This window comes from Burkholderia sp. KBS0801 (assembly GCF_005937855.2).
GTDB classification, from domain to species: domain Bacteria; phylum Pseudomonadota; class Gammaproteobacteria; order Burkholderiales; family Burkholderiaceae; genus Burkholderia; species Burkholderia ambifaria.
In genome coordinates, this window is the sequence record NZ_CP042177.1 from 229,185 (window position 1) to 284,537 (window position 55,353).

Consider the following 55,353-nt stretch of genomic DNA (forward strand, 5'->3'; position numbering starts at 1 on the left):
ATAAACGGATCATCGACCAGGCAGAAGGGCTGCGGCGCCTGCTGGCCGGGCGCGCGTCGCGCATCGTCGCGGTGACGGGCGGGCCGGCGGGCGTCGGCTGCACGACCACCGTCGTGAACGTCGCGGCGGCGCTGGCCGCGCTCGGCAAGGACGTGCTCGTCGTCGACGAGCGCGCCGACGTGCATTCGGCCTCGGCGACGCTGGCGGGCGCATGGCTGCGCGACGGCGAGCGCACGCGCGTCGCCGCCGGGTTCGGCCTGTGCGCGGCCGCGGGGTTCGCGCGCGACGGCTACAGCGATACGCAGTTGAGCGACTTCATCGACGGCCAGGCCGACATCGTGCTGGTCGACGCGCAGCTCGGCGCGGACGGCGCGTTCTCCGCGCTCGCGCGCGAGGCGCACGACGTGCTGATCGTCACGCGGGTGGCCGCGCAGGCGATCACCGAGGCGTACGCGTGCATGAAGCGGCTGCATTTCGCGCACGCGGTCGCGCAGTTCCGCGTGCTGACCAATCACGTCGGCAGCCACGCCGACGCCAGGACCGCCTTCGACAACCTCGCGGGCGTCGCGAGCCGCTACCTGACGGTGTCGATCGCCGACGCCGGCTGCGTGAGCGCCGATCCGCTCGCCGAGCATGCGCGCGACCTGATGCATACGGTGGTCGACGCGTTCCCGTCGTCGGCGGCCGCGCGCGATTACCGGCAGATTGCCGCCGATTTGCTGTACTGGCCGATGCGCCCGAGCTCCGGTGCGGGGCGTGCCGTGCACGCGGGCGGCAAGCCGTCGTACGAGGCGGGAGCGGCCCACGCCGCGTGAGGAAGGAGAGAGCCATGATGTACAACGCTCAAGGCAAGATGACCCAGGCCGACGTGCTCGCGCAATACGCGCCGCTCGTGCGGCGCCTGGGGCTGCAGCTCGTCGCGAAGATGCCGGCGAGCGTCGACCTCGACGACCTGATCCAGGCCGGCATGATCGGGCTGATGGATGCGGCCGGCCGCTACAAGGAAGACCAGGGCGCGCAGTTCGAGACCTACGCGACGCAGCGCATCCGCGGCGCGATGCTCGACGAGCTGCGCAGCAACGACTGGCTGCCGCGCAGCCTGCGCAAGACGTCGCGCGAGGTCGAGTACGCGGTGCACCAGGTCGAGCAGCAGCTCGGCCGCTCGGCGAGCGAGACCGAGATCGCGGAGCACCTGAAGATGCCGCTCGACGAATACCAGGGGATGCTGCAGGACCTGCACGGCAGCCAGCTCATCTACTACGAGGATTTCGATCGCGCGGCCGACGACGAGCCGTTCCTCGACCGCTATCGCGTCGATCACGCCGATCCGTTGTCGGCGCTGCTCGACGACCACCTGCGCGAGGCGCTCGTCGACGCGATCGACAGGCTGCCCGAGCGCGAGAAGCTGCTGATGTCGCTGTACTACGAGCGCGGGCTGAACCTGCGCGAGATCGGCGCGGTGCTCGAAGTGAGCGAGTCGCGCGTGTGCCAGCTGCACAGCCAGGCCGTCGCGCGCCTGCGCGCGCGGTTGCGCGAACAGGCGTGGGTCGGCGCGGAGAATTGAACGTCCGGACGGCAAGGGGGGGCGGCTCGTCATTCGCCCCGGCAGGTCCTCCATCGAAGGCGGTGCGCTCGATTGCCGCGCAATCCGCCCGCGCGCGTCTCAGTCTCAATAAAAGGGCGCGCTTCGGCCAGCGCGTCGCCGCATAGGGCATTCAACGGTCCGACACAAGAAATTTTCGTCGCGATTTGCTACAATCCCTCCCGTTTTCCGAGGAGCGTTGCGACGGACCTTCTGCGTCCGCCAGGCTCGGAAAGCTTCACCAAGCAGCCGTGCGGCGAGATTCGCGCCGGCCCCGCTTCCTGAACGGCGCTCACGTCACCAATTTCTAGAACTTTTTTAGAAAGGAGGGCGTGATGAACGCCATTATCGATTCGCAAGCTTCCAAGGATTACGTCGTCGCCGACATGGCGCTTGCCGGCTGGGGCCGCAAGGAACTGAACATCGCCGAGACCGAAATGCCCGGCCTCGTGCAGATCCGCGACGAATACAAGGCGCAGCAGCCGCTGAAGGGCGCGCGCATCGCGGGCTCGCTGCACATGACGATCCAGACCGGCGTGCTGATCGAGACGCTGAAGGCGCTCGGCGCCGATGTCCGCTGGGCATCGTGCAACATTTTCTCGACCCAGGATCACGCCGCTGCCGCGATCGTCGAAGCCGGCACGCCGGTGTTCGCGTTCAAGGGCGAGTCGCTCGACGAGTACTGGGAGTTCTCGCACCGCATCTTCGAATGGCCGAACGGCGAATTCGCGAACATGATCCTGGACGACGGCGGCGACGCAACGCTGCTGCTGATCCTCGGCGCGAAGGCCGAGAAGGACCGTTCGGTGATCGCGAAGCCGACCAACGAGGAAGAAGTCGCGCTGTACAAGTCGATCGCGAAGCACCTCGACGCCGACCCGACCTGGTACTCGACGCGCCTCGCGCACATCAAGGGCGTGACCGAAGAAACCACGACCGGCGTGCACCGCCTGTACCAGATGGAAAAGGACGGCCGCCTGCCGTTCCCGGCGTTCAACGTGAACGACTCGGTCACGAAGTCGAAGTTCGACAACCTGTACGGCTGCCGTGAATCGCTCGTCGACGGCATCAAGCGCGCGACCGACGTGATGATCGCGGGCAAGGTCGCGGTCGTCGCGGGCTACGGCGACGTGGGCAAGGGCTGCGCGCAGTCGCTGCGCGGCCTCGGCGCGACCGTGTGGATCACCGAAATCGATCCGATCTGCGCGCTGCAGGCGGCGATGGAAGGCTACCGCGTCGTGACGATGGAATACGCGGCCGACAAGGCCGACATCTTCGTGACGGCGACCGGCAACTACCACGTGATCAACCACGATCACATGAAGGCGATGCGCCACAACGCGATCGTCTGCAACATCGGTCACTTCGACTCGGAAATCGACGTTGCGTCGACCCGCCAGTACCAGTGGGAAAACATCAAGCCGCAGGTCGACCACATCATCTTCCCGGACGGCAAGCGCGTGATCCTGCTGGCCGAAGGCCGCCTCGTGAACCTTGGCTGCGCGACCGGCCACCCGTCGTTCGTGATGTCGAACTCGTTCGCGAACCAGACGCTCGCGCAGATCGAGCTGTTCGTGCGCGGCGCCGAGTACGAGAACAAGGTGTACGTGCTGCCGAAGCATCTCGATGAAAAGGTCGCGCGCCTGCACCTCGCGCGCATCGGCGCGAACCTGTCCGTGCTGACGGACGAGCAGGCTTCGTACATCGGCGTGCAGAAGGACGGCCCGTTCAAGCCGAACCACTACCGCTACTGATGCGCCGCCGCCGTGCCGCGCGCGCCCCGCTTCGGGCGTGCGCGGCATCGCGGCATGGTGCCGGATCGCCGGCCGTCGCGCCGTGCCCGCGGGCACGCGTGGCGGCCGGCGGCGGCCACTGACCGTACAGATCGACAACCGAACCGGAGCCCTCCATGAGCGTCATCCTCACCTGGGTCATCAACGCCCTCGCGCTGCTGATCATCACGTACCTCGTGCCGTCGATCCACATCAAGAGCTTCGGCACCGCGCTGATCATCGCGGTCGTGCTCGGCCTGATCAACACGGTGATCCGTCCGGTGCTGATCCTGCTGACGCTGCCCGTCACGATCGTCACGCTCGGGGTGTTCATCCTCGTCGTGAACGCGCTGTGCTTCTGGTTCGCGTCGTCGCTGCTCAAGGGGTTCGAGGTGTCGGGCTTCTGGTCCGCGTTCTTCGGTTCGATCCTGTACAGCATCGTGTCGTGGCTGCTGTCCGCGCTGATCTTCGGGCAGCGCGACATCGGCTGACGGCCGGGCCCACTCTTGCGAATCATGAAACCGATCGAACTCTCGTTTGAATTCTTCCCGCCGAAGACGGCGGAAGGCGTCGAGAAGCTGCGTGCGACGCGTGCGCAGCTGCTGCCGCTGAAGCCGAAATTCGTCTCCGTGACGTTCGGCGCCGGCGGCTCGACGCAGCAGGGCACGCTCGATACCGTGCTCGACATGCAGAAGGACGGCCTCGAAGCCGCGCCGCACCTGTCGTGCATCGGCTCGTCGCGCGCCGACCTGCGCGCGATCCTCGACCAGTACCGCTCGCACGGCATCCGCCACATCGTCGCGCTGCGCGGCGACCTGCCGTCGGGGATGGGCGCGGTCGGCGAGCTGCGCTATGCGTCGGAGCTCGTCAGCTTCATCCGCGCCGAGCATGGCGACTGGTTCCACATCGAAGTCGCCGGCTATCCGGAGTACCACCCGCAAGCGCGTTCGCCGAAAGCCGATCTCGAGAATTTCGCGCGCAAGGTGAAGGCCGGCGCGAATTCCGCGATCACGCAGTACTTCTTCAACGCCGACGCGTATTTCCGCTTCGTCGACGATGCGCGCAAGCTGGGTGTGGACGTGCCGATCGTGCCGGGCATCATGCCGATCACGAATTTCACGCAACTGATGCGCTTCTCGGAAATGTGCGGCGCGGAAGTGCCGCGCTGGGTCGCGCGCCGGCTCGAGAGCTTCGGCGACGATCGCGACGCGATCCGCGCGTTCGGCGCGGACGTCGTCACGAGCCTGTGCCAGCGCCTGATCGATGCGGGCGTGCCGGGGCTGCACTTCTATACGCTGAACACGGCGTCCGCGACGCGGACCATCTGCGAACGGCTCGCGATGTAAGCACCATCGCGCGGTTGCATGCGATGAAACCCCGCCGGCCAAAACCGGCGGGGTTTTTTCGTCGTCGGCCGATGGCGGTGGCGATGGTGCTGGCGTCAGCGCTGCGCCTGCATCAACGGCGGGCGCCGGTCGAACCACGGCCGCGCCTGTTCGAGCTGGCGTGCGAGCTTCAGCAGCAACGCATCGTCGGTGTGGCGCGCGACGAACTGCACGCCGATCGGCAGCCCGCGCGCATTCCAGTAGAGCGGCACCGACATCGCCGGCTGGCCCGTCAGGTTGAACAGCTCGGTGCAGCCGGCCCACGCGAATGCCTTCTCCGACGTCTTCGCCAGCATTTCCCGCAGCAGCGGCTTCACCGGCAGCGCGCCGAGCAGCTTCATCTGCGCGGCTTCGAACGGCGTCGGCTGCAACGCGCCGATCCTGACCGGCGGCCCCGCGAGCGTCGCGCACAGGACCACGTCGTAGCGCGACACGAGGCCCGCGACCTGCACGGTGAGCTGGCGCTGCCATTCGAGCACGTCCTGCAGCCGCGCGCGGGCGATGCGCCGGCCGATCACGGCCATCGCCCACGTCGCCGGTTCGAATTCGGCGCGCTTCGGCGTGCGTCCGGTGATCGTGCGCGCGCCGAGCACCATCTCCTCGGCGATCGTCGCCCACAGCGTGAGAAAGGTCTCGGCCGCGCGCGCATAGTCGATGTGCAGCGTCGCCGGTTCGACGTGATGGCCGAGCGATTCGGCGAGCGCGGCCGCGTCGTCGAGCGCCGCGCGAGTGTCGTCGTCGAGCGCCGGGGCGAGCATCGGGTCGGTGACGAGGCCGATCCGCAGCGGACCGGGCGGCGTGTCGAGCGCGCCGAGAAAGGTGCCGGCCGCGCCGGGCGGCAGCGTCTGGCCGGTCGTCACGTCGAGCAGCAGCGCGCTGTCGCGCACGCTGCGCGACACCGCGTGCTGGACCACCAGCTCGCCGTTCGACGGCAGGTCGACCAGCACCGGGTTGCGGCTCGGCTTCAGGCCGAACAGCCCGCAGCACGACGCGGGGATCCGGATCGAGCCGCCGCCGTCGGACGCATGCGCGAGCGGCACGATGCCGGCCGCGACGGCGGCCGCCGCGCCGCCGCTCGAGCCGCCGGGCGTGTGATCGAGATTCCACGGATTGCGGCACGGGCCGAACAGCTCCGGTTCGGTGTACGGCATCTGGCCGATTTCCGACGTGTTGGTCTTGCCGAATATGTTGAGCCCCGCCGCGCGGCTGCGCGCGATCAGCGGCGAATCGTCGGCGGGCACGAAGTAGCGGTAGTGCCGGCTGCCCATCGACAGCGGCAGCCCGGCGACCGCCGCGCCGAGATCCTTCACGAGATACGGGACGCCCGCGAACGGCGCGTCGGCGCCGGCGTCGACGGCCGACTCCGTGCGCTTGCGCGCGGCGTCGTAGTCCTGCAGCACGATCGCGTTGACCGCGCCGTTCACCGCTTCGGCCTGGCCGATCGCGGCGTCGAGCAGCTCGCGCGGGCTCGCCTTGCGTTCGCGCACGAGTGCGGCGAGGCCGATCGCGTCATGCGCCAAGTAGTCCGAGTGCATCGCAGTCACCCCCGTTGCGACCTGTGGCGATGAAAGGAGGATAACGCGGGCCCGGCGTGCCGGGCCCGTTACCGGCCGCCTTACAGGTGCTCGGCGAGGAACGTCAGCGTGCGGCCGTGCGCGAGGGCCGACGCGCGCTGGTTGTAGGACGCGCGGTCCGTGCAGTTGAAGCCGTGCTCGGCGCCCGGGTACACGTGGAACGATGCGTTGTGGCGGCCCGCGAACGCCCCCTTCACCTGTTCGACGGCGTCGAGCGGGATCCCGTGGTCGTTCTCCGCGTAGTGGAACAGGATCGGCTGCGTGACCTTGCCGGCGAGGTCGAGCGCGTTCTGGATGCCGCCGCCGTAATAGGCGACCGCCGCATCGACCTTGCCCGTCGCGGCCGCGCGGTACGCGATCTGGCCACCGAAGCAGTAGCCGATCGCGGCGAGCTTGCCGGCGACCTCGGGGCGGGCGCGCAATGCATCGGCGGCCGCGCCGATGTCCGCGACCGCGAGGCCGACGTCGGTCTTCTTCATCAGCTCGATGCCTTTGTCGCGATCGGCGCCTTCGTAGGTCAGCTCGACGCGCGGCTGCGTGCGCCAGAACACGTCCGGCGCGAGCGCGACGAAGCCGTCGGCCGCGTACTGGTCGGCGACCGCGCGGATGTGCGCGTTCACGCCGAAGATCTCCTGGATGATGATGACGGCGGGGCCCTTGCCGCGCTTGGGCAGCGCGAGATAGCCGCCGAAGCTGTCGTTACCGGTCGGGATGTCGATCCATTGGGCAGTCACGTTTGAACTCCTGGCGAACGGGCGCGCGACAGGCGCGCCGCGGATGGAAAAAAGGGGCGGCCTAGTGTGCCACCAATCCTGTGGCGCTGCAGCGGGTGCAGGCGCGTGCGTGCCGGGTGTTAGCGCTGGTCGCGGCCGCGCCCCCGAACCCGCTTCTCGTGCAGCGATCGTTTCGATCTCGATTATTCATTTTTCGGCGCTGCGGGGCTTCGCTAGAGTCGATGTGTCGGCTTTTACAAAGCGCTTTCGCGCATCGTCATCGAAGGATTCGCCATGTCCGCCCGTGCATTTTCCACCCCGTTTGCCGAACGCTTCGGCCTGCGCCTGCCGCTCGTGCAGGCGCCGATGGTCGGCGCCACCACGGCCGCGATGGTCGCGGCCGCGTCCAATGCCGGCGCGCTCGGCAGCCTCGGCGCCGGCGCGTTCGAGCCGGCGCGCCTCGCGACCGAAGTCGACGCGATTCGCGCGGCGACCGCGCGGCCGTTCGCCGTGAACCTGTTCGTGTTGTCCGAGGTCGCGCCCGATGCGGCGAGCGTCGCCCGCGCGCTCGCCGCGATTGATCCGCTGAACGCGGCGCTCGGGCTGCCGCCCGGCACCGCGCCCGCGCGCTACGCCCCCGACTTCCGCGCGCAGCTCGATGCGCTCGTCGCGCTGCGGGTGCCGGTCGCGAGCTTCACGTTCGGCGTGCTCGACGCGGCCGACGTCGCGCGCCTGAAGGCGGCCGGCACCTACGTGATCGGCACCGCGACGCACGTCGCCGAAGGGCTCGCATGGCAGGCGGCCGGCGCCGACGCGCTGTCCGCGCAGGGCGCCGAAGCCGGCGGCCATCGCGGCACCTTCATCGGCTCGGCCGACGATGCGCTGATCGGCACGCTCGCGCTGGTGCCGCAGCTCGTCGACGCGACCCGCCTGCCCGTGCTCGCCGCGGGCGGCATCATGGACGGCCGCGGGATCGCCGCCGCGCTCGCGCTCGGCGCGCAGGCCGCGCAACTCGGCACCGCGTTCCTGACGTGCGCGGAAAGCGCGATCGCAGCGGACTGGAAGGCGCGGCTGCTCGCGAGCGCCGATACGTCGACGCAGGTCACGCGCGCGATCACCGGGCGTCATGCGCGCGGCTTGCGCAACACGCTGATGGCGCGGCTCGGCGAACGCGTGGCCGATGCCGCTCCGTATCCCGTGCAGAACGCGCTGACGCAGCCGCTGCGCCAGGCCGCCGCGCGCGCGAACGATGGCGACTACCTGTCGCTGTGGGCCGGGCAGGGCGCGCCGCTCGCGCGGTGGCGCGATGCCGCGCTGACGACGTCGCAACTCGTCGACGCGCTCGACGCCGAATGGCGCGCAATCGTCGCATGAACGCGGCGTCGCCGCCCGTGTGACCGCTTCGTGTCGGCGCGTCTGCCACGTGAAGAAACGCGCGTGCTGTCACGCGCGTTTCATTCAATGATCCCGTGCACAAAATACCGAATCGAAATGACACGGGAATGCTTTAAATCGACCTTCCCTCCGGCCGTCCGTAATTAGCGGAAACCCTTATCGGGCGCGGCTTGCGGCGATATTCGAGCAGTCATTCCAAAGCGCCGTATCGGTAGTGTTACCACTACCCCAAAAAAGTCCCACAAATTAATTTGATCACCTACACTTGCGCGCAAGTACGGACGGGGAGCCGCTAAAAGCGACTGTCTTCACGTGCTTGATGCCAAGTGCATGAACGATGCAACCGGCGAATCGTCCAGTGATGCAAACACAGGGATGGCAGCGGGGCACCGGGCGATGGCGTTTTATTGGGACCGAAACTGGAGACTTACATGAATATCAAGATGCAAAAGCTGCTGCCGATCACCGCCGCGGCGATGCTGTGCGTTGCAGCTGCAAGCAACGCGGCCGCCGATCAAGTCGTCAAGATCGGCCACGTCGCGCCCTTGACGGGCGGCATTGCACACCTGGGGAAGGACAACGAAAACGGTGCACGTCTCGCAGTCGAGGAGATCAACGCCAAGGGTCTCACGGTCGGCGGCCAGAAAATCACGCTGCAACTCGATGCGCAGGATGACGCGGCCGACCCGCGCCAGGCCACGCAGGTTGCGCAGAAGCTCGTCGACGACAAGGTCGTCGCGGTGGTCGGCCACCTGAACTCGGGCACGTCGATCCCGGCCTCGAAGATCTACAGCGATGCGGGCATCGTGCAGATCTCGCCGTCGGCGACCAACCCGGCTTACACGCAGCAAGGCTTCAAGACCACGTACCGCGTGGTGGCAACCGATGCGCAGCAGGGCCCGGCACTCGCGAACTACGCGCACTCGAAGGGTATCAAGAGCGTCGCGGTGGTCGACGATTCGACCGCATACGGCCAGGGTCTCGCGAACGAGTTCGAGAAGAAGGCGAAGGCGCTCGGCCTGAAGGTGATGTCGCACGATGCGACCAACGACAAGGCGGTCGACTTCCGCGCGATTCTGACCAAGATCAAGGGCGAGAATCCGGACGCGATCATGTACGGCGGCATGGATGCCACCGGCGGCCCGTTCGCGAAACAGGCGAAGCAGCTCGGCCTGCGCGCGAAGATCTTCGCGGGCGACGGCGTGTGTACGGAGAAGCTGGCCGACCTGGCCGGCGACGCGACCGACAACGTCGTGTGCTCGGAAGCCGGTGCATCGCTCGAGAAGATGCCGGGCGGCGGCGCGTTCAAGGCGAAGTACGAGAAGCGTTTCGGCCAGCCGATCCAGATCTACGCGCCGTTCACGTATGACGCCGTGTACATCATCGCCGACGCGATGAAGCGCGCGAACTCGACGGACCCGGCGAAGATCCTCGCAGCCATGCCGGCGACGAACTACACGGGCGTGATCGGCACGACGACCTTCGACGCGAAGGGCGACCTGCGGCACGGCGTGATCTCGCTGTACAACTACAAGAGCGGCAAGAAGACGCTGCTCGACGAAGTGAAGATGTAAGCTGACAAGCGGTCGACAGAAGGGGTGAAGGCGCGCCCGCGGCAACGCGGGCGCGCTTTCTTTTTGGCGGGCTCGCGGCGGGTGGTGTGCTCCGCGCCCGTGCCCCGTGTGCTCAGATCTTCAGATGCGCGAGCACCTTCGGCGCGATCACCGCGACGAGCGCCGCGCACAGCGCGACGACCGCCAGGCCGACCGTCAGGTTCGCGGTTTGCGCGACCGCGCCGATCACGACCGGACCGAACAGCAGTCCGAAGTACGCGAGCCCGGCCACGTGCGCGAGACCTTCGGCCGCGTGGATGCCTTTCACGCGCGCGGCGGCGGCGAACAGCACGGGCATCATGTTCGCGAGGCCGAGGCCCATCAGCGTGAAACCCGTCAGCACGGCGATCGGGTTCGGCAGCAGCAGCGCGCCGATCATCCCGGCGCACGCGAGCGACGCGCTCGCGAATACGAGCTGCGGCGCGCCGAACCGCGCGCGCACCGCGTCGCCCGCGAAACGCGCGATCGCCATTCCGCCGGAGAACGCCGCGTAGGCGGCGCTCGCGAGCGCGGGGCTCGCCGCGACGACGTCGCGCATGTAGACCGTCGCCCAGTCGTACATCGCGCCTTCGGCGATCAGCGCAAGCAACGCGATGCCGCCGAGCATCCACAGCGCGGCCGAGCGCCAGCGGTTGCCGCCGCCGTGCGCGTGCTCGTGATGCGGGACGTGCGGGAGGACGGCCGGGATCGCGGCCAGGAGCACCGCCGCGTTGATGGCTGCCGCGAGCGCGAGATGCACGGCCGGCGCCATGCCGGCCGACAGCAGCGCGCCGCCGGCTGCCGCCCCCGACATCCCGCCGATGCTGAACATACCGTGCAGCGACGACATGATCGGCTTGCCGAGCGCGATCTCGACCGCGCTCGCCTCGGCGTTCATCGCGACGTCGAGCGTCGCCATCGAGAAGCCGAACAGCGCGAGCACGACGAGCAGCATCCAGTAGTCGGGCACGACGAGGATCAGCGCCGCGCACGCGGACATCACGAGGCCGCCGACGAGGCACGCGGTGCGCGAGCCGACCCGCGCGATCCAGCGCGCGATCGTCAGCATCGCGGCGATCGAGCCGCCCGCGACCGCGAACAGCGCGATCGACAGCAGGCCGGGGCTCAGCGCGAACTTGTCGCGCACGGTCGGCACATGCACGCCCCACGACGCGTACATCATGCCGGCGACGAAGAACAGCGCCATCGTGGCCGTGCGGGCGCGCTGCCGGACCGGCAACGCCAGCGTGCGATGCGCGTCGGGCGGCGCGGCGAAGTCGGACGACGATTGGGAGGAGGACTCGGACATGGAACTCGCTTGAATTGACGAGATGCGGGCGCGTCGCGCCCATCGGATTCGTCCGATTCTATCGAATCGCTTACGGTTTTGCCGGCGTGCTGGCCATTCGGCTGATCCCGGTCTCCGGCTGCGCGACCTGCGGCACCTGCGCCACCTGCGTGCCCCGCATCAGCCATCCGGCCGATGCCCGGCCCGCCGCCGCCGCGGGTAACATCGATGCGCAGGCGGCGTGCGCCGAAGCTTGCCCATGCTGCGCGCCTTCGCCATCCTTGCCGCCCAGTCCTTCCGACCGCAGGAGTCACCGTGAACATCGATCCAGCCCTTGCCCTGCACCTGCTGCACCGCTGCGCGCTCGGCACGCTCGCGACCCACGCGCGCGACCTGCAAGGTTTTCCGTATCCGACGGTCGTGCCGTTTGCACCCGATCCGAGTCATCGGCCCGTGATCCTCGTGAGCGGCCTCGCCGAGCACACGCGCAACCTCGCCGCCGACCCGCGCGCGGGCTTTCTCGTCGTCGACGCGCCGGGCGGCGACGTGCTGAACGCCGAGCGCGCGACGCTGCTCGGCCGCTTCGTCCCGCTCGGCGACGATCCGCATGTCGCCGCGCGCTACACGCGCTACGAGCCCGACGCCGCGCGCTATCTCGCGCTCGGCGATTTCGCGTTCTGGGCGCTCGACATCGAGCGGCTGCGCTATATCGGCGGGTTCGGCCGGATGGGCTGGGTGGACGGCACGAGCCTCGATGCGCTGCCGCCGCTCGGGTTCGACGACGAGCGGGCGTTGTGGGACGCGTACGACTCGAGCAGCGCGCGCCGCGACGGGCTCGACCTGCTCGGCGTCGACCGCCACGGCGCCGACTGGCGCTGCGACGGCCGCCGCGTCCGCACGCCTTTCGATCCGCTGCCCGACGACGCCGGCGCGCTGCGCGAGCGGTTGCTCGCATGCGCGGCGGATGTGACGTGACGCCGCGCATGCCGATTTGTCTGTATGGCGAACCACGCCATACGATTTACACAAACCTGTCGCGGGATGAAAGCTTTGATTTTCCAGAATGCAGGGTAATTGCGTATGTTGATAGCCCTATTACCGGAATCGGTAATGTCCTAATCTCTATGCAAGCGCATGAAAATTTGAGAAAAGGCCGTTGCCGGTCAAAATGACATGCGTGATTTACAATTGGTCTCGGGATTTCCATGAATCCCGCTTCTATCAAATCTTTTTTGTGCTAATCTCTGCCTTCGAAAATCCGAGGCACAAATATTCCATGAATGGTGAGCTGGCTGAGACCGGCGCCATTGATCATATAGAAAGGGAAACTATGTCTTCTTACAAGGACCTGCTGGCCCAGCGGGAAAAGCTGGAGAAGCAAATCGAAGAAGCGAAGTCGCGCGAATACGCCGAAGTGCTGAATGACGTGAAGCAGAAAATTGCCGACTACGGCTTTTCGCTCGCGGAACTCGGCCTCAACCGCGCGAAGGCAGGCAAGGTTGGTCGCCCGCGCGCAGGCGTGGCCGCCAAGTACCGCGATCCGGAAACGGGCGCGACGTGGTCGGGCCGCGGCAAGCCGCCGCGCTGGATCGCCGGCAAGAACCGCGAACAGTTCACGATTTAAACATCTGTTTAAGTCGTCGCCTCAAAAAGAGCCGCGTGTCCGTCGAGGAGCGCGGCTTTTTGCATTGTGGCATCGGAGTGAATTGAGCGTTGTCATGAAAATGTCAGAAAGCGTGCGTGAATGAAAATGCGACCCGTTCGCATAAGCGGTTGATTTAAATAGAAAATTTCGTGTTACTCGAATGCCGCGCGGGCGCCGTTTGATAGAATTCCGTATCTCAACCGATATCTCGTATTTCATGTCCACGTTTTCTGGCGACGCGCAAAGCGCGGATAAGCACACGGTGGCGCGCAAGAGCACCCTCGTCAGTATCGTGCTGAATGTGGTGCTTGCGACGTTTCAGATCGCCGTGGGTGTGGTTGCGCATTCGCAGGCATTGATTGCCGATGGCGTCCATTCGATTTCCGATTTGATCTCGGATTTTGTCGTCCTGGTTGCGAATCGCCATAGTGGTGCATCGCCGGATGCCGATCACAATTACGGGCACAGCCGCTACGAGACGGTCGCATCGCTGTTCCTCGGCGCGATCCTGATCGCGGTCGGTATCGGCATGCTGTGGCGCGCGGGCAACCGTCTCGTGAACCTCGAGAACATCCCGGCCGTCCATTTCTCCGCACTGATCGTCGCGCTGACCGTGCTCGTGTCGAAAGAGGCGCTGTTCCGCTACATGCTGCGCGAGGCGCGGCGCGTGCGTTCGGCGATGCTCGTCGCGAACGCGTGGCATGCGCGCTCGGACGCCGCATCGTCGCTCGTCGTCGCGATCGGCATCGTCGGCAGCCTCGCCGGCGTGCGGCTGCTCGACCCGATCGCCGCCGCGATCGTCGGCTTCATGGTCGCGCGCATGGGCTGGACGTTCGGCTATGACGCGTTGCAGGACCTGTCGGATCGCGCGCTCGACACCTCCGCGTCGGCCGAGATCCGCGCGCTGCTCGTGGCCACGCCGGGCGTGCGCGACGTGCACGAGCTGCGCACGCGCAAGATGGGCGATGCGGCGCTCGTCGACGCGCACATCCTCGTCGATCCGATGATCTCCGTATCCGAAGGGCACTACATCGCGGAAACCGCGCGTGCGCGCGTGCTGCGCGACCCGCGCGTGCTGGACGCGCTGATCCACGTCGACCCCGAGAACGACGTGGCGCGCCGTCCGGCGCTCGCGCTGCCGCCGCGCGCCGAGATCGCGACGCGGCTCGAGGCCGCGCTCGCGCAGCGCGGGCTGCATCCGGCCGCGATCAACCTGCACTACCTGAGTACGGGGCTCGAAATCGACGTGACGCTGGACGCCGGCGCGGGCGACACCGACGCGGCGCTGGCCGGCCGGCTCGATGTCGACACGCTCAAGCGCCAGTTCGGCGCGCGCCGGATCGGATTCACGCGCGGGCTGCCCGCGCAGCCGTGAGCGGCGCAGGCGGCCGCGGGCCGCGCGTTACAGCGGCAACTGCGTGTCGAACTTGATTTCGCGCAGCACGACGCTCGTGCGCACCTGCGACACGGCCGGAATCTTGAAGATCCGTTCGTGCAGGAAGACGTCGTAGGCCTTGATGTCGGGCGCGACGATCTTGAGGATGTAATCGGCTTCGCCCGTCGTGCTGTAACACTCGGTGACTTCCGGGCAGGTCGCGATTTCGCGCTCGAACTGCTCGACGCCGCCTTCGTTGTGGCGGGTCAGGTGCACGTGCGCGAGCGCGCACACGTGCAGGCCGAGCTTCTCGCGATCGAGCAGCGCGGTGTAGCGCTGGATCACGCCGGACTGTTCCATGTCCTTGATGCGGCGCCAGCATGGCGTGCTCGACAGGCCGACCTGGTCGGAGATTTCCTGTACGGAACGGCGCGCGTCGAGCTGCAACAGGCGAAGGATTTTTTGCGAAAAGGAATCGAGCGTCACCTGCGCCTCCATGCGGCAGCTACAACATGCTCAATGTTAGAGGGCCGGGAAAGGAAAGGCAATCTGGCGGCGTGCCGGTGAGCGAGATTCTCTAATTTGCGCGCGGATCCGTGGGGTTTTGTCCCGCCCCCGCCTGTTCCAACCGATCGGTATCGGATACCGCGAGGCCCGCGAGCGCCGCCTGCTGACGGCGCAGGTCGGCGAGCATGTTGCAGAACAGCGTGCCTTGCTCGATCGCGTCGTCGAGCGCGACGTGCGTGTGCGGATGATCGTCGAACCAGTGCTTCGGAAAGCGCGGCTTGATCGCCTTGCGGTACGGCAGGCCCGTCATCGCGAACGCGAGCGTCTTGATGTCGAGCGCCGACCACGAGAACGGGCAGCGCCCGGTGAAGCGCATCATGTACCAGAACATGAACGTGAAATCGAAGCCGGCCGGCATCGCGACGAACACCGGCTTGCCCGGCAGCGCCTCGACCCACTCGACGTACGCGACGAGCGCGGCCTCGGGCGCCTGCAGGTCGCGCCGGCACGCGGCCCACGCTTGCGGTTCGGTCTTCCACCACGCTTCCTGCACCGGGTGGGCGTGGGCGCCGGGCAGCGTCTCGAGGTTCGCGGAGAACGTCGCGATCAGCTGCTTGTCCTCGGTATAGGCGGCCGACGCGAAGCTCAGCATCGAATGCGGGCCGGGAATCGGGCCGTCGGCCTCGACGTCGGTGCTGACGTAGATTTCGGGAATGGCGGTCTGGTTCATCCGAACACCTTGTCGGACACGAACGGATTCGTGCGGCGCTCGTCGCCGAAGGTCGACAGCGGGCCGTGGCCCGGCACGAACGTGACGTCGTCGCCGAGCGGCCACAGCTTCTCCTTGATCGAGCGCACGAGGTCCGCATGGTTGCCGCGCGGGAAATCGGTGCGGCCGATCGAGCCGGCGAACAGCACGTCGCCGACGATCGCGACGCGATGCGCGCGGCTGAAGAACACGACGTGGCCGGGCGTGTGGCCCGGGCAGTGATAGACCTCGAGCGTCTCGTCGCCGACCTGCACGGTGTCGCCGTCGTTTAGCCAGTGGTCCGGCTCGAACGTCTCGGCGGCCGGGAAGCCGAAGCGCTGGCTCTGCATCGGCAGTTGCTCGATCCAGAAGCGCTCGTCTTCCTGCGGCCCGACGATCGGCACGCCGTAGTGCGTCGCGAGCGCCTTGGCGCCACCGCAGTGATCGATGTGGCCGTGCGTGAGCAGCACCTTCTCGAGCTGCACGTTCTGCCGCGCGATCTCCTCTTCGATCCGTTCGAGATCGCCGCCCGGATCGACGACGGCGGCGCGGCCGGTCTTTTCGCAGACGACCAGCGAGCAGTTCTGCTGGAACGGCGTGACCGGAATGAGCGTGACTTTCATGGAAGCACCGGCGGCTAAAAGGAGCGATTGTACCGGTCGCGCGCGCGGCCCGCCGCTCCTGCGGTGCAGCGTCGGACGCGCGCGTGCGGGCAATCCCGGAGCATCCCGATTGTTGCCGCCATAGAGAGAATCAATGGTCCGGGCGGGGGCCTTTTCGAGATGACCTTTTGATTTATGTATAATGCCGCCCATTGCGCGTGAATTTCACGCAATTCGCTGGTGTTTCGGCCCCGTTAAATGAGGGCGTCGAATTCACCGTCAAGCATCGACCGCCGGGGAGTCCGGCGGTGTATCCAGCACCGAGCATTCGGTGCTCACGTCTTGTCCGGCCGGGTGCTGCGCGCCCGTCTGCGGCCTTGCTGCCGCGCCGCCGGATGAGGCCTGTGCCGCCGTTCCTGTGCGTTGGCTGTACGCGACGCGCGCGAACGTGAAAGCCATGTTCGATGGCGGCATGTGGGGTCTGGTCAGGCTGCCGGGGACAGGTTGCGCCAGACGTGAAAACTAATCAGGACGGTTGCGGCACAGACGAAAGCCGCGCCCATGCTAGCCGCCTGCTCGCATCCGAGCGGGGCGTGCCCGCATTTGCCGTCCGGGCCGCGTATCCGCGTTGTTGAGCAGCGTTGTATCGGTGCGGCCCGAACCACAAGGCGACACGTCGATGAACTTACGTTTTCCGACTCGATTCGGGACCATTGCATTATTTTTCGCGCTGACGGGCTGTGCGGTGCCATCCAGCCAGACGACCAGCAGCATCAACCAGAAGAGCGCGGTCAGCAAGACGGCCGCGGCCGCCAAGGCGGACGACGACAAGCAGCAACTGAGTTTCGATTCCGCGCTGGCATCGATGCCGGCTGCCGACAGCAAGGACGCGAAGAAGTCGTCGCTGGCGGACGCCGAGCCGATCGACGGCAAGGACGTGTCCGACTTCCGCCAGACGGGCCGGGCATCGTGGTATGGCCGCGATTTCCACGGCCGGCGCACCGCGAACGGCGAGCGCTTCAACATGAACGCGCTGACCGCCGCGCACCGCACGCTGCCGCTGTCCTCGTACATCAAGGTGACGAACGCGTCGACCGGCAAGTGGGTCGTCGTGAAGGTCAACGATCGCGGGCCGTACAAGCGCGGCCGCGTGCTCGACCTGTCGTATGCGGCTGCCAGGATGATCGGCCTCGTGCACTCCGGCACGGGTCGCGTGAAGATCGAAGGGCTGTCGCCGCAGGAAGCGCGCGAGGCACGCGACGAAATGCTCGCGTCGCTATCGTCGAAGTAACGCGGCGGTTCGTTCGCTGATGCAAAAAGGGCTGCCTTCGGGCAGCCCTTTTGCGTTTTCGCGGGCATGGCGGCAAGGGCCGCCAGCGCTCGCTCGTCAGTTTTCCTTCGAGCCTTCTTTCAGCGCGAGCGCGCGCGCATACAGCGTGTTGCGCGACGCGCCCGTCAGCGCGGCCGCGAGCTTCGCCGCGCTCTTCACCGGCACTTCTTCCAGCAGCAGCTTGAGCAGCGCGTCGTGTGCGGTGTCGTCGGCTTCGCCGCTGTCGGCCGGCGCGCCTTCGACGACCAGCACGAACTCGCCGCGCTGCCGGTTCGCATCGCCGTCGAGCCAGCTCTGTCCTTCGGCCAGGGTGCCCTGGAACAGCTGCTCGTGTAGCTTGGTGAGCTCGCGCGCGATCAGCAGCCGGCGCGCGGGGCCGAACGCGTCGGCGAGGGCGGCGACGGTGTCGGCGATCCGGTGCGGCGCTTCGTAGAACACCAGCGCGTACGGGTGCCGCGCGAGCGCCTGCAGCGCGTTCGCGCGCTGCTTCGCCTTCGGCGGCAGGAAGCCCGCGAACGTGAACGCGCCGGCCCAGTCGCCCGCCACGCTCAGCGCGGTCACGGCCGCGCTCGCGCCCGGCAGCGGAATCACCGGGAAGCCGGCCGCGCGCACGGCGTCGACGAGCCGCGCGCCCGGGTCCGAAATGCCGGGCGTGCCGGCGTCCGACACGTACGCGACGCGTTCGCCGGCGCGCAGCAGTTCGATCACGCGCAGCGCCGCTTCGCGTTCGTTGTGCTCGTGCACGGCGACGAGCGGTTTCGAGATCCCGTAGCGGGCCAGCAGCTGGCCCGTGTTGCGGGTGTCTTCGGCCGCGATGCGGTCGGCGAGGCCGAGCACGTGCAGCGCGCGCAGCGTGATGTCGGCGGTGTTGCCGATCGGCGTCGCGACCACGTAGAGCGCGGCGTCCGGGTAGTGCTGCGTTTGCGCGAGTTCGAGGAGGGGAGTCATGGCAGGCAATGCGCGCAATCGCGGCGCAAGCGGAACAAGGACGGCATTGTGCCACGCGGCGCCGGCCGCGCCGGCCAGCGGGCGCGGTTTGCCGCGCGGCGGCGGCAACTTTTCCGGCGCGGCGGGATCCAGATCGGTCGGCGCGACGTTCGAGCAGCGCGCGCGGCAGTTCCTCGAACGCCGCGGTCTCGCGTTCGTCGCGGCCAACGTGACGATGCGCGGCGGCGAGCTCGATCTCGTGATGCGCGCGCCCGATGGCACGCTCGTGTTCGTCGAGGTACGCGCGCGGCGCAGCACTCGGCACGGCGGCGCGGCCGAGAGCGTCGGCTGGCGCAAGCGGCGGCGTCTGATCGCGGCCGCGCTCCATTTCTGGGTGCGGCACGGCAAGGGCGCCGCGTGCCGGTTCGACGTCGTCGCGTTCGAGGCCGGCCGGCTCGAGTGGCTGCGTGACGCATTTCGTGCCGACGATGTGTAGCCGCGAGCTGTGACGAGATGTAAAGAGTTCTTGCCATACCGCTGGAGACGGTGCCGGAGTGCGGTAAACTCGCCGCACCCATGACGTTGCGTGCTGCGTGCCACGCGCCCAGTTCACCAGGAATCGATGTCAGTCGAACGTATTCAGCAACATTTTCGCGACAGCGCCGCGCTTCACGCCGAAGCGGCCGATGCGCTGTCGCTGCCGATCGCAGCCGCGGTCGACGCGATGTTCGCCGCGCTGGCGAACGGCAACAAGATCGTTGCATGCGGTGACGGCCTGTCGGCCGCCGCCGCGCACTACCTCGCCGTGTCGCTCGTCGGCGGCTTCGAGCGCGAGCGTCCGGGCCTGCCGGCGATCGCGCTGGCCACCGATGCGTCGCAGGGCGGCCTCACCGGGGCAGCCGCTGCCGATCAGCTGTTCGCGCAGCAGGTGCGCGTGCTCGGGCAGACCGGCGACATCCTGCTGGTGCTCGACGCGAGCGGCGCGTCGCCGCGCGTGCTGGCCGCGATCGACGAGGCGCACGAGCGTGAGATGACCGTCGTCGCGCTGACGGGCGGCGACGGCCACGCCGTCGCGGCTGCGCTGTCCGATACCGATATTCCAATCAGCGTGCCCGCCTCGCGTGCGGCGCACGTCCACGAAGTCCATCTGCTGACCATCCACTGCCTGTGCGACGGCATCGACGCGATGCTGCTGGGTGAGGATTGAACGAAGGAGAGCCGTCGATGAATCAAAGCCGCGTCAAACAGACGCTCGTCAGAACCACGTTGCTCGCCGCGCTGACGGCGGGCCTCGCGATGTCGCTGCAGGGCTGCGTGCTCGGCGTGCTGGGTGCGGCGGCCGGCGGCGGCGCGCTGATCGCGACCGATCGCCGTACGCTCGGCGCGCAGACCGAGGATCGCGAGATCCAGGTCAAGTCGCTCACGCAAATCAACAACGGGCTGCCGGACCAGTCGCACGTAAACGTCACGGTGTTCAACCGCCGCGTGCTGCTGACGGGTGAAGTGCCGAACGACGCATCGAAGCAGCGCGCCGAGGAAATCGTGCGCGGCATCAACAACGTGAGCGCGATCGTCAACGAGCTGTCGGTCGAGCCGGCATCGTCGCTGTCGTCGCGCGCGAACGACTCGTACCTCGAAGGGCGCGTGAAGTCCGAGCTGATCGCGACGAAGGGGCTCTCGGCGAACTACTACAAGGTCGTCAGCGAGCGCGGCAACATCTACCTGCTGGGTCTCGTGACGGTCGACGAAGGCAATCGCGGCGCGGATGCGGCGAGCCAGGTGCCGGGCGTCGAGAAGGTCGTGAAGGTGTTCCAGTACATCAAGCCGCAAGACGCGCAGGCGTTGCAGGCTGCGTCGCCGAGCACTGCGTCCGGCGCGCAGGCCGCCGCCGCGCCCGCGGATGCAACGACGGTCGGTGCGGTGCCCGATGCATCGGTGCAGTCCGCTCCGCTGCAACCGCCCGCGCCGATCTCGAATTCGTCGAGCGTGCATCCGGGCAACCCGAAGGCAACGCCGCAATGAAGTCGACGCAAATCAGAATCAGGCAATGGTTCGTGCAGGGCGCCGCGGCCGCGGCGCTCGCGGCCGGTGCGCTCGGCACCGCGCACGCGGACGTCGGCGATGGCCTGAAGGTCGCGCGCAGCAATGCGTGCATGGGCTGCCACGCGGTGGACCGCAAGCTCGTCGGCCCGTCGTTCAAGGATATCGCCGCCCGCTACAAGTCCGATCCGCAGGCCGTTGTGAAGCTGTCGAAGAAGGTGAAGGACGGCGGCTCCGGCGTCTGGGGCGCGATTCCGATGCCGGCGCACCCGCGCATGAGCGACGCGGATCTGCGTTCCGTGGTCGATTGGGTGCTGGCCGGCGCGCCGTCGAAGTGACGCGTCGGGGGTGAGGCAAGCCCTATTGCCAAGCGCGGAAATGCATGTGTATGATGGTTGTCTGTCGGGGCGGTAGCTCAGCTGGGAGAGCGTCGCGTTCGCAATGCGAAGGTCGGGAGTTCGATCCTCCTCCGCTCCACCAACGAAAATCCGAAGGGCTCGGTCGCAAGACCGAGCCCTTTTTGTTTTCCAGCATCCCCCGCGTAGCGCAGGCGCCTCGTATCCCTTTCGACCGGCCCGTTCCTATTCGGCCGCGTCGCGATCGTGCGCCGGCCCCGCCAGCCCCTGCCTCGTCGCGTGGTAGTGCCGTCGCGCCTTCGCGACGTTTCCACAGGTTGCCATGTCGCACCACTTGCGACGCCCCGTCTTCGACCCATCGATGAACAACCACGCGCAATTCGGCCCCGCGCACATCCGGAGCCGGCCGTCCGGCATCGCTTCGAGAAGCTTCACGGCGTCGAGCGCAATCCGCTCGGCGGGCAGGTGCAGGTCCGCGTCGACGCGCGTATCCGGCGCGTAGCCGAATGCCACTCGTCCGGCCGTCGCGACCAGCCGCTGCCTGCTCACCGCCCGCCGCCACGCGTGCTCCAGCGTGGCGAGATCCGCTGCGGCCGGCGATGCGCGGTGTGCGAGCGCATCGAAGATCCCGAACAACGCTTCACGAAGGCGCTTGGCATCGCGCAGCGCGCGGTCGGCCGCCGCAGGGGCGGCGGCCGCGCAGGCCGCGAGCCGCTTCAGGTCGAGCGCGGGGAGAAAGTTCGCCGACGCCAGCCACGCCAGATACGCGTCGTAATCGGGCAGCCAGTCACGCGGCGTGTCGTCGCGGCCGGTCACCGTATTGACGAAGTCGAGGACGGCGTGACCGCCGATGAAATCGCGCGCCACGAACGTATGCGCTTCCATAACCGGTGAAGTCTTTGACATGGGTTAAATCGATGCTAACCTTTGATGGCATTTTTACAGGTTATCACGCACGACGACCGCGATTGCGCGAGGAGAAGTCATGACGGAGCCGACCGCTTCATCCGACCTGCAGGCCGAACACTCGTCAACCGGCGTCGTTCGGCCGATCGAACTCATCGCCGCGCCGAGCAGCCTCGGCCTGAAGCCGAACGGCGCCGGCCGCGAGCCCGACACGTGGCGCGGCCCAGGCGCGCTGCTCGCCACCGGGCTCGCCGCCCTTCTGGGCGCGCGCGTTGCGTGGCTTGCGCATCCTGCCTATGTGTTCGAGCCGCAACCCGGCACCCGCATCCGTAACGGCGTGTCGATCCGCGCGTTCTCGCTCGAACTTGCCGCGCACGTCGCCGGTGCGCTCGCACGGGGCGCCTTTCCGATCGTGCTCGGCGGCGACTGCAGCATCCTGCTCGGGTGCCTGCTGGGCAACCGGCACGCAGGGGGGCGCGGGCTCGTCCACGTCGACGGGCACAGCGACTTCTTCCATCCGGGCAATTACGACACGGCGACGCGGCTCGGCTCCGCGGCCGGGATGGATCTCGCGCTGGCGACCGGCCGGGGCGAGCCGCTGCTGACGTGCTGGCCGGACCTGGACGGCCCGCTCGTCGACGATCGCGACGCATGCCAGGTCGGCGAGCGCGACGCCGAAACCGCCGAGTTCGAGGCTGCCTACGGCGATATCGTTCGAACGGCGATCACACAAACGACGATCCAGCAGTTGCTCGCGCGCGGGCCTGCCGCGGTCGCTGGCGAACTCGTCGACTGGCTGCACAGGCGCGCGCTTCGGCGGGTGTGGCTGCACGTCGATCTCGACGTGCTCGATCAGTCGCAACTTCCTGCCGTGGATTCGCCCGGCTCGCCGGGGCTGGACTTCGATGGGCTCGATGCGTTGCTCGGGCCGCTCGTCGCGTCCGGGTGCGTTGCGGGGATCGACTTCACGATCTACGACCCGGGGCTCGATCCGGGGCTGGCGCATGCGGACCGGATCGCGCGCAGCGTCGCGCGGAGTGCGGAGTGCGGCCGCGCTGCCGGGTGTGCGGAGCCGATAGTGCGGGCCGCCGGGGGGAGGACGCGTGGCCGCCGACGCGAACGCGGGCCTATTGGCGACGCCCGAAACTCGGCCGCTTCCGACTCGCCGCGCGCTGAAGACGCATAGCATCCAGGATGCCTATCTGAGGCGTACCGAACCGTAACGGTTGGGCGCAATTTGATCGGGGGCTCCGTTACACCCTTATCGGCATCTCCTCACCTGACAGCTCTGCAATTTTCAACGGACACGAGTCGTATTCTGCTGGCGGAGTCCTCCGTCACCGGTTGACCGGAAACTGCTCCGCATTGCCCAATTCACCGGATGATAATGGCGGAGTAGTGCGGCATGGCCTCGGTGACGATCGATATGGGGTTCGGCAGGCGAGCGACGCTGTCCACCGACGGTGGATCACGACAGTCGCTTGAACACCGCTCCGCTGTCTTGGAATTGATGCTCCATTGGCCGAAGTACACGGGGCTGACGACAGGCGCTGCCGGCTTTCTTCGGGAATTGCAGCTTGGTCTATTCAAAGGAGATCCGGTTGCTGCGCTGAAATCAGCGATCGAGGACGGATGAGTGTCGGTATCCATCGACCGTGCGGTGCCAAGTATTGGCGGTGTTGCCGATCAACCGTCGACGCGGCCGTTTTCACGGCCCCTTCGATGCGCAAGCGTGCCGTCGATGGCCGCATTGCCGGTAGACAAGCCGCTTCCGGACTGGGCAACGTGGAGCGACGTATCTGCCGACTCGTTGATCGATTATCTGGAAGGCGTTGTCGCTGAAGGGCGTACAGCCGAGTTTGCGCAACGTGACGATACTTTGCTCGGGGATGCGCGTCCGTTCGATTACGTTGGTAGGGCAGCGAGCGATGGCGTCGAATCATTGGCCGCCTCGACCAACAACCCGAACTTTGCGGCAAAGATGCTCGGGTACGATCGCAAGACGTTCGGGCAGATGCTGCATGTGCTGAAGCCGGCAAACGGCTTGGGACCAGCCGACAATCTCATCTTTCACGACAGCGGAGAGGTCGAGTTCAAAGGCGTAATTCTGGACAACATTCACGACTATGCACCCTGACTCTCCGGCGCCTTCTGAAAACATCCTCGCATACGCGACGTTCATCATTTCGTCGGAGGACGTGCACCCGGACACGTGGACCGCCTTTTTCGGCGTCTTCCCCAGTCGAACGATCACGCGAGGAAAGCCCTATCTGCTACCGTCGGGACGCCTCGGTTCCCGGCCCGGAAAGCTCAACCTTTGGGCGTTGGAAAGCAAGCCTGCTGTTCATAGCGATCGATTGGAGCCGCATCTTCGGTACCTGATCGACCGCCTCTCGTTGCCCCGCGACGATCTCCGTGAGCGCGTCGAACGGGCTGGCGCGCGCATGCGATTCTTCTGCTACTGGGACAATGAGACGGGTAATCGTGTGCCGTATGTGTCGGAGGCCACGCGCAAGCTCATTGAATCGATCGGGGCCGTGCTCGAAATCGATGAATACCGATAACGTGGATGAGTTCGGCGCGAAGCGCAGCGCAATGCAATGCGTGGTGAATGTGCCGCCGAGCCGGCGACCGGCTCGCGCGGTTTGCGCGGTTTGCGGATGAGGCCGGCTGCAGCCGCCGTCATCCGCGCCCGAAACTCGGCCGCTTCGGATCATACGTCCACCCTGGCACCAGATACCGCATCGCCATCGCATCATCGCGCGTCGTGCCGCCCACCTCCCGATACAGCGCATGCGCGGCCTCGACCTGCGCCATGTCGAGCTCGATCCCCAGCCCCGGCCGCTCCGGCACGGCCACCTGGCCGCCGACGATCGCGAGCGGTTCGCGCGTGAGCCGCGCGTCGCCTTCCTGCCAGATCCAGTGCGTGTCGATCGCGGTGATCGTGCCGGGCGCCGCCGCGGCCGCATGGGTGAACATCGCGAGCGACACGTCGAAGTGATTGTTCGAGTGGGAACCCCATGTGAGCCCCCAGTCGCGGCACAGCTGCGCGAGCCGCACCGAACCCTGCATCGTCCAGAAGTGCGGGTCGGCGAGCGGGATGTCGACCGCCTGCAGTCGCACCGCGTGATCCATCTGCCGCCAGTCGGTCGCGATCATGTTGGTCGCGGTCGGGATGCCGGTCGCCCGCCGGAATTCGGCCATCACCTCGCGGCCCGAGTAGCCGGCTTCCGGCCCGCATGGGTCCTCGGCATACGCGAGCAGGTGGCCTTGTCCGCGGCACAGCGCGACCGCTTCGTCGAGCGACCACGCACCGTTCGGGTCGAGCGTCGCGCGGGCGTCGGGAAAGCGCGTCTTGATCGCCGCGATCGCTTCCATCTCGTCCGCGCCGGCCATCACGCCGCCCTTCAGCTTGAAATCGGCGAAGCCGTAGCGTTCGACCGCGGCCTCGGCCTGCCGCGCGATCGCGGCCGGCGTGAGCGCGGCTTCGTTGCGCAGGCGGAACCACGGATCGGTTGCATGCGTTTCGTCGCGATACGGCAGGTCGGTGCGGCGCCGCTCGCCGATGTAGAACAGGTACGCGAGCATCGGCACCGCGTCGCGCTGCTGGCCTTCGCCGAGCAACGCGGCGACCGGCACGTCGAGATGCTGGCCGAGCAGGTCCAGCAGCGCGGCCTCGATCGCGGTGATCACGTTGTCGAGCCGCAGGTTGATCTCGTGCGGCTGGCGCAGCACGGCCGCCTCGCCGGCCGACGTCACTTCGTGCCGGATCGTGCGTCCGGCGCCCGCCGCCGCGCCGGACAGCGCCGCGCGCACCGCGTTGAGCGTCGCCTGGTAACGCCCGATCGACTGGCCGACGACGAGGTCGGTCATCCGTTCAAGCGCTTGACGGATGCCTTCGCCGCCGGGCACTTCGCCGACGCCCGTATGGCCGCTGCTGTCGTCGAGAATCACGAGGTTGCGCGTGAAATACGGCGCGTGCGCGCCGCACAGGTTCAGCAGCATGCTGTCGCGGCCGGCGACGGGGATCACCTGCATGCGCGTGACGCGCGGCGTGCCGGCACGGCGGGATTCGGACATCGGTTCGCTCCTGGTTCCGGTGATGCACGGGCCGCCGGACGCGCCGGCGCAGCCCGCGCCGTTCAGTTCAGTTCAGCTCGACGCGTCGAATTTCGCCGACGACGAACAAATAGCAGATCACGGCGACGAGCGCGTGCGCGACGACATACACCAGCGCGCCGTTGAACGAGCCGCTGCGGTCGACGATATAGCCGATCGCGATCGGCGTCGTGATGCTGGAAAGATTGCCGCAGGTATTGAGCAGCGCGCCGCTCAGGCCGGCGATCTGGCGCGGCGCGGTGTCGGCGTTGACGGCCCAGCCGAGCGCGCCGAGGCCCTTGCCGAAGAACGACAGCGCCATGAACAGCACGACGAGCACGTGCGAGTCGGTGTAGTTGCAGACGATCATCGACATCGACAGCAGCATGCCGATCACGATCGGCACCTTGCGCGCGACCGACAGCGACCGGCCCTGCTTGAGCAGCCCGTCGGACACGATGCCGCCGAGAATCCCGCCGAGAAACCCGCACACGGCCGGGATCGACGCGACCAGGCCCGCGTTGAGGATCGACATCCCGCGCGCCTGCACGAGATAGACGGGAAACCACGTGATGAAGAAGTAGGTGAGCGCGTTGATGCAGTACTGCGCGACGTACACGCCGACGAGCATCCGGTTCCTGAGCAGCGCCTTCACGTGACGCATCGACGGGCCGCCGTCGCGCGCGCCGGTCGCCTGGTCGATGTTGACGAGCGCACCGCCTTCGGCGAGGTAGTCGAGCTCCGCATCGTTGACGCGCGGGTGCGCCTTCGGGTCGTACATCGTGCGGTTCCACACCAGCACGAACGCGAAGCCGAGCACGCCCATCACCGCGAACACCGACTGCCAGCCGAACGCATGCACGAGCCAGCCCATCAGCGGCGCGAACACGACGGTCGCCGCGTACTGCGCGGCGTTGAAGATCGCCGATGCGGTGCCGCGTTCCGCGGCCGGGAACCAGGTGGACACGATCCGGCTGTTGGCCGGGAACGACGGCGCCTCGGCCGCGCCGACCAGGAAGCGCAACCCGAACAGCAGCGCGAACGCGGCCGCACCGCTGAAGAAGCCGATGCCGCCCTGCAGCAGCGTGAACAGCGACCAGAAGAAGATGCTGAACGCATAGACGATGCGCGACCCGAAGCGATCGAGCAGCCAGCCGCCCGGCAGTTGCGCGATCACGTACGACCAGCCGAACGCCGAGAAGATGAAGCCCATCTGCACGTGGCTCAGGTGCATCGCGCGGGCGAGCGCCGGGCCGGCGATCGCGATCGCCGCGCGATCCGCATAGTTGATCGTCGTGACCGCGAACAGCACGGTCAGCACGAGCCAGCGCACGCGGGTGCGCCGGGCCGTTGCCGACACGGATGCCGGCAATGCGTGAAGCGGATTCATGACTGTCTCCTCCGAAGGGCGGAAGGTGCCGTCGTGCGGCGGCGCGTCGGGTGCGCGCGTTTTTTCGTGGTGGTATTGCCGGCCGGAGACCGGATGTCGATGCCCCCGGCAGTCGGGGCGTCCGGGTCATTCTGTCATGGCGAATATTGCGCTTTCATGCCAATTGCTGACTTGATCGATTCAGGAATTGAATCGATTGGTCGCGCGTCGAGCTATCTTTTTTACCCGGATAATATTGACATTCAATTTATACCCGGATAAAAATGGCGTCATTCTGATTCCAGCCTGCGGGCGACCACGATGACACTCTCCACGCTCCTTCCTTCGTACACGGCCTTCGACGGCCACCGGCGGCTCGTGTCGGGCCCGCTCGCGACGGTCGCGCTTGCGGTCCGGCAGGCTGCCGGCGACGCAACGCCCGGCACGATCCTGATTTTCAACGACGCGACCGGCCGAGCGATCGACCTCGACCTGCGCGGCACGGCGGACGAGATCCGCGCGCGATACGCGGCGGCGCCAGCCGATGCGTCCGCACCCGCCGGCGAGCCGACCGGCGAGGGCGAACCACGCGGCCGCGGCCGCCCGAAGCTCGGCGTCGTGTCGCGCGAAGTCACGTTGCTGCCGCGTCACTGGGACTGGCTTGCTACGCAGCCGGGCGGCGCGTCGGTCGCGCTGCGCAAGCTGGTCGAGGACGCGCGGCGCACGCATGCGGCGGCCGACCGGCGTCGCGACGCGCAAGCGCGTGCGTATCACTTCATGTCAGCGATCGCGGGCGACCTGCCGGGTTTCGAGGAAGCCGCGCGTGCGCTGTATGCGAACGACCTCGCGCGACTGGCCGAGCTGATCGCCGGCTGGCCGGACGACGTGCGCGACCATGCGCTCGCGCTGGCGCGCGGCGATCTGCCGCCGTCGACCGAAGACTGTTGACATCGCGTGCCCGCCGGCTTCCACGGCGCATGGGTGCCGCGCGAGCGCCTGGCGTAAGCGGCCGCGCACATCACCGCGCGCGCAGCGCGTCGACGATGTTCAGCCGCGCGGCGCGCATGGCCGGCAGGAATCCGCCGACGAGGCCCATCACCAGCGAGAACAGCAGCGTCTTCACGACGATCGCGGGCGTCAGCACGAAACGGAACGACAGGTCGGAGAAGGTCTGGAAGTTGGTCGTCGAGAACGACGCGAATTCCATCAGCGACGCGCACGCGAGCCCGGCGACCCCGCCGACGAAGCCGAGCAGCAGCGCTTCCAGCAGGAACGCGGCGAGCACGTTCATGCGCTTGAAGCCGAGCGCGCGCAGCGTGCCGATCTCGGCGGTGCGGTTCGCGACCGATGCGTACATCGTGATCATCGCGCCGATCATCGCGGCGATCGAGAAGATCGTCGACAGCGTGATGCCGAGGATGTTGATGAACCTCGACAGCGCCTTCGACTGGTCGCCGTAGAAAGTCTGTTCGCGCTTTGCCTCGTCGGTCAGCCGCGGGTCGACGTCGATGTCGGCCTTGAAGCGCGCGAAGCCGTCGGCGCTGGGAATGCGCAGCACCATCGACGAGTAGCTCGTGCGCCGGAACGACTGCATCAGCTGGTCGACGTCGCCCCAGATCTCCGAATCGAAGCCGCTGCCGCCGGCGTCGAACACGCCGACCACGGTCCAGTCGCGCTGCGCGAAATGCAGGCTGTCGCCGAGCTGCGTGCCGCTGAAGCCTTTCGCGATCGCGCTGCCGACGACGATCTCCGACGAACCCGGCGTGAACGTGCGGCCGGCCACGAGCTTCACGTGCGGCCGCAGCGCGAGGCCGGCCGGCGACACGCCGCGGATCACGACGTTCGACGGCTTGCCGCTCGACGTCTTCACGAGCGAGATCAGCACGACGGCTTCCTTCGACACCCGCGGCCGGCCGTCGGGACCGAGCGCGACGGCCGGATGCATCTCGAGCGCGTTGGCCTGCTGGTGGTCGATCGAACTCTGGATCTCGGTTTCGGCGCCCTTGCGGATCACCACGGCGTTGTCGGGTTCGCCGGTCGACACGAGTGTCTTCGTGAGCCCCGCATCGAGCATCTGCACCGTCGCGAACACGAAGATCACGAGCGCCATCCCGCCCGCGGTGAGCGCGGTGGTGAGCCGCCGGGTCCACAGGTTGCGCGCGATGTAGGTCAACGGAATTGCCATGAGCGCGCCTAGCCGATCGCCCGCAGGCCTTCGACCACGCGCACGCGCGCGGCCTGCCACGCCGGCACGAGCGCGGCCGCGATGCCGACCGCGACCGAGCATGCGGCCTGCAGCGCCATCGTCTCGGTCGATACCCTGAACACCGGGAAGATGCCGCCCGCGGCCTGCTTGAAGAGGCTCGCGGCCGGCGGCGTCGCGAGTATCCCGAGCCCGCCGCCGGCCACCGCGATCACCACCGATTCGCCGAACACGATCAGCGCGAGAAAACCGGGGCCGAAGCCGAGCGCCTTCAGCGTCGCGTATTCGGCGGTCCGTTCGCGCGCGCTCATCGCCATCGCGTTCGCCATCACGGCCATGATGATCAGGATCACCACGTACGACACCACGCGGATCGCCGCGATGATCTGGTTCGACATCGCGACGAAGCCGAGCTGGAACGCCTGCTCGGTCTCGGTCAGCGTTTCGGCGAGCGAGTTCTTGAATACGGCGTCGACGTTGCGCGCGATCGCGGCGCCGTCGTCCGGATTCGCGACGCCGAGCACGAACACGCCGACCTGATCGGCCTGCTTCGGCGTGCGCTTGCGCACCGTCTCGTTCAGGTAGTCCCAGTGGAACACCAGCTGGCGCGTGATCGTCGAGTCGTCGCGGCCGTCGAGAATGCCGCGCACGACGAAGTCCCACGTGCCCGGATAGATCGTGCCCTTCAGCGGGATCATGTCGCCGACCTTGAAGCCGAACTGCGTCGCGAGCTGGCGCCCGACCAGGCAGCCGCGGCGGTCGCGGTCGTAATCGGCGCGCTGCTGCGCGGGCAGGAGGAATTCCGGATACAGGTCGAGATAGTTTTCCGACACCGCGAAGCTCGCGAAGAAGTTCTTCGGGTCGCGGTACACGCCGCCGAACCAGTTCGAGCGAACCACGGCCGTCACGCCGTCGACGCCGCGGATCCGGTTCTCGTAGCTGACCGGCAGCGGGAACACGAGCGAGATCGCGTTGCGCGTGACGAGCCGGCCGCTCGACGCGGCGGCCGCGCCCGCGTACCACGCGTCGACCACGGTGTGCAGCAGCCCGAACGCCAGCACCGCGATGGTCAGCCCGAGCACGGTCAGGAGCGTGCGCAGCCGGTGCCGCAGCGCATTGCGCGCGATCAGCTTCAGCACGTACATCGCGCGCGCTCCAGCCGGTCAGACGGCGTGCCCATCGGTTAGCTCCCCTTTTTCCAGATGCACGAGCGACTGCGCGGCGCCGGCCGCGTGCGCATCGTGGGTCACCATGATGATCGTCTTGCCGAGCTCGGCGTTCATCCGCTGCAGCATCGAGAGCACGTCGCTGGCCGACGCGCGGTCGAGGTCGCCGGTCGGCTCGTCGGCGACGATCAGCACCGGATCGGTGATCAGCGCGCGCGCGATCGCGACGCGCTGCTGCTGGCCGCCCGACAGCTCGGACGGGTAATGACTGGTCCGGTCGCCGAGGTTCACCATGTCGAGCACCAGCTCGACGCGCTCGCGCCGTTCGCGGCGCGACAGGTGCGTGAGCATCAGCGGCAGCTCGACGTTCTCGAATGCGGTGAGCACGGGCATCAGGTTGTAGAACTGAAAGATGAAGCCGACGTTCGCCGCGCGCCATTCGGCCAGCTGCGCCTCCTCGAGCCGCGAGATGTCGAGGCCGCCCACGCGCAGCTCGCCGCTGTCGGGCCGGTCGATGCCGGCGACGAGATTGAGCAGCGTGCTCTTGCCGGAACCCGACGGCCCCATCAGGGCGACGAAGTCGCCTTCGCCGATGTCGAGCGTGATGTCGGTCAGCACCGGCACGACCTGGTTGCCGCGCCGGTACGACTTCGCGACGTGGCTGATCTCGACGAGGGGAGGCGAGGCGTCGTTCACGCGCGCCACGCTACTTCTTCGCGACGGTCACTTTCGCGCCGTCCTTCAGCTTCGCGCCCGGCGCGAGCACGACCGTGTCGCCGGGCTTCACGCCGCGGATCGCGACGAGTTCGCCGATCCGCGTGCCGGTCGTCACCGCCGTTGCGTGCACGGTGTCGTCCTTCACGACGAACACGACCGGCCGGCCGTCGCGCTCCACCACGGCGCTCGCCTGCACGGCCGTCACCGGCTGCCGGTCCTGCGCCGACGCCGGCTTCGACAGGAACGCGATCTTCGCGCTCATGTCGGGCAGCACGCGCTCGTCGCGGTCGACGAAGCGCACCTTCACGAGCACCGTCGCCTTCGAGCGGTCGACCGTCGGCACGATGCGCGACACGCGGCCCGCGAAGCGCATGTCGGGCAGCGCGTCGAGCTGGATCTCGCAGGGCTGCTCCGCGCGGATCTTCGCGATGTTCGATTCCGCGACGTCCGCCTCGACCTCGAGCGTGTCCATGTCGGCGATCGTCACGACGGCGCCCTTGCTGTCCGACGCCGACGAGAACGGCGTGATGTTGTCGCCGACGTTCGCGTGCTTCGCGAGCACGATTCCGTCGAACGGTGCGCGGATCACCGTCTGGTCGACCGCGACCTGCGCGGCTTGCGCGTTCGCTTCGGCGGACGCGATCGCGGCCTGATCGCTGCCGAGCGTCGCGCGCGCCTTGTTCGCGCGGGCCGTGTCGGTGTCGAGCTGGGCGGCCGGCACCGCGCCCTTCGGGGCGAGCACGGCGGTGCGGCGCAGCGCGATCTGCGCGTCCTTCAGTTCCGCCTGCGCGACGCCGAGGTTCGCGCGGGACACCAGCACCTGCGCGCGGGCCTGAGCCAGCGAGGCTTCCACGTCGCGGCTTTCGAGCCGCGCGATGATCTCGCCCTTCTTCACGCGCGTGCCTTCGAGCACGCCGAGCCATTCGACGCGCCCCTGGCCCTTCGACGCGACCGCGGCCTTGCGCTGCGGCACGACGTAGCCGGTCGCATTGAGCTGGGTGTCGTTCTGGTATGGATACGCGGACGTGACGGAGGTCGTGTCGACCGTCGGGCGGCCGGTGAGCGCGAGCGCGGCTGCGATCGCGATGATCACGAGCACGGCGGCGACCGCATAGCGGACCCACCGGCGCCGGCGGGGCGCGGGCGCGATCGGACGCCGGTCGATTTTCAGTTTGTCCAGATTGTGGTCGGGCAATTTGGGCGCCTCGCGACGGCGGCGGTAGCGTGACCGGCCGCGCTCCGGTTGGGACGGAAGGACGCCAGTATAGCGTCGCCGCGGCGGGCGCGAGAGCCGGTTTGTCGGACGATTGACGCAGGTCGCGGCGGCGCGTGGGGCGGCCCGCAAGCCCGTGCGTCGGGGGAAACCCGAGGGTTGCGGGCAACGTGTCAACTCGCGGTGCGGCCGGTGCGTTATGGACCGAGTGCGTCAGTATTTGCCGAGGCGAAGAGGCGAGAGCCGACCCGCCCGGCGGCGACCGCCAATCCGGCGCGGGCGCAGCTGATGTTCCGATGCGGATGCCTCGCATCTCTTACCGGTACGTTTGACTTTTTTCTCCGCTAAAGGAAGAACAATGAAGAAGACGCTCGCTTCGATCATGACCGCAGCACTCGCTCTCGCATCGGTTTCGGCATTCGCACAGGAGACGGCATCGGCGCCGGTGGGCGACGCGATGGCTCCCGCGTCGGCGCCGATGAAGAAGGATCACAGCAAGCCGAAGCACGCACTGAAGCAGCACGGTTCGGCAAAGGGCAAGGCGAAGGCCGCCGCCGCTTCGGCAGCCGGCACGAACGACAAGGGCGCGGCAAACTAAGCCCGCTTCGTCGGCGCCGGCTATGCCGGCCGCCCGTCGAGAAACCCCGCATGCTCCGGCCTGCGGGGTTTTTTTTCAGGCGTCTGCCGCGTCTGGCGCGTCGGCCGTGCTCGCCGCGTCCGCCGCGTCCGCCGCCCCGGGCGACAGCGCGCGCATCGTGTCGACCACCGCGCGCATGCGCCGCCAGTGCGACCCTTCCCAGAACACGCGCCGGCACACGTCGCACGCGGCAAAGCGCCGGTGCCGCTGGCGGACGCCGGCCGGCACGCGCGGCGCGGCGTCCGCCGCATCGAGCGCGTGCAGCGGCGCATTGCAGCGCAGGCACAGCCGGAACGGCCGCATGTGCGGCGCGAGGTCGAGCCGCGCGAACAGCTCGTGCAACTGCGCGTCCGGCTGCTGCGCGTGCAGGTAGCAGCCGCGTACGACCGCGCGGCGCTTCAGCAGCTCGCGGTCGCGCGTCAGCACGATCCGGCCTTCGCGCGCGGCGAGCGCGACGAGTTCGTCGTCGCGGTAGTGGTTGTCGTAGCAGGTGTCGAAGCCGGCGAGGCGCAGCAACTGCGCGAGGCCGCCGAGATGCGCGTCGGCGACGAAGCGCCAGCGCTCCGGCTGCTGCTGCACCGGCGATTCGGTGGCCGGCCGCGCGCGTTCCGGATGGATGTCGACCCGGTCGCCGTCGGCCAGCGGCCGGTCGAGCGCGGCCGACGCGCCGTTCACGCAGAGCCGGCCGATTTCCGTATGCGGGACGCCGAGCGCCTCGACCGCGTGCTTGACCGTCGCATCGCGCGCAAACGCGTGCGCGAACGCGCACTCGCGCTGCGCGCGTGCGAGAAACGCGTTCAGTTCGCCGTGGAAGCGGAAGGTCGCGGTCGCCATGCGCGCAGTATCGCACCGCGCGCGGCCGCTCGCGGGGGGCTGCAGGCCGCCGCCATCTGTGTTTAACTCCCCGCTTCACGGGTCGAAGGAGCGGGAAATGGATCTTGGATTTATCGGACTGGGCGAAATGGGGCAGGCGATCGCGACGAACCTGCTGAAGGCCGGGCACGCCGTGCGGGTCTGGAACCGGTCGCGCGAGCGTGCCGAGCCGCTCGCCGCGTTGGGTGCGCAGATCGTCGATACGCCGGCCGATGCGTTTCGCGGCGATGCCGTGTTCTCGATGCTCGCCGACGATGCAGCCGCGCGCGAAGTATTCGACGACGCGCTGCTCGCCGAGGCGCCGCGCGGCCTGATCCACGTGAACATGGCGACGGTGTCGGTCGCGCTCGCCGAATCGCTCGCGCATGCCCACGCGTCGCGCGGCCTCCAGTACGTCGCCGCGCCCGTGATGGGGCGCCCGGACGTCGCGGCCGCCGCGCGCCTGACGATCATGGCCGGCGGCCCGGCCGAGGCGATCGACCGCGTGCAGCCGCTGTTCGACGCGATCGGCCAGAAGACCTGGCGGTTCGGCTCGCTGCCGCAGCATGCGAACGTCGCGAAGATCGCGGCGAACTTCACGCTCGCGTCGGCGATCGAGACGCTCGGCGAGGCGTCCGCGCTGCTCGGCGCGCACGGCGTCGCGATGCGCGATTTCCTCGACGTGATCACGAACAGCGTGTTTCCGGGGCCGGTCTACGAAGGCTACGGCGGGATGATCGCCGAGCGCAGCTACGAACCCGCGCGTTTCAAGGCGCGCCTCGGGCTGAAGGACGTGCGCCTCGCGCTGCAGGCCGGCGACGCGGTGTCGGTGCCGCTGCCGGTGGCGAGCGTCGTGCGCGACAGCCTGCTCGATGCGCTTGCGCACGGCGGCGGCGAACAGGACTTCGCGGTGCTCGGCGAAGTCGCGCTGCGCCGCGCGGGCCGCTGAGCCGACGCGCGACAGCAACGCCGCGCACGCGGCATAATCGACATTTCGTTTCTCTTTCGGTCGGGGCAGTCATGAACCTGCATACGTGGTGGCTTTTCGTGGCGACGGTGTTCGTCGTGTCGGCGATTCCGGGTCCGAACATGCTGCTCGTGATGACGCACGGCGCGCGGCACGGGCTGCGCCGCTCGTCGGCGACGATGGCCGGCTGCCTGAGCGCGCTGGTGCTGATGCTGGCGGTGTCCGCGGCGGGGCTCGGGGCGGTCCTCGAGGCATGGCCGGCGATGTTCGATGGATTGCGCCTGGCGGGCGCGGCCTATCTGGTCTATCTCGGCGTGAAGGCGTGGCGCGCCCGCGTCGACGACGCGCCGGCCGGCGACGTCGAGGCCGTTTCGCACGGCGCATCGGCATCGCGCTGGACGCTGTTCCGCAATGGTTTCCTGGTCGCGGGCAGCAACCCGAAGGCGATCCTGTTCGCGGCCGCACTGCTGCCGCAGTTCATCAATGCCGCCGAGCCGACGCTGCCGCAATTCGGCATCCTCGTCGTCACGTTCGCGGTGATCGAGGTGAGCTGGTATCTCGTCTACGCGTCGTTCGGCACGCGCATTGGCGCGACGCTGAAGAGCCAAAGCGTCGCGAAGGTTTTCAACCGGCTGACGGGCGGCATCTTCGTCGGCTTCGGCGCCATGATGGCGCTGGTTCGTCACTGATTTCGGCCGCGCGGCCCGCCGCACGCCCCGCACCTCGTCAGAGGGCGGGGCGTTTTCACATCCGGCGCCGCGTCACGCGCGCGGCCGCACGGTGACCCGGCGCCCGGCCGGCACGCCGAACGCGGCGGCCGCGCCCGCGAACGCGAAGCCGACGCCGCACACCGCGCTCCACCCGCCCCATGCCCACGCGCTGCCCGCAAGCGCCGCGCCGAGCGCGCCGCCGACGAAGAACAGCCCGACGAACAGCCCGTTCAGCCGCCCGCGCGCGGCCGGGTTCAGCAGATTGATTTCCCTGCGGCCGATCGTCTGGTCGACGATCACGCCCGCATCGAGCAGCGCCGCGCCGCCGGCCAGCAACGCCAGCGCGACGTCGCGATGCGCGTGCGCATCGAAGCCGAACCAGCCGGCGCCGGCGATGCCGAGGACGGCGAGCGCCGCGAGCATCGTCACGTGCGCGACGCGCTGCGCGGCCGGGCCGTGGCCGCGATCGCCGGCGCGGCCGGCCAGCGGCGTGACGATCGCACCGCTCGCGCCGGCGAACGCGAACAGCGCGATCCCGTGCAGGTCGAGGCCGAACGGCGGCTGCGCGAGCCGCAGCCCGACGGCGGTCCAGAACGCGCTAAAGGCTGCCATCGCGAGCGCGGCCGACAGCGCATGCCGGCGCAGCACCGGTTCGTCGGCCAGCAGGCGGCCCATCGAGGCGAGCAGCGCGCGATAGCCGGCCGTCGCCGACGGCACGCGCGGCGGCAAGCGCAGCGCGAGCACCGCCGCGATCGCCGCGTTCGCGAGCGCGGCCAGCGCGTAGAACGCGCGCCAGCCGGCCGTGCCCGCGATCAGGCTCGCGAGTGGCCGCGACAGCAGGATGCCGAGCATCAGCCCGCTCATCACGTTGCCGACCGCGCGCCCGCGCTGCGCTTCGGGCGCCATCGACGCGGCCATCGGCACCAGCATCTGGATCACGCTCGACGCGGCGCCGGCGGCCAGCGTCGCGAGCAGGAACACGGTGCCCGATCGCGTGAAGGCCGGCAGCGCGAGCGCGGCCGCGCACGCGGCGAGCGTCGCGACGATCAGGCGGCGGTTCTCCAGCAGGTCGACGAGCGGCACCAGCAGCACGAGGCCGGCCGCGTAGCCGAGCTGCGGCAGCATCGCGACGAGGCCGGTGAGGCCGGGCGGCAGCCGCAGGTCGGCGCTGATCGGGCCGGTCAGCGGCTGCGCGGCGAACAGGTCCATCACGATCACGCCGACCGTCGCGGCGAAGAAGAACGTCATGCCCGCGCTCAACGCGGGCGGTGCGCCGAGCGCGGGGCGACCGGCGGCGGGGTGGGAGTCGGCAGGACAGTTCATCGGAAGCCTGGGAGTAGAGCGAAGGAATCCCCATCGTAGGTGGCCGATGTTTATGCGACAATTGAAATATGTCTAACATGATTATGCGAGTTTGCTTTGAATACGCGTGATCTCCAGGCGTTCGTCGCGGTCGTCGACAGCGGGTCGATGGTCGCGGCCGCCGCGAAGCTTCATCTGACGCAGCCGGGCCTCACGCGGCGCGTGCAGAATCTCGAGACGCTGCTGGGCATCCCGCTGCTCGAGCGTCAGAGCAAGCCGCTGAAGCCGACCGCCGCCGGGCGCGACGTCTATGTGCTCGCGCGCAACGTGTTGGGCGCCGTCGACGAATTGATGGCGGCCGGCGCACCGGACAGCGAGCCGTCCGGCGAACTGCGCATCGGCGTGCCGCCGTTCCTGTCCGAGCTGGCGCTCGAGCAGCCGATCGACCGGCTGCGCGACGCGTTTCCGCGGCTCACGCTGCGCGTGACGGCCGGCTGGTCGCCCGCGCTCGTGCAGGGCATCGAGCGCGGCACGCTCGATGTCGCGACGGTGATGGCGCCGGCGGGCGCGGCGCTGCCCGACGCGCTGACGGCCACGCTGCTCGGCACGCAGCCGACGGTGCTCGTCGCCGCGCGCGATTTCCCGCTGCCGGACGGCCCGCTGTCGCTCGACGTGCTGTCACGTTTCCCGTGGGTGCTGAGCCAGGACGGCTGCGGGATGCGTTCGGCGCTGAGCCGTGCGCTCGGGGCGGCCGGGCTGCCGTTCGACGTCGCGGTCGAGGCGTTCGGCTCGGAGTTGCAGCTGTCGCTCGTCGCGCGCGGCGCCGGCATCGGCATCGCGCCGCCGAACGCGCTGGCGCGCAGCGCGCATCGCGACGCGCTGAGGGTGGTGGAAACGGCGGGGCTGGAGACGCGGATCAACGTGTGGGTCGTGCACGGCGCACTGCCGGGCCGCCTGACGCGGCCGGTCGCGCTGCTGCGCGACGCGCTGGCGGACGTGCTCGACTGGGAGATCAGGAAGGGGTCGGAGTCGAACTAGCGATCTAGAGCGCGCATTCGAGGGAAAATCCTGATTTTCTCCACGGAAATGTTGCAATGCGGAAATCGATTCGCTATAGTTACACCTGTCTCCTCCATGTCTCCTCTGATATGGATTCAGCCCGCCTCTTAGGCGGGCTTTTTTTTGCCCGCGATTTTGCCGCGGGCCATCCATTCCCCTTCCTGCGCCCCTTCCGTCGCCGGCATCAGAACTTGTAGGTCATCCCGACGTAGCTGATGATCGGGTCGGCCTTCAGGTCCGATTTCGACTCGGAGAGCACCGTGCCGTCGGCCGCCTTGATCGTCACCGTCGACGTCGTCTTCAGCGGGATGTAGGTCACCGACGCGACCAGCCCGAAATGCTCGGTGATGTTGTACTGCATGCCCGCGTTGAATACCGGCTGCCATGACGACGACGCCTTCGCCTCCACCGAGGTCGTACCCGGCTTGCCCGCGCCCGCCGCGAGAATCGCGCCGAGGTTGTCCTGCGTCTGCTTGATGAAGTTCGTGTTGAGCTGCAGGTCGCTGAACCAGTTGTACGACACGCCGAGGCCGAGGAACGGCCGGAACTTCGCGTTCGCCTGCGCGAAGTAGTACTGCAGGATCACCGCCGGGCTCCACTGCCGCACGCTCTTCACGATCGGATTCACCGACCCGAGCCCGATGTTCTGCGTGCCGAGCGCGCCGGCCGGGCCGGGCGGCCGGATCGTCCCCTGGCCCGATACCTTGAACACCGGCGGTACGCCGGCCACCGACGTGACCGCGATGTGATCGGTCAGGAAGTGACTGACCGTCAGGCCGACGGTATCCGCGCCGCTCGTATGCAGCCCGGTGCCCGGCGACGTGAACGACGGCGGCAGCCGCAGCGGCGTGTTGATCGGCGTCGGGGCGACGTTGGTCGTCATCGGCGTGCTGCTCTGCTGCGGCATGATGTGGAACCAGCCCAGCGTGACGACGTTGCTGCCGGCGCTCTGCGCGTGCGCCGCGAGCGGCGCCAGGGCGGCGGCACCGGCCGCCGCGCAGAGAAGGGTCTTCTTCATCACGGCTTGCCTCCGCTTACTGGACGAACGCGCCGATCGTGAAATACGGCGTCGAACCCGCGTTGTCGAGGAAACCGAACACGCCACCCGTGAAGATGAACTTGCCGGTCGGCGACGTGCTGCCCGAACCCGTATGGATCGTCGTGACCGTGCCCGGCACCTTCTGCGTGTAGTCCAGGTCGAGCGGCGTCGCGAGCGAGGCCTGCGACGGCTGGAACGGATCCAGCAGCGTGGCCTGGTTGTTGATCAGCGCGGTGGTCCGGTAGTCGAACCGGCTGTCGACGCCGATGTACTCGCCGTTCTGCGAGCCGGCCGCGATCGCAGTCTGCGGCGCGAGGATCGAGATGCTCGATTCGTCGTCGGCGGTCAGGCCCGGCACGCCGTTGCTGTCGGGCGTCGGGTTCGGGTTCGCGACACCGGTGCGCACGAGGATCGGCACCAGCTGGTTGCGCAGCTTGCCGACGATCATGAAGCCCTTGCCTTGCGGCGTCGCCGACAGCGTCGGCTTCAGCTGGCTCGCGTAGTTGTTCGTCTGGAACGCGCCGCTGCCGTCGGCCGACTGCACGAAGTTCGTGCCCTGCTGCGTGCACGCGCCGCCGGCGAACTGGCCGGTCGAATCGCACTTGGTCCACGTGCCGTCCGCGTTGATCGTCACCTTCGCGTCGATCGACGCCGGCGCGAAGTTCTGCGACGGCACTTCGCCGAAGCCGACGTGGCTGTATGTGCCCGCAACCTTCGTGATGTCGGTCTCGATCGACGAGAAGCCGATGAACGGGTAGTACGGGAATTTCGTGTCGGGCACTGCCGCCTGGCCGAGCACGCCGCCGAACTGGATTTCCTTGCCGGGGATCGTGCCGCCCGCGACGCCGAAGCCGACGAAGATGCGCGCCGGACGCGACGCATCGAGGCTCGCGCCGTTCAGGCGGAATGCGCACTGGTTCAGCTTGTTGGTCGGCAGCATCGTTTCCTGCGTGAGCGTGCCGCTGTCGACGGTGCCCGCGCGGGTCGGCGTGACGGTGCCGGTCGTTCGCGGCACCGGCGATTCGACATAGGTGACCTGCCAGGTCATCTTGGTCGTGTCGAGCTGCACCTTGGCCAGTTCGCCGCTGCCGGCGCCGCCCGTGTAGACGGTGCTGTAGTCGAGCGACGCGGGGCAGAGCCGGTCTTCGACGAGCGGGGGCGGATTGTCGCTGCCGCCGCCGCAGGCGGAAAGAAGGGGGGCGGCAAAGGCCGCCGCCAGAATGAGGTTGCGCTTCATGTTGCTCCTCCAGATTTGTCTTGTCCGGCGGCCAGCTCCCTGTCGACCGCTTCTATTGCTTGTGCTCGTGCTGCCCGCGCCGTGCCGGGCGCCGTCGCTTCGTGCCTTCCCTGCATCCCGCGGCGGTGAACCGGCTGCCGCCGCGTCCCCGACCGTTACTTGCTGATCTGCGCACCCACGCCGAAGTACGGTGTCGACGACGTGCTCGAGTTCGCCGACGTCGGCGTGACGCCGCCGTTCACCGTGCCCTGGATCAGTGCCGCGTACAGCCCGCCCGTCGCGATCACGACGCCTGTTGCCGACGGGTAGGTCGCCCCGCTCGGCGGCTTCGTCGTCGCGTTCAGCAGGCCGGCCGTCGTCTGGCCGTAGTCGAGCGTGAAGCCGTCTTCTTCAGCCTGCGTGGTCGGGTTGATGAACGACGCGTTGCTGCCGCGGATCAGTGCGGCCGTGTACTTGAAGTTCGAGTCCGCACCCGCGTAGCCGCCGTCGATCGCGCCCGACTGGATCGCACTCGCCGCGCCGAGCACCGCGATGCCCGATTCGTCGTCGACCTTCGCATCGGTATGCAGTGCGAGGTCGGTGCCCAGATAGACGGAGCCCGTGCGGACCACCACCGGCACGGTCGCGCCGTTGAGCTGGCCGATGACCATGTGCGCGCTCGCCGACTTGCCGGTCGCGCCGATCAGCGGCAGTTGCGTCTGTGGCAGGATCTGCGGTGCCCTCGTGCTGTCGAGATAGCCGCCGTTCGCGGTGTTGACGGTCCACGGATCGCCGGTCGTCTGGCAGCCGCCCGAACTCGTCGACGTACACGCGCCGTTCGCATCGAACGTCTCGCTCGAATTCGTGCCCTTCGTCGCGTAGTTGCCCGACGGCACGAGGTGGTAGAGCAGCGCGTTGTACGTGCCCGGCAGCTTCGTGAGGTCGGTCGTCGTGTTCGCGAAGCCGAGGAACGGGTAGAAGTCGAAGTGGCGGTTCGGCACCTGGCCGACGTTCTTGAAGACCGGGAGGCCGACCACGCTGATCGTCAGCCCGTCGTACTGGACCGTCGCGCCGGGGATGCCGCCGCCCGCGACACCCATGCCGACCAGCAGCATCGGCGGGTTCGCATGGTTGAAGTCGGCGGCCGTCGAATAGGTCGAGCCGTTCGGTGCCTTGCCCGAACCCGGCGTGAGGACGAACGCGCAGCGCGTCTGCTCCGCGGTCGGCAGCGTGCCGGCCGGCGGGTGGATGACCTTGCCGGTGATCGTGGTGCCGGCGCGGGTCGGCGTGACCGTGCCGGTCGCGAGCGGAATCGGCGATTCGAGCCACTTCAGCGTGTAGGTCATCGCGACCGCGTCGATGTTGACGCTGACGATCTCGCCGCTACCGGCGCCGCCGAGGTACGTGCTCTTCACGATGTCGGCATCGGCCGGGCACAGCGAGCCGTTGACGGGCTGCGACGGCGGCGGCCCTTGCGTGCCGCAGTCCGATCCGGAACATTGGGGGGTGTTGATCGGCGCGGGCGAGCCGCCGTCCCCTCCACCACAGGCAATCAGGAAAGGTGCGATGGCAAAGGCCGTTGCCACCCCCTTCGATAAGGCGTGCGACATGCCGCTGTCTCCAATCGTTTAATTGTGCGAGCTAATGTCGCTGCGCGGATTTTTGCTGTCAATTGATGAACTCGTCTAAAAAAGGCGATTGAAACAAAGCGTGCGTTGGAATTCCTTGCAGGCTGGCGATTTCAGTAAGAATTAAAACGCGCGGAGGGCGCTAGAGTGCCGCTGAAGTTGGGCGATTGCCACGCACGGTCGGCTCGCCGAGCCTTCCCGCGTATAACGGAAGCGTTTAAAGCGAGGGTATCCGGTTTATCCCTATTCGGGATTGACAGGAGAAAAGGAGGGCGAAATTAATTCACCGGTAATCGCGCAATGGAAAGCTTGTAAATATTTGTAAATGCGCGAGCCGGATTTTATATATTGCCTGCGACGGGTAAATAAAAAGCCGGCCAGCGGCCGGCTTTGCATCGCGTGCAAGCGGGATCAGCGATTGAGGCCCGCGTCCTCGGCGGCGCCGATGTTCAGATTCATGCACTGGATCGCGGCGCCCGATGCGCCCTTGCCCAGGTTGTCGAGGCGCGCGACCGTGACGAAGCGCTCTTCGTTGCCGAACACGAACAGGTCGACACGGTTCGTGTCGTTGTTCGCCTGCACGTCGAAGAAGCCGCTGTCGAGGTTCGCGTCCGCGTTGAACGGGGCGACGCGCACGAACGGCTCGTCCGCGTAGTACTCGGCGAACACGCGCTGCACGTCCTGCGGCGTCGCGCGTTTCGCGAGCTGTTCGGGCGTGAAGTAGGTCGTCACGGCAAGGCCCTTCAGGAACGGCCCGACGATCGGCGTGAAGATCGGTGCGTGCGCGAGGCCCGTGTGCGCGGCCATTTCCGGCAGGTGCTTGTGCGCCAGCGCGAGCGCATACGGACGCGGGCTCGCGAGCTTGCCGCCCGGCGCCGCGCTTTCGTATTCGGCGATCATCGACTTGCCGCCGCCGCTGTAGCCGGTGATCGAGTAGCTGTGCGCGGCGAAGGTCGGCGCGACGATGCCCGCGTCGACGAGCGGACGCATCGCGAGCACGAAGGCCGAGGCGTGGCAGCCCGGCACGGCGATGCGCTTCGACGTGCGAATCTTCTCGCGCTGCGCGCGGGTCAGCTCCGGCAGGCCGTATGCCCAGTCGGCGCTCGTGCGGAACGCGGTGCTCGCGTCGATCAGCGTCGTGTCCGGGTTCTCGACCAGCGATGCCGATTCGCGCGACGCGACGTCCGGCAGGCACAGGAACGTGACGTCCGACGCGTTGATCAGGCGGCGGCGCTCGTCGACGTCCTTGCGCTTCGCTTCTTCGATGCGCAGGATCTCGATGTCGTTGCGCGCCGACAGGTATTCGAAGATCTTGAGGCCCGTCGTACCTTCCTGGCCGTCGACAAAAACTTTGGTGCTCATTTCGTTCTCGCTGAATGAAACGGGAGCCGCGGCGCCCTGAAACCGCCATTTTAAGACGTCATCCGGCGGGCCTGCACCGCACGGGGCGAAAAAAGACGGCCCGCGGGCTAATGCCGTTCAGTTAAGCGACTGAACGGCATTTTTGTTTTTGGGAGGAGTGGTTGTAAACGGTGCGCAGAGGTGTTAACTTCTGGCGCGATGCTTTCCAGCCACCTCACCTATCTAAGTGCAGCCCAACAGCCCACGCCGGACCTGAGCCGGCTGGCGGAACATTTGCCGCAAGAATGGATCGAGCATGCGATCGAGGCGACGGGCACCGCGAGTATCCGCCGTCGGCGCTTGCCGGCCGAACAAGTGGTTTGGCTGGTGATTGCCTTGGCCATGTACCGGCACTGGTCGATCAATGAGGTACTCGACAGTCTCGATCTGGCGCTGCCCAACGAGGTCGTCCCCTTCGTCAGCAAGAGTGCCGTGGCGCAGGCGCGCCAGCGTATTGGCGAAGCGCCGCTGGCGTGGCTGTTCGAACGGACAGCCTGGGCGTGGACCACGCAGGACGCGGCACGCCATGCATTCAAGGGATTGAGTCTATGGGCGATGGACGGCACCACGCTGCGCACGGCCGACAGCCCGGCCAATCGTGAGCACTTTGGCGCGCAACGCTATGCCAGCGGCAAGGTCGCCAGTTACCCGCAGGTGCGGGCCGTGACGCTGACTGCCATTCCGACGCATCTGGTGGCCGATATCAACTTCGGCGCTTATGGCACCAACGAAATGGTGTACGCCCAGGATCTGCTGCCGCAGATACCGGACAATTCACTGACGGTATTCGACAAGGGCTTTCTGGCCGCTCGGATCTTGTGCGGCCTGACGATGAATGGGCACAACCGCCACTTCCTGATTCCGGCCAAATCCCATACCCGATGGGACGTGATCGACGGCACGCCGGACGATGCGACAGTACGCATGCGCGTGTCCCCGCAGGCGCGCAAACAATCTCCCGAACTGCCGGAGTTCTGGCAGGTCCGTGCGATTCGCACCATCGATGCGCGCGGGCGCGAACGCGTGCTGCTGACCTCGCTGGATGATCGCCAACGCTTCAAACCGGCCGATATCGTCGCCTGCTATGGGCGCCGCTGGCAAATCGAAACCAGCTACCGAGAATTGAAGCAGTCGATGCTCGGTGCGGAGCTGAGCTTGCGTAGCCGGACCGTCGAAGGGGTCTATCAGGAGATCTGGGGCGCATTGATTGCCTACAATCTGATTCGCCGCGAGATGGCCACTGCCGCATGGCAGGCGAAACTCGATCCGACCGACATCAGCTTCGTACGGGCATTGCACGTCTTTCAGCACGAAATGATGTGGGCTGCCGTCACCCCGGCCTTCGGCAAGATACCGGCGTGGCTCGACCGCCTGCACGCTCGCCTTGCGTTCGAGACCGTGGAAAAACAACGGGGGCGTGAATGCCCCCGTGTGGTTAAAGCTCGCCCCAAGCGTTACGCCGTTCGGCACATCACTGTCCCTTAACTGAACGGCATTACGGCCCGCGGGCCGTCTTGCGTCCCTTTCACGCGCGTGCGCCGCGCCGCGTCGCGTCGCCGCGCGACCCGCGGCGCGAGCGGGCGCCCGGGCGCGTTCAGCGGCTGCCGGCCATCCAGCGGGCCGCCGCGTCGGCCACGCGCGCGCCGAACGCCTTCGCGGTCTCGAGGTCGCCGGGCAGCGGGCCCTCGTCGGGCGTCGCGTCCGCCGGCGACTGAGCGAGCAGGCCCGTGAAGCCGCCGACGTAGTTGATGTCGTTGCGCGTGGCCGCCTTCGAGTTGGCCGGCATCATGCCCGTGCCGACCCACACCATCCCATGTTGCATCGCCAGCGTGACGAAATACTGAATCGTCGAGAACTTGTCGCCGTTCATCGTCGCGGAGTTCGTGAAGCCCGCGGCGATCTTGTCTTTCCACTTCTGCGTGAACCACGGTTTCGACGTGGCATCGGCGAATTGCTTGAACTGCGCGGACGGGCCGCCCATGTAGGTCGGCGCGCCGAAGACGATCGCGTCCGCCGCGTCGAGCGCGGCCCAGCCTGCGTCGTCGAGTTCGCCGACGGCAATCAGGCGCGCGGTGGCGCCGGCATCCTGCGCGCCCGCATGGACGGCCTCGGCCAGTTTCTGCGTGTGACCGTAGCCGCTGTGATAGACGATGACGATGTTCGACATGAAGCGTTCTCCGGAAGGGGGCGAAAGGGCAGGCGCCGTGGCCTGCCGCGACACACGCCGCACTCGGGCGGCGCGACCGGTGCACGGCGGGATGCCGCGAGCGGTGCAGCGGAGTCTAGCAAGCCGAAATGACGGGAGAAAAGCGTGCGTCGCGCACGCAGGATTTTCGCAGTCGCGGGCCATCGCGACGCCGGCCCTGCGGCGGCGCGCGACCGCTTACTGCCCGTAATTGACCGTGAGCCGGGCGGTGCCGATCGTCAGCGTGCCGATCTCGTGCTCGAACATCGGGGCGGGGCGGCCTTGTGCGACGCGCAGGTCGGTGCCCTTCAGCGCATGGACGGTGATCACGTAGCGGTGCGGCTTGCCGGGCGGCGGGCACGGGCCGCCGTAGCCGTCGATCCCGAAGTCGTTGCGCGCCTCGCTCGCGCCGATGCGCCGCAGGAAGCCCGATGCGCTCGCATCGGCCGGCACGCTCGTGACGCTCGCCGGGATGCCGGCGACGGCCCAGTGCCACCAGCCGTGCCCCGGCGCATCGGGATCGAAGATCGTGATCGCATAGCTGCGCGTGCCGGGCGGCGGATTGCGCCAGCTGAGCTGCGGCGAGCGGTTCCCGCCCTTGCAGTCGCCGCGGTCGAACACGTTCGCGGCGGGCACGCGCCCGCCGGGCGTCAGCTCGTCGCTCGACACGGTGAACGGGCCTTCGGCCCGCGCGGACGGGGCGGCGAACGCAATGCAAGCGGCAGCGCAGAGAACGGCGACGATGAACGGAGACGGACGACCCGGGCACGCAGGCGAAGTGATCCGGCGATCCACACGCATATGGCGCTTCTCCCGTCACGTGAACCGGATCGATGCTCCCGGCATTGTTGGCGTTGTGTGTTGCCTGCGCAGCTAATGGAGGCGATGGATCAAGTCTAGCATTAGGGTTCGATGAGCGATGCATGCCATTGCCGGCAATCGGGCGCGGCGTGATGCGGATCGACGGACGAAAAAAAGCCGCTCGCGATCAGGCGAGCGGCTCTTTCAGCCAGGGGGCCGGCCTGCGGGCCGGCGCCGCGTCATTCCTTCGGGGCCGTGGCACCGCCGTGCGCGGCCGACCACTCGGCCGGCGCGTGCAGGAACTTCTCGACTTCGTCGAGCGTCTTGGTCTCGAAGTAGCCCGACGCCTTCGCGACGCGCAGCACGTCCCACCAGGTCGCCAGCGCGTGCAGGTCGACGTCGATGTCCTTCAGGACCGACACGCTTTCCTTGAAGATGTTGTAGTGGAACAGCACGAAGCAGTGGTTCACCGTCGCGCCCGCGGTGCGCAGCGCGTTGACGAAGTTGATCTTGCTGCGGCTGTCGGTCGTCAGGTCTTCCACCAGCAGCACGCGCGAGCCTTCTTCCAGATGACCCTCGATCTGCGCGTTGCGGCCGAAACCCTTCGGCTTTTTGCGCACGTACTGCATCGGCACCATCATGCGGTCCGCGAGCCATGCCGCGAACGGGATGCCGGCCGTCTCGCCGCCCGCCACCGAGTCGATCTGCTCGAAGCCGACGTCGCGCATGATCGTCGTTTCCGCCATTTCCATCAGCGCACGACGCACGCGCGGATACGAGATCAGCTTGCGGCAGTCGATGTAGACGGGGCTTGCCCAGCCGGACGTGAAGATGAACGGTTTTTCGGCGTTGAAGTGCACCGCCTGCACTTCGAGCAGGATTTTGGCGGTCGTATCCGAGATCGACTGACGATCGTAGCCTGTCATGGGCATTCCTTGGGTGATGAGCGAAGAGCGGGCGCGGGCCCGGTGGCGCAGCAAGGGGAACCTGCCGGAGGGGCGGGGGTGCGATCGGCGGGCCAATCGCATCGCTGCGCGCGTAGCCCGCTATTTTACCCGATTCGGGGCGGTTTTCGGCGAAACCCGCGCAGGTTCGACGCGCCGCTCGCCACCGGCGAAACAAACGGGGCACGATCGCGCGGATGCCGATGCCAAGGATGCCGCGGTGCACCAACAGAGGTCATTTAGGGGGTGTACACTAAGCGACCCTTAGAAATCGTTCAGTACTTTGTACTTCCTCTTGCCCACCCGCCAAGGTTCGGTGGCGTGCCGACCCGGTGCGTCGCGAGCCGTCTCGCAGTCGACCATCCCCTCGATCCCGGCAGACGCGGCTCAAGGTGCTGTGTACTGAACCGTCAAAATTTCGCATGTCTCTCGCAGGTCAATCATGGACGAACAACTGAAGCAGGCCGCACTCGCTTATCACCTGAACCCGAAACCCGGCAAGATTTCGGTCACCCCGACCAAGCCGCTGTCGAACCAGCTCGATCTCTCGCTCGCGTATTCGCCGGGCGTCGCCGCCGCGTGCGAAGCGATCCACGCCGATCCGCTCGACGCGCAGAAGTACACGTCGCGCGGCAACCTCGTCGGCGTCATCACGAACGGCACTGCCGTGCTCGGCCTCGGCAACATCGGCCCGCTCGCTGCGAAGCCGGTGATGGAAGGCAAGGGCTGCCTCTTCAAGAAATTCGCGGGCATCGACGTATTCGACATCGAACTGTCGGAGTCCGACCCCGACAAGCTCGTCGAGGCGATCGCGATGCTCGAGCCGACGCTCGGCGGCATCAATCTCGAAGACATCAAGGCGCCGGAATGCTTCTACATCGAGCAGAAGCTGCGCGAGCGCATGAAGATCCCCGTCTTCCATGACGACCAGCACGGCACCGCGATCATCGCGTCCGCAGCGATCCTGAACGGCCTGAAGGTGGTCGGCAAGAACCTCGCCGACGTGAAGCTCGTGTGCTCGGGCGCGGGCGCCGCAGCGATCGCGTGTCTGGACCTGCTCGTGAACCTCGGCCTGACGAAGTCGAACATCCTCGTCGCCGACTCGAAGGGCGTGATCTACGAAGGGCGCGGCAACCTCGATCCGTCGAAGCAGCGCTATGCGGCGACCACCGACGCGCGCACGCTCGCCGACGCGATCGTCGGCGCGGACGTGTTCCTCGGCTGCTCGAGCGCGGGCGTGCTGAAGCAGGACATGGTCAAGACGATGGGCGACCGCCCGCTGATCCTGGCGCTCGCGAACCCGGAACCGGAAATCCGCCCGGAAGACGCGAAGGCGGTGCGCCCGGACGCAATCGTCGCGACCGGCCGTTCGGACTACCCGAACCAGGTCAACAACGTGCTGTGCTTCCCGTTCATCTTCCGCGGCGCGCTCGACGTCGGCGCGACGACGATCACGGAAGAAATGAAGCTCGCGTGCGTGCGCGCGATCGCCGAACTGGCCCAGGAAACCGAGCAGAGCGAGGAAGTCGCGAAGGCGTATGAAGGCCACTCGCTCGAGTTCGGGCCGGAATACCTGATTCCGAAGCCGTTCGATCCGCGCCTGATCATCAAGATCGCGCCGGCCGTCGCGCAAGCCGCGATGGATTCGGGTGTTGCAACCCGCCCGATCCAGGACATGGACGCGTACCGCGAGCAGCTCGGCGCGACCGTCTATCGCACCGGCATGGTGATGCGTCCGGTGTTCGCGACCGCGAAGCAGAAGCAGGCGCGCATCGTGTTCGCCGAGGGCGAGGACGAGCGCGTGCTGCGCGCCGCGCAGTTCGTGCTGCTGGAAAAGATCGCGAAGCCGATCATCATCGGCCGTCCGTCCGTCGTCGAGATGCGCCTGCAGAAGATCGGCTCGAAGCTGAAGGCCGGCGTCGATTTCGAGATCGTGAATCCGGAAGACGACACGCGCTACCACCGCTACTGGCAGGCGTACCACGAGATCGGCGCGCGCGACGGCGTCACGCCGGAAGTCGCGAAGGCCGCGCTGCGCAAGTTCAACACGCTGATCGGCGCGATGCTCGTGCACCTGGGCGATGCGGACGGGATGATCTGCGGGATGATCGACACGTACCACACGCACCTGAAGTTCATCGAGCAGGTGCTGGGTCGTGCGAACGGCGCCGAGCACTACGCGGCGATGAACCTGCTGATGCTGCCGGGCCGCAACCTGTTCCTGTGCGACACGTACGTGAACGAAGTGCCGAGCGCGGACCAGCTCGCCGACATGACGATCCAGGCAGCCGCCGAGATCGAGCGCTTCGGCATCACGCCGAAGGCCGCGCTGCTGTCGAACTCGAACTTCGGCAGCGCGCCGTCGTCGTCGTCGCGCCGGATGGCGGAAGCCCGCAAGCTGATCAGCGAGCGCGCACCGAACCTCGAAGTCGACGGTGAAATGCATGGCGACGCGGCGCTGTCCGAAGCGGTCCGCAAGGCCGCGTTCCCGGGCACGACGCTGTCGGGCGAAGCGAACCTGCTGATCATGCCGAACGTCGAAGCGGCGAACATCGCGTACAACCTGCTGAAGATGGTCGGCGGCGAAGGCGTGACGGTCGGCCCGTTCCTGCTCGGCGCGGCGAAGCCGGTCCACATCCTGACGCCGGCCGCGACCGTGCGCCGGATCATCAACATGACGGCGGTTGCCGCCGCGAACGCGAACACGAAGTAAGTTCGCGCCCGCGTGTGCCGCGCATTACGCGCGGCGCCATGAAAAACGCCACGGAACCCGCGTTCCGTGGCGTCTTTTTGTGTCCTGCGTGCCGCACGGGGCGGGCGTCCCGACCGCGAACGCCCGCCGTGTACCGTTACGCGACCTGCTGGCTCGTCTGCCCGGCCGTCGGCGAACGCCACTGCGCGAGCAGCGTGTTCCACTTCTGGCGCACCGCGCGCAGGTTGTTCTCCTTCACGTGGCCATAGCCGCGAATGCCGTCCGGCAGCGCCGCGAGCTCGAGCGCGAGCGGGCGGTTGGCCGCGTTCAGCTTGGCCGTCACTTCGCCGATCAGCGCTTCGTACTCGCCGATCAGTGCGCGCTCGGTGCGGCGCTCCTCGGTGCGGCCGAACGGGTCGAGCCCGGTGCCGCGCAGAAACTTCGCCTTCGCGAGCAGCCGGAACGCGGACATCATCCACGGGCCGTACGCCTTCTTCACGAGATGGCCGTGTGCATCCGTCTTCGCGAACAGCGGCGGCGCGAGGTGGAATTTCAGCTTCCAGTCGCCTTCGAACTGCGACGACAGGCGCGCGAGGAACGCAGGATCGGACTGCAGCCGCGCGACCTCATATTCGTCCTTGTACGCCATCAGCTTGAACAGATTGCGTGCGACCGCTTCGGTCAGCGGCTCCTGCACGGCGTCGCCGTCCGCCAGCGCGCGTTCGGCGGCCCGCACGCGGTCGACGAAGGCAGCATAGCGCGCTGCGTACGCGGCGTTCTGGTACGCGGTGAGGAACTCCACGCGCTTCGCGATCAATGCGTCGACCGCCTTCTTCGTGTGTAGCGCGATCACCGTCGCGCCCTGCACGGGGCGCGCGTCGCCGGCCGCAGCCTGCTTCACGCTCGCGAGGTCGTGCGCGGCGCGGCGACCCCAGTCGAACGCCGCCCGGTTCTTCTCGACCGATACCGCGTTCAGCTCGATCGCGCGTTCGAGCGACGCGAGCGTCAGCGGCAGCCAGCCTTTCTGCCACGCGTAGCCGAGCACGAACGGGTTCGTGTAGATCGCGTCGCCGAGCAGCGCGACCGCGAAGCGGTTCGCATCGATGAAGTCGACGGCCGAGCCGGCCGCCGCGCGGATGTCGTTTTCGGCGGACACGCCCGGGAACGCCCAGTTCGGGTTCTTGATGAACTCGGCGGTCGGCGTCTGCGCGCTGTTGACGACCACGCGCGTCGTGTCGTGCCGCATCCGCGACGTGCATTCGTCGCCGGCCGTGACGATCGCGTCGCAGCCGATCACGAGGTCGGCTTCGCCCATCGCGATCCGCGTCGCGTGGATGTCGGTCGGCGCGTGCGAGATCTGTACGTGGCTCATCACGGCGCCGCCTTTCTGCGCGAGGCCCGTGACGTCGAGCACGGTCACGCCCTTGTTCTCCAGGTGCGCGGCCATGCCGAGCAGCGCGCCGATCGTGACGACGCCCGTGCCGCCGACGCCCGTGACGAGCACGCCGTATGCACGATCGATCGCCGGCAGCGCCGGCTCCGGAATCGGCGGCAGCGCGCCGCCGTCGACCGACACGGCCTGCGGCTTCTTCAACTGGCCGCCCTCGACCGTGACGAAGCTCGGGCAGAAGCCCTTCAGGCACGAGAAGTCCTTGTTGCAGCTCGACTGGTTGATCTGGCGCTTCGTGCCGAATTCGGTTTCGAGCGGCTCGACCGACAGGCAGTTCGACTGCACCGAGCAGTCGCCGCAGCCTTCGCACACCGCGTCGTTGATCACGACGCGCTTCGCCGGATCGGGATACGTGCCGCGTTTGCGGCGGCGGCGTTTCTCGGTTGCGCAGGTCTGGTCGTAGATCAGGATCGTCGTGCCTTCGATCTCGCGCAGCTCGCGCTGCACGTCGTCGAGCTGGTCGCGGTGATGGATCGTCACGCCCGGCGCGAGCAGCGCCTTCTGGTCGTCGTACTTTTCCGGCTCATCGGTGACGATCACGATCTTCTTCGCGCCTTCGGACGCGAGCTGGTGCGTGATCTGCGGCACCGTCAGCACGCCGTCGACCGGCTGGCCGCCCGTCATTGCGACGGCGTCGTTGTAGAGGATCTTGTAGGTGATGTTCGCCTTCGACGAGATCGCCGCGCGCACCGCCAGCAGGCCCGAGTGGAAATAGGTGCCGTCGCCGAGGTTCGCGAACACGTGCTTTTCGTCGGTGAACGGCGCCTGGCCGATCCACGGCACGCCTTCGCCGCCCATCTGGCTGAAGGTGCTGGTGCTGCGGTCCATCCACACCGTCATGTAGTGGCAGCCGATCCCGGCGATCGCGCGCGAGCCTTCCGGCACGTTGGTCGACGTGTTGTGCGGGCAGCCCGAGCAGAACCACGGCTTGCGCTCGGTCTGCACGTGCGGCTTCGCGAGCGCCATTTCCTTCGCGTTGATCACCGCGAGCCGCGCGGCGATGCGCGCGCGCACGTCGGACGGCAGCTCGAACTTCTCGAGGCGCGTCGCGATCGCCTTCGCGATGATCGCGGGCGACAGTTCGTAGTGCGCGGGCAGCAGCCAGTTGCCCATCGGCACCGACCATTCGCCGCCGGCGCCGTCCTTCTCGTCGAACTTGCCGAATACGCGCGGGCGCTGCGCATCGGGCCAGTTGTACAGCTCTTCCTTGATCGCGTATTCGAGGATCTGACGCTTTTCCTCGACGACGAGGATTTCGTCGAGGCCGCGCGCGAATGCTTGCGCGCCTTGCGCCTCGAGCGGCCATACGCAGCCGACCTTGTAGAGGCGGATGCCGATCCGGGCGCAGGTTTCGTCGTCGAGGCCGAGGTCGCTCAGCGCCTGGCGCACGTCGAGGTATGCCTTGCCGCCCGTCATGATCCCGAAGCGCGCGGTTGGCGAGTCGATCTCGATCCGGTCGAGCTTGTTCGCGCGCACATAGGCGAGCGCCGCGTACCACTTGTAGTCCAGCAGCCGCGCTTCCTGCACGAGCGGCGGGTCGGGCCAGCGGATGTTCAGGCCGCCTTCCGGCAGGATGAAGTCGGTCGGCAGCACGATCTCGGTGCGATGCGGGTCGATGTCGACCGACGCCGACGATTCGACCACGTCCGTCACGCACTTGAGTGCGACCCACAGGCCCGAGTAGCGGCTCATCGCCCAGCCGTGCAGGCCGAAGTCGAGATATTCCTGCACGTTGGAGGGGAACAGCACCGGCAGCCCGCAGGCCTTGAAGATGTGTTCGGACTGGTGCGCGAGCGTCGACGATTTCGCCGCGTGGTCGTCGCCGGCGAGCACGAGCACGCCGCCGTGCGGCGACGAGCCGGCCGAGTTCGCGTGCTTGAATACGTCACCGGTGCGGTCGACGCCCGGACCCTTGCCGTACCACATGCCGAACACGCCGTCGTACTTCGCGCCGGGGTACAGGTTCACCTGCTGCGAGCCCCACACGGCGGTGGCGGCGAGATCTTCGTTGAGACCGGGCTGGAAGACGATCTGGTGGGCGGCGAGGTGCTGCTTGGCCTTCCACAGCGAGAGGTCGAGGCCGCCAAGCGGCGAACCGCGATATCCGGAGATGAAGCCGGCCGTGTTGAGGCCGGCGGCGCGGTCGCGTTCCTGCTGGAGCATCGGCAGGCGCACGAGCGCCTGGATGCCGCTCATGTACGCGCGGCCGCGTTCGAGCGTGTATTTGTCGTCGAGCGTGACGGACTTCAGCGCGGCTTCGAGCGAAGCGCGTTGGTCGGCGTCTAGCGGGGCATTCATTGAACAGTCTCCTCCACCCAGTTTGGGATCACCAAAGCTTCAAGTGCGTCGACGTCTTGTGAACGTCTCGGCAGTGGCCGGCATATTGGCCGGTTTTAAGCGATGGTAGCACTGGGATAAACCCGTCGCCCACCGGCCAATTGGCCACCGCGCGTCGACAAAACGGCGCGCCGCCATGCGTTACATCATGTAAAAGCATGTAAAGCCGGCCCCATCTTCGTACAAATGCCGTTAATCTTGTCGGCCTGCCGGAGGTGCCCGGCCGCGTCGGCCCGTTTCGACGCAACCGGGGAGGCGCCGGCAGTTTTTAAGGAGGTGCAATGAACACACGTCATATCCAGAGTTTCCTGATCGTGTCCGCGGCGTTTTTCGCGATGACCGGCCCGGTGCACGCGCGCGGCGCGAGCGCACTGGCGGCAGCCGGCGCGCAGATGCGTCAGATCGCGCCGGCGCAGGACGCCGCCGCGCAGCCGGCCGAGCGCGCCATCGCAGCGAAGGCGAACGTGCGTTGATCCGTTCGCGCGGCCGCCGGGCCGCGCCGAAACGCGCAGAACGACAAAAGGGCGGGAATCGCAAGATTCCCGCCCTTTTTTCTTGTGCCGCCGATATGCGCGCGGCGGTGAGCGTCAGGCCTTGTCCTGGACCACGCCGCGGCGGATCTGGTCGAGCTCGATCGATTCGAACAGCGCCTTGAAGTTGCCTTCGCCGAAGCCCTGGTTGCCCTTGCGCTGAATGATCTCGAAGAAGATCGGGCCGATCTGGTTCTCGGTGAAGATCTGCAGCAGCAGGTCGTCGCGGGCGCCGTCGATCAGGATCTTGCGCTTCTTCAGCTCGTCAAGCGATTCGCCGTGGTTCGGCACGCGGCGGTCGACCAGCTCGTAATAGGTGTCGATCGTGTCGAGCAGCTTCACTTCCTTGCCGCGCAGGCCATCGACCGCGCGGTAGATGTCGTTCGTGCCGAGCGCGATGTGCTGGATGCCTTCGCCGTGGTACGCGTCGAGGTATTCCTGGATCTGGCCGGCCGTGTCCGAGCCTTCCTCGTTGATCGGGATCCGGATCTTGCCGCACGGCGACGTCATCGCCTTCGACTTCACGCCCGTGACCTTGCCTTCGATGTCGAAGTAGCGCACTTCGCGGAAGTTGAACAGGCGCTCGTAGAACTCGGCCCATTCCTGCATGCGGCCGCGATGCACGTTGTGCGTCAGGTGGTCGATATAGGTGAGGCCGTGGCCGACGGGGTTCGGATTCGCGCCGGCGATCGGCTCGAAGTCGACGTCATAGATGGAGATGTCGCCGATCGCACCCGGCTGCGCGCCGTTCTTGCCGCGCCAGCGGTCGACGAAATAGATCAGCGAATCGCCGATGCCCTTGATCGCCGGGATGTTCAGCTCCATCGGGCCGGTCTTGTTGTCGAAGCCCCACGCGCCGAGGTCGAGCGCGTGCTTGTACGCCTTCGCGGCGTCCTGCACGCGGAACGCGATCGCGCAGATCGACGGGCCGTGCAGGCGCGCGAAGCGTTGTGCGAACGAATCGGGTTCGGCGTTGATGATGAAGTTGATGTCGCCCTGGCGGTAGACCGTCACGTCCTTGTGGCGATGGCGTGCGATCGCGGTGAAACCCATCCGCTCGAACAGCTGTCCGAGCGCTTTCGGATCCGGTGCGGTGTATT

The 55,353-nt window shown here is 67.6% G+C and carries 53 protein-coding genes, 1 tRNA gene and 1 riboswitch (3 of these 55 only partly in view); of the genes, 29 read left to right on the forward strand and 25 right to left on the reverse strand.

All coding sequences use genetic code 11. From position 1 onward, the window contains the following. Positions 1 to 4, forward strand: partial view of a flagellar biosynthesis protein FlhF gene (gene flhF / locus FFI87_RS01025; protein ID WP_138848397.1) — the final stretch only. Its footprint begins 1,769 nt before the window's first position; 4 of the gene's 1,773 nt are visible here — the last part of the coding sequence; its start codon lies beyond the left edge, outside the window; it ends in the stop codon at positions 2 to 4. Then, on the forward strand, positions 1 to 815 hold the 3' portion of the coding sequence (locus FFI87_RS01030; protein WP_012362835.1) for an AAA family ATPase. It extends 4 nt beyond the left edge of the window; 815 of the gene's 819 nt are visible here — the last part of the coding sequence; the start codon falls outside the window, past its left edge; its stop codon occupies positions 813 to 815. Before flhF ends, FFI87_RS01030 begins: the two co-directional genes overlap by 8 nt. Positions 816 to 829: 14 nt before the next feature. Continuing rightward, on the forward strand, positions 830 to 1,564 hold the full coding sequence (locus FFI87_RS01035; protein ID WP_006760814.1) for an RNA polymerase sigma factor FliA: 735 nt from the start codon (positions 830 to 832) through the stop codon (positions 1,562 to 1,564). A gap of 203 nt (positions 1,565 to 1,767) precedes the next feature. After that, a riboswitch (S-adenosyl-L-homocysteine riboswitch) is annotated at positions 1,768 to 1,883 on the forward strand. Positions 1,884 to 1,917: 34 nt separating this feature from the next. Continuing rightward, complete coding sequence (gene ahcY, locus FFI87_RS01040) at positions 1,918 to 3,336, forward strand: adenosylhomocysteinase (protein ID WP_011655697.1); 1,419 nt, start codon at positions 1,918 to 1,920, stop codon at positions 3,334 to 3,336. Between the two features lie 155 nt (positions 3,337 to 3,491). Next, positions 3,492 to 3,845 carry a phage holin family protein gene (locus FFI87_RS01045; RefSeq protein ID WP_006477367.1) on the forward strand — a complete coding sequence of 118 codons (354 nt, stop codon included), beginning with the start codon at positions 3,492 to 3,494 and terminating at the stop codon, positions 3,843 to 3,845. 24 nt (positions 3,846 to 3,869) lie between these two features. Further along, complete coding sequence (gene metF / locus FFI87_RS01050) at positions 3,870 to 4,700, forward strand: methylenetetrahydrofolate reductase [NAD(P)H] (protein ID WP_138848396.1); 831 nt, start codon at positions 3,870 to 3,872, stop codon at positions 4,698 to 4,700. A gap of 95 nt (positions 4,701 to 4,795) precedes the next feature. Here the strand turns inward: metF and FFI87_RS01055 are convergent, their stop codons facing one another. Then, complete coding sequence (locus FFI87_RS01055) at positions 4,796 to 6,274, reverse strand: amidase (RefSeq protein WP_138848395.1); 1,479 nt, start codon at positions 6,272 to 6,274, stop codon at positions 4,796 to 4,798. 80 nt (positions 6,275 to 6,354) lie between these two features. Continuing rightward, positions 6,355 to 7,047 carry a dienelactone hydrolase family protein gene (locus tag FFI87_RS01060; RefSeq protein WP_138848394.1) on the reverse strand — a complete coding sequence of 231 codons (693 nt, stop codon included), beginning with the start codon at positions 7,045 to 7,047 and terminating at the stop codon, positions 6,355 to 6,357. Positions 7,048 to 7,320: 273 nt separating this feature from the next. On the opposite strand from FFI87_RS01060, the gene FFI87_RS01065 reads away from it, so the two are divergent. Together FFI87_RS01065 and FFI87_RS01070 are read left to right on the forward strand one after the other, a co-directional pair. Next, complete coding sequence (locus tag FFI87_RS01065) at positions 7,321 to 8,400, forward strand: NAD(P)H-dependent flavin oxidoreductase (protein ID WP_138848393.1); 1,080 nt, start codon at positions 7,321 to 7,323, stop codon at positions 8,398 to 8,400. Positions 8,401 to 8,852: 452 nt separating this feature from the next. Beyond that, the gene (locus FFI87_RS01070; protein ID WP_105786831.1) at positions 8,853 to 9,995 is read left to right on the forward strand and encodes a branched-chain amino acid ABC transporter substrate-binding protein; all 1,143 of its coding nucleotides are present in this window, start codon (positions 8,853 to 8,855) and stop codon (positions 9,993 to 9,995) included. Between the two features lie 112 nt (positions 9,996 to 10,107). On the opposite strand, the gene FFI87_RS01075 is transcribed toward FFI87_RS01070, so the two are convergent. Further along, the gene (locus tag FFI87_RS01075; protein WP_138848392.1) at positions 10,108 to 11,322 is read right to left on the reverse strand and encodes an MFS transporter; all 1,215 of its coding nucleotides are present in this window, start codon (positions 11,320 to 11,322) and stop codon (positions 10,108 to 10,110) included. A 294-nt stretch (positions 11,323 to 11,616) separates the two neighbouring features. Here FFI87_RS01075 and FFI87_RS01080 point away from each other — a divergent pair, with 294 nt between their 5' ends. The 3 genes from FFI87_RS01080 (at position 11,617) to FFI87_RS01090 (ending at position 14,321) form a co-directional block, all read left to right on the forward strand. Beyond that, positions 11,617 to 12,276, forward strand: coding sequence for a HugZ family protein (locus tag FFI87_RS01080; protein ID WP_138848391.1), 660 nt, complete (start codon positions 11,617 to 11,619; stop codon positions 12,274 to 12,276). A gap of 355 nt (positions 12,277 to 12,631) precedes the next feature. Further along, positions 12,632 to 12,925: an H-NS family nucleoid-associated regulatory protein gene (locus FFI87_RS01085; RefSeq protein WP_011655705.1), complete on the forward strand. Its 294-nt coding sequence runs from the start codon at positions 12,632 to 12,634 to the stop codon at positions 12,923 to 12,925. A 238-nt stretch (positions 12,926 to 13,163) separates the two neighbouring features. Further along, positions 13,164 to 14,321: a cation diffusion facilitator family transporter gene (locus tag FFI87_RS01090; RefSeq protein WP_041489740.1), complete on the forward strand. Its 1,158-nt coding sequence runs from the start codon at positions 13,164 to 13,166 to the stop codon at positions 14,319 to 14,321. A gap of 27 nt (positions 14,322 to 14,348) precedes the next feature. On the opposite strand, the gene FFI87_RS01095 is transcribed toward FFI87_RS01090, so the two are convergent. From FFI87_RS01095 to FFI87_RS01105, 3 genes are all read right to left on the reverse strand, one after another. Further along, positions 14,349 to 14,819 (reverse strand): Lrp/AsnC family transcriptional regulator, encoded by a 471-nt coding sequence (locus tag FFI87_RS01095; protein WP_006477376.1) that lies wholly within the window; start codon positions 14,817 to 14,819, stop codon positions 14,349 to 14,351. A gap of 79 nt (positions 14,820 to 14,898) precedes the next feature. Continuing rightward, positions 14,899 to 15,558 carry an exonuclease gene (locus FFI87_RS01100; protein WP_138848390.1) on the reverse strand — a complete coding sequence of 220 codons (660 nt, stop codon included), beginning with the start codon at positions 15,556 to 15,558 and terminating at the stop codon, positions 14,899 to 14,901. Continuing rightward, positions 15,555 to 16,199: an MBL fold metallo-hydrolase gene (locus tag FFI87_RS01105; protein WP_138848389.1), complete on the reverse strand. Its 645-nt coding sequence runs from the start codon at positions 16,197 to 16,199 to the stop codon at positions 15,555 to 15,557. The genes FFI87_RS01100 and FFI87_RS01105 overlap by 4 nt, the downstream gene beginning before the upstream one ends. Positions 16,200 to 16,857: 658 nt before the next feature. Here FFI87_RS01105 and FFI87_RS01115 point away from each other — a divergent pair. After that, positions 16,858 to 17,469: a septal ring lytic transglycosylase RlpA family protein gene (locus FFI87_RS01115; protein WP_012362845.1), complete on the forward strand. Its 612-nt coding sequence runs from the start codon at positions 16,858 to 16,860 to the stop codon at positions 17,467 to 17,469. Between the two features lie 96 nt (positions 17,470 to 17,565). Here the strand turns inward: FFI87_RS01115 and rsmI are convergent, their stop codons facing one another. After that, positions 17,566 to 18,456: a 16S rRNA (cytidine(1402)-2'-O)-methyltransferase gene (gene rsmI / locus FFI87_RS01120; protein ID WP_138848387.1), complete on the reverse strand. Its 891-nt coding sequence runs from the start codon at positions 18,454 to 18,456 to the stop codon at positions 17,566 to 17,568. Between the two features lie 46 nt (positions 18,457 to 18,502). Here rsmI and FFI87_RS01125 point away from each other — a divergent pair, with 46 nt between their 5' ends. The 5 genes from FFI87_RS01125 to FFI87_RS01145 all read left to right on the forward strand — a co-directional run bounded on the left by FFI87_RS01125 (position 18,503) and on the right by FFI87_RS01145 (position 20,955). Beyond that, positions 18,503 to 18,931, forward strand: a complete 429-nt coding sequence (locus FFI87_RS01125) for a YraN family protein (RefSeq protein WP_138848518.1) — start codon at positions 18,503 to 18,505, stop codon at positions 18,929 to 18,931. A 126-nt stretch (positions 18,932 to 19,057) separates the two neighbouring features. Beyond that, on the forward strand, positions 19,058 to 19,642 hold the full coding sequence (locus tag FFI87_RS01130) for an SIS domain-containing protein (protein ID WP_105832030.1): 585 nt from the start codon (positions 19,058 to 19,060) through the stop codon (positions 19,640 to 19,642). Positions 19,643 to 19,659: 17 nt separating this feature from the next. Beyond that, entirely contained in the window at positions 19,660 to 20,457 is a 798-nt protein-coding gene (locus FFI87_RS01135; RefSeq protein WP_138848386.1) for a BON domain-containing protein, read from the forward strand. Then, positions 20,454 to 20,813: a c-type cytochrome gene (locus FFI87_RS01140; protein WP_138848385.1), complete on the forward strand. Its 360-nt coding sequence runs from the start codon at positions 20,454 to 20,456 to the stop codon at positions 20,811 to 20,813. Before FFI87_RS01135 ends, FFI87_RS01140 begins: the two co-directional genes overlap by 4 nt. A gap of 66 nt (positions 20,814 to 20,879) precedes the next feature. After that, positions 20,880 to 20,955: transfer RNA gene (locus FFI87_RS01145), tRNA-Ala, on the forward strand. A gap of 101 nt (positions 20,956 to 21,056) precedes the next feature. Here the strand turns inward: FFI87_RS01145 and FFI87_RS01150 are convergent. Then, complete coding sequence (locus tag FFI87_RS01150; RefSeq protein ID WP_244102055.1) at positions 21,057 to 21,737, reverse strand: CGNR zinc finger domain-containing protein; 681 nt, start codon at positions 21,735 to 21,737, stop codon at positions 21,057 to 21,059. 79 nt (positions 21,738 to 21,816) lie between these two features. Between FFI87_RS01150 and FFI87_RS01155 the strand changes: the two genes are divergently transcribed. The 4 genes from FFI87_RS01155 to FFI87_RS01165 all read left to right on the forward strand — a co-directional run bounded on the left by FFI87_RS01155 (position 21,817) and on the right by FFI87_RS01165 (position 24,301). Next, positions 21,817 to 22,923, forward strand: a complete 1,107-nt coding sequence (locus FFI87_RS01155; protein WP_261378466.1) for an arginase family protein — start codon at positions 21,817 to 21,819, stop codon at positions 22,921 to 22,923. A 219-nt stretch (positions 22,924 to 23,142) separates the two neighbouring features. Then, entirely contained in the window at positions 23,143 to 23,373 is a 231-nt protein-coding gene (locus tag FFI87_RS34745) for a hypothetical protein (protein ID WP_261378468.1), read from the forward strand. Continuing rightward, a complete protein-coding gene (locus tag FFI87_RS01160) occupies positions 23,374 to 23,874 on the forward strand; it encodes a hypothetical protein (protein WP_261378469.1) in 501 nt (166 codons plus the stop codon). Continuing rightward, entirely contained in the window at positions 23,864 to 24,301 is a 438-nt protein-coding gene (locus FFI87_RS01165; protein WP_138848384.1) for a DUF4279 domain-containing protein, read from the forward strand. The genes FFI87_RS01160 and FFI87_RS01165 overlap by 11 nt, the downstream gene beginning before the upstream one ends. 118 nt (positions 24,302 to 24,419) lie before the next feature. Here FFI87_RS01165 and FFI87_RS01170 read toward each other — a convergent pair whose 3' ends face one another. Together FFI87_RS01170 and FFI87_RS01175 are read right to left on the reverse strand one after the other, a co-directional pair. Beyond that, on the reverse strand, positions 24,420 to 25,817 hold the full coding sequence (locus FFI87_RS01170; protein ID WP_012362855.1) for an enolase C-terminal domain-like protein: 1,398 nt from the start codon (positions 25,815 to 25,817) through the stop codon (positions 24,420 to 24,422). Positions 25,818 to 25,884: 67 nt separating this feature from the next. After that, positions 25,885 to 27,225 (reverse strand): MFS transporter, encoded by a 1,341-nt coding sequence (locus FFI87_RS01175; protein ID WP_138848383.1) that lies wholly within the window; start codon positions 27,223 to 27,225, stop codon positions 25,885 to 25,887. 300 nt (positions 27,226 to 27,525) lie between these two features. Here FFI87_RS01175 and FFI87_RS01180 point away from each other — a divergent pair, with 300 nt between their 5' ends. Next, positions 27,526 to 28,152, forward strand: coding sequence for a DUF2239 family protein (locus FFI87_RS01180; protein WP_138848382.1), 627 nt, complete (start codon positions 27,526 to 27,528; stop codon positions 28,150 to 28,152). Positions 28,153 to 28,222: 70 nt separating this feature from the next. Here FFI87_RS01180 and FFI87_RS01185 read toward each other — a convergent pair whose 3' ends face one another. From FFI87_RS01185 to FFI87_RS01200, 4 genes are read right to left on the reverse strand one after another with little or no spacing between them, the layout of a single operon-like run. Further along, positions 28,223 to 29,389 (reverse strand): ABC transporter permease, encoded by a 1,167-nt coding sequence (locus FFI87_RS01185; RefSeq protein WP_138848381.1) that lies wholly within the window; start codon positions 29,387 to 29,389, stop codon positions 28,223 to 28,225. Positions 29,390 to 29,397: 8 nt separating this feature from the next. After that, positions 29,398 to 30,552: an ABC transporter permease gene (locus FFI87_RS01190; protein WP_138848380.1), complete on the reverse strand. Its 1,155-nt coding sequence runs from the start codon at positions 30,550 to 30,552 to the stop codon at positions 29,398 to 29,400. An 18-nt stretch (positions 30,553 to 30,570) separates the two neighbouring features. Further along, positions 30,571 to 31,269: an ABC transporter ATP-binding protein gene (locus FFI87_RS01195; protein WP_012362861.1), complete on the reverse strand. Its 699-nt coding sequence runs from the start codon at positions 31,267 to 31,269 to the stop codon at positions 30,571 to 30,573. 10 nt (positions 31,270 to 31,279) lie between these two features. Then, positions 31,280 to 32,485, reverse strand: a complete 1,206-nt coding sequence (locus tag FFI87_RS01200) for an efflux RND transporter periplasmic adaptor subunit (RefSeq protein ID WP_012362862.1) — start codon at positions 32,483 to 32,485, stop codon at positions 31,280 to 31,282. 376 nt (positions 32,486 to 32,861) lie between these two features. Between FFI87_RS01200 and FFI87_RS01205 the strand changes: the two genes are divergently transcribed. Next, positions 32,862 to 33,101, forward strand: a complete 240-nt coding sequence (locus FFI87_RS01205; RefSeq protein WP_138848379.1) for a hypothetical protein — start codon at positions 32,862 to 32,864, stop codon at positions 33,099 to 33,101. Between the two features lie 75 nt (positions 33,102 to 33,176). Here FFI87_RS01205 and FFI87_RS01210 read toward each other — a convergent pair whose 3' ends face one another. Beyond that, on the reverse strand, positions 33,177 to 33,974 hold the full coding sequence (locus tag FFI87_RS01210; protein WP_138848378.1) for a Mut7-C RNAse domain-containing protein: 798 nt from the start codon (positions 33,972 to 33,974) through the stop codon (positions 33,177 to 33,179). A gap of 97 nt (positions 33,975 to 34,071) precedes the next feature. Here FFI87_RS01210 and FFI87_RS01215 point away from each other — a divergent pair, with 97 nt between their 5' ends. Continuing rightward, positions 34,072 to 34,941 carry an NAD(P)-dependent oxidoreductase gene (locus FFI87_RS01215; RefSeq protein WP_138848377.1) on the forward strand — a complete coding sequence of 290 codons (870 nt, stop codon included), beginning with the start codon at positions 34,072 to 34,074 and terminating at the stop codon, positions 34,939 to 34,941. Positions 34,942 to 35,012: 71 nt separating this feature from the next. Continuing rightward, on the forward strand, positions 35,013 to 35,648 hold the full coding sequence (locus tag FFI87_RS01220) for a LysE family translocator (protein ID WP_138848376.1): 636 nt from the start codon (positions 35,013 to 35,015) through the stop codon (positions 35,646 to 35,648). Between the two features lie 72 nt (positions 35,649 to 35,720). Here the strand turns inward: FFI87_RS01220 and FFI87_RS01225 are convergent, their stop codons facing one another. Beyond that, positions 35,721 to 36,992 carry an MFS transporter gene (locus FFI87_RS01225; protein ID WP_138848375.1) on the reverse strand — a complete coding sequence of 424 codons (1,272 nt, stop codon included), beginning with the start codon at positions 36,990 to 36,992 and terminating at the stop codon, positions 35,721 to 35,723. Between the two features lie 96 nt (positions 36,993 to 37,088). On the opposite strand from FFI87_RS01225, the gene FFI87_RS01230 reads away from it, so the two are divergent. After that, positions 37,089 to 38,009: a LysR family transcriptional regulator gene (locus tag FFI87_RS01230; protein WP_138848374.1), complete on the forward strand. Its 921-nt coding sequence runs from the start codon at positions 37,089 to 37,091 to the stop codon at positions 38,007 to 38,009. A gap of 205 nt (positions 38,010 to 38,214) precedes the next feature. Here the strand turns inward: FFI87_RS01230 and FFI87_RS01235 are convergent, their stop codons facing one another. From FFI87_RS01235 to argC, 4 genes are all read right to left on the reverse strand, one after another. Then, positions 38,215 to 39,048: an OmpW/AlkL family protein gene (locus FFI87_RS01235; protein WP_006752472.1), complete on the reverse strand. Its 834-nt coding sequence runs from the start codon at positions 39,046 to 39,048 to the stop codon at positions 38,215 to 38,217. Positions 39,049 to 39,064: 16 nt separating this feature from the next. Next, a complete protein-coding gene (locus FFI87_RS01240) occupies positions 39,065 to 40,306 on the reverse strand; it encodes a DUF2957 domain-containing protein (protein ID WP_138848373.1) in 1,242 nt (413 codons plus the stop codon). Positions 40,307 to 40,461: 155 nt separating this feature from the next. Further along, complete coding sequence (locus FFI87_RS01245; RefSeq protein WP_012362871.1) at positions 40,462 to 41,895, reverse strand: DUF2957 domain-containing protein; 1,434 nt, start codon at positions 41,893 to 41,895, stop codon at positions 40,462 to 40,464. Between the two features lie 429 nt (positions 41,896 to 42,324). Next, on the reverse strand, positions 42,325 to 43,275 hold the full coding sequence (gene argC, locus FFI87_RS01250; RefSeq protein WP_012362872.1) for an N-acetyl-gamma-glutamyl-phosphate reductase: 951 nt from the start codon (positions 43,273 to 43,275) through the stop codon (positions 42,325 to 42,327). Between the two features lie 198 nt (positions 43,276 to 43,473). Here argC and FFI87_RS01255 point away from each other — a divergent pair, with 198 nt between their 5' ends. Beyond that, on the forward strand, positions 43,474 to 44,799 hold the full coding sequence (locus FFI87_RS01255; RefSeq protein ID WP_138847259.1) for an IS4 family transposase: 1,326 nt from the start codon (positions 43,474 to 43,476) through the stop codon (positions 44,797 to 44,799). A gap of 109 nt (positions 44,800 to 44,908) precedes the next feature. On the opposite strand, the gene FFI87_RS01260 is transcribed toward FFI87_RS01255, so the two are convergent. The 3 genes from FFI87_RS01260 to FFI87_RS01270 all read right to left on the reverse strand — a co-directional run bounded on the left by FFI87_RS01260 (position 44,909) and on the right by FFI87_RS01270 (position 47,226). After that, positions 44,909 to 45,481, reverse strand: a complete 573-nt coding sequence (locus tag FFI87_RS01260; RefSeq protein WP_138848372.1) for a flavodoxin family protein — start codon at positions 45,479 to 45,481, stop codon at positions 44,909 to 44,911. Positions 45,482 to 45,697: 216 nt separating this feature from the next. Beyond that, entirely contained in the window at positions 45,698 to 46,300 is a 603-nt protein-coding gene (locus FFI87_RS01265; protein WP_138848371.1) for a YbhB/YbcL family Raf kinase inhibitor-like protein, read from the reverse strand. Between the two features lie 239 nt (positions 46,301 to 46,539). Beyond that, the gene (locus FFI87_RS01270) at positions 46,540 to 47,226 is read right to left on the reverse strand and encodes an orotate phosphoribosyltransferase (RefSeq protein WP_006752465.1); all 687 of its coding nucleotides are present in this window, start codon (positions 47,224 to 47,226) and stop codon (positions 46,540 to 46,542) included. A 460-nt stretch (positions 47,227 to 47,686) separates the two neighbouring features. Between FFI87_RS01270 and FFI87_RS01275 the strand changes: the two genes are divergently transcribed. Further along, complete coding sequence (locus FFI87_RS01275; protein ID WP_012362875.1) at positions 47,687 to 49,957, forward strand: NADP-dependent malic enzyme; 2,271 nt, start codon at positions 47,687 to 47,689, stop codon at positions 49,955 to 49,957. Between the two features lie 136 nt (positions 49,958 to 50,093). On the opposite strand, the gene FFI87_RS01280 is transcribed toward FFI87_RS01275, so the two are convergent. Continuing rightward, a complete protein-coding gene (locus FFI87_RS01280; RefSeq protein WP_138848370.1) occupies positions 50,094 to 53,684 on the reverse strand; it encodes an indolepyruvate ferredoxin oxidoreductase family protein in 3,591 nt (1,196 codons plus the stop codon). Between the two features lie 320 nt (positions 53,685 to 54,004). Between FFI87_RS01280 and FFI87_RS01285 the strand changes: the two genes are divergently transcribed. Continuing rightward, positions 54,005 to 54,196, forward strand: a complete 192-nt coding sequence (locus FFI87_RS01285) for a hypothetical protein (protein ID WP_012362877.1) — start codon at positions 54,005 to 54,007, stop codon at positions 54,194 to 54,196. 114 nt (positions 54,197 to 54,310) lie between these two features. Here the strand turns inward: FFI87_RS01285 and hppD are convergent, their stop codons facing one another. Then, on the reverse strand, positions 54,311 to 55,353 hold the 3' portion of the coding sequence (gene hppD, locus FFI87_RS01290; RefSeq protein ID WP_105832055.1) for a 4-hydroxyphenylpyruvate dioxygenase. It continues 55 nt past the right edge of the window; the window shows 1,043 of its 1,098 coding nt (coding positions 56-1,098); its start codon lies off the right edge, out of view; it ends in the stop codon at positions 54,311 to 54,313.

Coding starts and splice junctions, on each gene's coding strand:
- FFI87_RS01055 (WP_138848395.1), bottom strand. CDS start 6,274: ATGCACTCGGACTACTTGGCGCATGACGCGATCGGCCTCGCCGCACTC.
- FFI87_RS01220 (WP_138848376.1), top strand. CDS start 35,013: ATGAACCTGCATACGTGGTGGCTTTTCGTGGCGACGGTGTTCGTCGTG.
- FFI87_RS01105 (WP_138848389.1), bottom strand. CDS start 16,199: ATGAAAGTCACGCTCATTCCGGTCACGCCGTTCCAGCAGAACTGCTCG.
- FFI87_RS01225 (WP_138848375.1), bottom strand. CDS start 36,992: ATGAACTGTCCTGCCGACTCCCACCCCGCCGCCGGTCGCCCCGCGCTC.
- FFI87_RS01165 (WP_138848384.1), top strand. CDS start 23,864: ATGCACCCTGACTCTCCGGCGCCTTCTGAAAACATCCTCGCATACGCG.
- FFI87_RS01150 (WP_244102055.1), bottom strand. CDS start 21,737: ATGTCAAAGACTTCACCGGTTATGGAAGCGCATACGTTCGTGGCGCGC.
- FFI87_RS01240 (WP_138848373.1), bottom strand. CDS start 40,306: ATGAAGCGCAACCTCATTCTGGCGGCGGCCTTTGCCGCCCCCCTTCTT.
- FFI87_RS01085 (WP_011655705.1), top strand. CDS start 12,632: ATGTCTTCTTACAAGGACCTGCTGGCCCAGCGGGAAAAGCTGGAGAAG.
- FFI87_RS01070 (WP_105786831.1), top strand. CDS start 8,853: ATGAATATCAAGATGCAAAAGCTGCTGCCGATCACCGCCGCGGCGATG.
- FFI87_RS01285 (WP_012362877.1), top strand. CDS start 54,005: ATGAACACACGTCATATCCAGAGTTTCCTGATCGTGTCCGCGGCGTTT.
- FFI87_RS01235 (WP_006752472.1), bottom strand. CDS start 39,048: ATGAAGAAGACCCTTCTCTGCGCGGCGGCCGGTGCCGCCGCCCTGGCG.
- FFI87_RS01205 (WP_138848379.1), top strand. CDS start 32,862: ATGAAGAAGACGCTCGCTTCGATCATGACCGCAGCACTCGCTCTCGCA.
- ahcY (WP_011655697.1), top strand. CDS start 1,918: ATGAACGCCATTATCGATTCGCAAGCTTCCAAGGATTACGTCGTCGCC.
- rsmI (WP_138848387.1), bottom strand. CDS start 18,456: ATGACTCCCCTCCTCGAACTCGCGCAAACGCAGCACTACCCGGACGCC.
- FFI87_RS01270 (WP_006752465.1), bottom strand. CDS start 47,226: ATGACAGGCTACGATCGTCAGTCGATCTCGGATACGACCGCCAAAATC.
- FFI87_RS01245 (WP_012362871.1), bottom strand. CDS start 41,895: ATGTCGCACGCCTTATCGAAGGGGGTGGCAACGGCCTTTGCCATCGCA.
- FFI87_RS01170 (WP_012362855.1), bottom strand. CDS start 25,817: ATGTCCGAATCCCGCCGTGCCGGCACGCCGCGCGTCACGCGCATGCAG.
- FFI87_RS01260 (WP_138848372.1), bottom strand. CDS start 45,481: ATGTCGAACATCGTCATCGTCTATCACAGCGGCTACGGTCACACGCAG.
- FFI87_RS01215 (WP_138848377.1), top strand. CDS start 34,072: ATGGATCTTGGATTTATCGGACTGGGCGAAATGGGGCAGGCGATCGCG.
- FFI87_RS01210 (WP_138848378.1), bottom strand. CDS start 33,974: ATGGCGACCGCGACCTTCCGCTTCCACGGCGAACTGAACGCGTTTCTC.
- FFI87_RS01175 (WP_138848383.1), bottom strand. CDS start 27,225: ATGAATCCGCTTCACGCATTGCCGGCATCCGTGTCGGCAACGGCCCGG.
- FFI87_RS01130 (WP_105832030.1), top strand. CDS start 19,058: ATGTCAGTCGAACGTATTCAGCAACATTTTCGCGACAGCGCCGCGCTT.
- FFI87_RS01140 (WP_138848385.1), top strand. CDS start 20,454: ATGAAGTCGACGCAAATCAGAATCAGGCAATGGTTCGTGCAGGGCGCC.
- FFI87_RS01190 (WP_138848380.1), bottom strand. CDS start 30,552: ATGTACGTGCTGAAGCTGATCGCGCGCAATGCGCTGCGGCACCGGCTG.
- FFI87_RS01065 (WP_138848393.1), top strand. CDS start 7,321: ATGTCCGCCCGTGCATTTTCCACCCCGTTTGCCGAACGCTTCGGCCTG.
- FFI87_RS01035 (WP_006760814.1), top strand. CDS start 830: ATGATGTACAACGCTCAAGGCAAGATGACCCAGGCCGACGTGCTCGCG.
- FFI87_RS01255 (WP_138847259.1), top strand. CDS start 43,474: ATGCTTTCCAGCCACCTCACCTATCTAAGTGCAGCCCAACAGCCCACG.
- FFI87_RS01115 (WP_012362845.1), top strand. CDS start 16,858: ATGAACTTACGTTTTCCGACTCGATTCGGGACCATTGCATTATTTTTC.
- FFI87_RS01090 (WP_041489740.1), top strand. CDS start 13,164: ATGTCCACGTTTTCTGGCGACGCGCAAAGCGCGGATAAGCACACGGTG.
- FFI87_RS01265 (WP_138848371.1), bottom strand. CDS start 46,300: ATGCGTGTGGATCGCCGGATCACTTCGCCTGCGTGCCCGGGTCGTCCG.
- FFI87_RS01185 (WP_138848381.1), bottom strand. CDS start 29,389: ATGGCAATTCCGTTGACCTACATCGCGCGCAACCTGTGGACCCGGCGG.
- FFI87_RS01180 (WP_138848382.1), top strand. CDS start 27,526: ATGACACTCTCCACGCTCCTTCCTTCGTACACGGCCTTCGACGGCCAC.
- FFI87_RS01275 (WP_012362875.1), top strand. CDS start 47,687: ATGGACGAACAACTGAAGCAGGCCGCACTCGCTTATCACCTGAACCCG.
- metF (WP_138848396.1), top strand. CDS start 3,870: ATGAAACCGATCGAACTCTCGTTTGAATTCTTCCCGCCGAAGACGGCG.
- FFI87_RS01135 (WP_138848386.1), top strand. CDS start 19,660: ATGAATCAAAGCCGCGTCAAACAGACGCTCGTCAGAACCACGTTGCTC.
- argC (WP_012362872.1), bottom strand. CDS start 43,275: ATGAGCACCAAAGTTTTTGTCGACGGCCAGGAAGGTACGACGGGCCTC.
- FFI87_RS01280 (WP_138848370.1), bottom strand. CDS start 53,684: ATGAATGCCCCGCTAGACGCCGACCAACGCGCTTCGCTCGAAGCCGCG.
- FFI87_RS01155 (WP_261378466.1), top strand. CDS start 21,817: ATGACGGAGCCGACCGCTTCATCCGACCTGCAGGCCGAACACTCGTCA.
- FFI87_RS01095 (WP_006477376.1), bottom strand. CDS start 14,819: ATGGAGGCGCAGGTGACGCTCGATTCCTTTTCGCAAAAAATCCTTCGC.
- FFI87_RS01045 (WP_006477367.1), top strand. CDS start 3,492: ATGAGCGTCATCCTCACCTGGGTCATCAACGCCCTCGCGCTGCTGATC.
- FFI87_RS34745 (WP_261378468.1), top strand. CDS start 23,143: ATGGCCTCGGTGACGATCGATATGGGGTTCGGCAGGCGAGCGACGCTG.
- FFI87_RS01075 (WP_138848392.1), bottom strand. CDS start 11,322: ATGTCCGAGTCCTCCTCCCAATCGTCGTCCGACTTCGCCGCGCCGCCC.
- FFI87_RS01100 (WP_138848390.1), bottom strand. CDS start 15,558: ATGAACCAGACCGCCATTCCCGAAATCTACGTCAGCACCGACGTCGAG.